Consider the following 53,804-nt stretch of genomic DNA (forward strand, 5'->3'; position numbering starts at 1 on the left):
CGAGAGGGGAACGTCGCGGAGCGCGCCGCCGACCTCGCTCTTGGCGATTCGGGACGCGTGCTCCTCGCTGTCGGCGTTGAAGACGTCGATTTCGAGCAGGAGCCCCACGAGCGCCGTGTTCGCCGCGATGAACGCGGAGTCGAACGGTTCGCCGCAGGCGGGACACGGCGTCGCGCCCACCTCGACCTCGACGTACTCTTTGTTCTGATCGTTGAGTCGCTTCCCCGCTTCGCTGACGGCGACGCCGATCGCGTCGTCGATGTCCTCGACGTCGCGGACCAGCCACGCCGCCTCCATCGCGACGAGATAGTTGCTCATACGAGCGAGACGTTCCACGGGGTTTCGTGTCTTGTGGTTCGTCCTCGCCCGTGCGAGCCGTTAGCATCGCGGACCGCGGCGTCGGTCCCTGTTTCTCTCGTACTCCTCGCGTACGGGACTTCGATAACGCGCATAAGTTATGCCGACGAAGTCGGCTGTTGACGCGGTCCCTACCGCGTGAGTCGACGATCGGTAAACTGTATTTGTCTCAACAACAAATCCCGTTTAATCGCACTACTGCGGAGGGGTGATCGTCGCCTCGCACAAGGAAAGTTTATATACCACCGCCGCTCCCGGTCGAGCAAGGCGATGATGACAGACCTGCACCGAAGCGCGGCGTTCCTGCTGTACCAGACCACGCTGCTCTTCGGGCTCCTCGCGATGCCGCTCGCGCTGTTCGCGCGACGACTCGGACTCACGCTGCCCGTCCGGCCGCTCATCGAGTCCGCAGAACAGACGTACGAACGGGCCGACGCACGCGGACGACACCGCTGAGGGACTGCCGACTCGTTTTCGATCGACCACAGCGTTCCTGTGAGCCACAGCTACGGCCGATAGCGCCCCCGCCTCTCCACCTCCGTGTCCGGTCGGGCCGACCAGTCCGAGTACGGGCAACAGCGGTGGGAAGGGTGGCATTTATCAGCGACGGGCGACTATCCCGGGTAATGCGTACTCCTATGAGCGATGATGCTTCGGGGCGTCTCGATCCGCTGAACGGCGAGCACTCCGGCGTGTTCTCCCCTGAACTCGGCGAGTTCTCCAACGCCGAGCAGCGCGCCGAGCAGATGGGCGACAAAGAGACCAAGACGGGTACGACGACCGTCGGCCTGAAGACGAGCGAGGGCGTCGTTCTCGCGACCGATATGCGCGCGAGTCTCGGCCGGATGGTCTCCTCGAAGAACGTCCAGAAGGTCGAGGAGATCCACCCGACCGGCGCGCTCACCATCGCCGGCTCGGTCTCGGCCGCCCAGTCGCTGATCAGTTCGATCCGCGCGGAGGTCCGCCTCTACGAGGCCCGCCGCGGCGAGGATATGAGTATGCAGGCGCTCTCGACGCTCCTCGGGAACTTCCTGCGGTCGGGCGCGTTCTTCATCGTCCAGCCGATCCTCGGTGGCGTCGACGAGGAGGGCCCGCACATCTACAGCATCGACCCCGCCGGGTCGATCCTCGAAGAGGAGTACACCGTCACCGGCTCGGGCAGCCAGTACGCCCTCGGTGTCCTCGAACAGGAGTACAACGACGAACTGTCGATCGACGAGGCGAAGACGGTCGCGGCCCGCGCGATCAAGAGCGCGGTCGAGCGCGACCTCGCCTCCGGTAACGGCATCAACGTCTGCGTCGTCACCGAAGACGGCGTCGAGATCTCCCAGCACAAGGACTTCGCGGACGTCCTGTAATCGGTCGGCTTCTAGTAACCCGGGGCTTCGCGTCCCCGCTCGACTTTTTCCTCTCGCGGTCACTCGGTATACGAGTGCCCAGCGTGCGGTTCACGCTGTGACGGGCGCGCGCCGGCGACTACAGCCAATCGGCGAATGAGCCGTCCAGCAGCGTCTCTCGCTGCTTTCGGACGTAGTCGCGCTGCATCTCGGCGACCGCGTCCGCGAAGCTCTCGCCGTCGGCGAGGTACTCGCGGACCCGCGCGACCTTCCAGTCGGCGGGCGTCGTCTCCGCGTCGACCCGAGCCCGTAGGGGGCTCACGTAGCGCTCGGCCTCCTCCTCCGAACAGCCGGCGGCCGTGAGTCCGTCGACGGCGTGGGCGAAGATGTCCTCGTAGACGGTGTCGACGTCGATGGTCTCTGCGCCGTCGTTGCAGACCCACCGCTGGCCGCTGTCGAGCCCCTCGCGCATCGCCGCGTAGAAGTTCTCCTGGGCCGTCGACCACGACTGGCTCGTCGCGGGGTGCTGCCGCCGCGGGAGGCTCTCCATCAGCCCCGCGAAGGTCGCCTGGAAGGCGATCGAGTCCCGGACCGTGGGCTGGGCGGCGATCGGGCGGAACTCGATGCGGGCGTTCGCCGACGAGCGCGACGCGCCGTCGAAGACCGGGCGGACCCAGCGCCAGTAGGTGCCGTGCTTCCGGCGGAGCGTCGCGAACTCGTCGTCGAATCGGTTCCCCTCCGGAACCGGCATCGGCACCATCGTCGCGTCGTCGACGACGCGGTCGACCGCCTGTTCGACGTGTTCGAGGTCCCCGGGGAACGTGACTTTCTCCGTCTCGCCCGCGTTGAGAACCGACTCGAAGACGAGGATCCGGTTCTCGGCGTAACCGTCCGCGAGGATCTCCTGTGCGCCGACGTCGTCGTAGAGGTCCGGCGGGAAGAACGGAGAGTTGACGCCGAGGGCGAGAAGCGGTCCGGCAACGCGGAGCGCGTAGTTGAAGTACGTCGGGAGGTCGGCGGCGTGGGCGACCTGGTAGTGCGGCTGGATGGAGGTGATGAGCGACTCGGGCATCACGGTGTCCGCGGACAGCGAGACGTTCGGCGCGTCGATGGTCATCTCCTCGGGCGCGGTCGGCCCGTTGGCCATCGCGTGGTACCGAACGGAGCCGCTCATGTTCGTCGCGATGCGGACGCCGTCGGCCTCGACGCTGTCGGTCAGGTACTCCCGAGCGGTCTCGCCCGCCGGCGGGATCGTCCACAGGCCGTCGCTGACGAGGCGGATTCCCTCGGCGCTGGTGCAGTCGAGCGCCGCGCCGAGTCGCGCGCGAACCTCCGACTCCTGTGCGCGCAGGCCGTCGGGGTTCAGCGGTTGCGGGCTGGTCGTCATCTCGGCGTTGTGCAGGCCGAGTTCCTTCTCGAATCCGATGAGATCGAGCAGCCGACGCGGCACGCGCATCAGCGCGAAGACGTCGGCGTCGTCGGAGGCGGCCCACCGGCCGTCGGCGACGGCGTAGAACTCGTACTCCAACCCGACGATCGACTGGTGGTTGTCGAACGTCCCCTCGCGGAGTTCGGCCTTCACCACCTCGGCGTCCGCGCGCGCCTGTGCTTCGAACTCCTCGACGTCGACGGCGAGCGCGTCGCGCACCGCGTCCGCCAGCTCATCGGTCATAGCCGTCCGTGCGGGATCCGGCGGCTTGAATCCCGTGCTTCGGACAGCGGCGACCGGCCGCCGTACCTTTATATCCGATCGGGCGGCCAGAGGCCGCGTGCGATAACAGCTATCCCGCGTTGTGCAGCGGTTGTCCGGCACGGCATCGCGGGAGCGGCGTCGACGACGTCGGCGAGGGCGTCGTCGCCACCGGTGTGCCGGCTGTCAGCCATCAGTTGCGAACGTGACGGTGTCCACGCGGAGTCGGCGGACTCTTGACGACCCGGTCGCTACACCCCGCCAATGGAGTTCGCGGAGTTCGCAGCGCGTGCGGAAGCGATCGCGGAGGAGCCCGGCGACCTGGCGACGACCGACCTCGTCGTCGATCTCCTCGGCGACGCCGACGGGGACCTGCCGACAGTCGTTCGCTTCCTGCAGGGCCGCGTGTACCCGGCGTGGGACGCGACGACGCTGGACGTCGGCCCCGCGCTCTTACACGAGGCGATCGCCCGCGCCGCGGGCCCGAACGTCGACGCCGACGACGTGGAGGCGAAGCTCGCGGAGGTCGGCGAGATCGGAGCCGTCGCGGGCAGTTACGACTTCGGCGGGCAGCGCGGACTCGGTGCGTTCACCGGGGGCGACGCCGAAAGCGAGGGTCTGACCGTCGCCGAGGTCGACGAGCGGCTCCGCGAGATCGCGACGATTACGGGCGAGGGCAGCGAGAGGCGGCGGCTCGACACGCTGTTCGGGCTGTTCAACAGCGCTTCGTCGACCGAGGCGACGTTCCTCGCGCGGCTCGTCCTCGGGGAGATGCGGATCGGCGTCGGCGAGGGAACCGTCCGCGACGCCGTCGCCGCGGCGTTCGTGGACGAAGATGACGACGCAGTCGCAGACGAGTCGAGCGGAGCCGATGACTCCGACGGCGCTGCAGACGCCGACGACGCTGCGGACGTCGACGACGGTGAGAATGCCGACGACACCGCGAATAGCCACGACGCAGACGACGCCGACGGCTCAGACAGCGTCGCGGCCGTCGAGCGGGCGCTGCAGGTCTCGAACGACTACGGGATGGTCGCGCGCGTCGCCCGCGAGGAGGGCCGCGCGGGCCTCGATTCGATCGGACTGGAGGTCGGACGGCCGGTGCAGGCGATGCTCGCGCAGGCGGGCAGCGCCACCGACGCGCTCGAGGAGTGGGGCGAGGCGATCGTCGAGACCAAGTTCGACGGCGCGCGGGTGCAGGTCCACTACGACGGCGAGTCGGTCTCGCTGTTCTCGCGGAACATGGACGACGTCACCGATCCGCTGCCGGAGGTCGTCGAGTTCGTCGAGCGCGAACTCGACGTCCCGGCCGTCCTCGACGGGGAGGTCGTCGCCGTCGACGGAGACGGCTCGCCGCTCCCGTTTCAGGAGGTGCTGCGCCGCTTCCGCCGCAAGTACGACGTCGAGCGGATGCGCGAGGAGGTGCGCGTGGAACTGCGCGCGTTCGACTGCCTGCACGTCGACGGCGAGGATCTTCTCGATGCGCCCCTGACGGCGCGACACGACCGACTCGACGCGCTGCTCGGCGACACCGACGCCGTCTCCGAGCCCGCCCGCTCCGACGACCCCGAGGAGATCGCGTCCGTCGAGGAGGCCGCGCTCGACGCCGGCCACGAGGGGATAATGCTGAAAGAGCCCGAATCGACCTACGCGCCGGCAAGCGGGGGCAGAACTGGCTGAAACGCAAGCCCGACGTCGAGACGCTCGACCTCGTCGTCACCGGCGCGGAGTGGGGCGAGGGCCGACGCGCGAACCTGCTGGGGACGTTTCTGCTCTCCGCGCGGGTCGATAGCGGGGGATCCGCAGCCGAGACAGCCCGCGACGGCGTGGACGCCGCGAGCGACGGCTACGCGACGATCGGGAAGGTCGCGACCGGGATCACCGACGAGGAACTCGAATCGCTGACCGAACAGCTCGAACCACACGTCGAGCGCGAGTCGGGGCAGACCGTCTCGATCGCGCCCGAGGTCGTCTTCGAGGTCGGGTACGAGGAGATCCAGCGCTCGCCGACGTACGAGTCCGGCTACGCGCTCCGGTTCCCGCGGTTCGTGACAGTCCGCGAGGACAAGACCGCGACCGACGCGGATAGCCTCGACCGCGTCGAACGATTGGTCGACTCCCAGTAGGACGCTGCGGAGAACAGCGGAACCTGCTCGCTACAGGACGCCCATCGCCGAGAGCCGCTCGGGGAGGTACGTCTCGGTGACGAAGTCGAGCCCGCGAGCGGCTAGCGCCTGCTGTTCGGCCTTCTTCTCGATGTCGAGTTGGAGTTCGATCTGCTCGGTCCAGTAGTCGGTCTCGAAGCGGGGGTCCTCCAGTTCCGATTCGAGGGCGTTGATGTCGGAGTCCGCCAGCGGGTCCGTCGGCAGGTCGTACTCCACGATGTCCTCCGGCTGGATTCCGACGAAGCGGGCCTCCGGCGTCGCGAGGTACTCCGAGAGGTGCGCGGACTTGATCGAGCCGTAGGCGACCGAGCCGTAGATCCGGTAAGACCACGGGTCGCCGTCTGTGAACACCACGACCGGCAGGTCCAGTTCGTCGTGCAGGCGTTTGGTGATCCGACGGGTCGCCCGGGCGGGCTGACCCTTCAGGTGGACGACGAGGCAGTTGTACTCGTCGTCGAAGCCGTTCTCGACCAGTCGGTCGCGCATCCCACCGGTCTCGACGCAGAGGACGAAGTCGACGTCGTGGTCCAGAAATTCGATCGTGTCGGGGTTGTTCGGGATCTGATAGCCACCCTCGCCGACGTCCTCCTGACAGTGGATGTCCCGTTCGCCGCGGCGGGTCTGCTCGCGGAGTTCCAGCGGCCCCATCAGCGTAGCGCCCGACTCCTCGGGGCGCATGTGGAAGTCCTCGCGGGTGACCTGCGAGACGATCTCGAGGTCCTCGATCAGCTGATTCGACTCGTCTTGGCTCTGGAACTGCGCTTCCTCGTTGTCCCACGACTCAGAGAGGTAGTACAGCTCACGCAGCGTCGAGGAGCGGTCCTCCTCCAGTTGGTTCACGAGGAACTCGATGGCGTAGGAGGCCTTCAGGAGCTTTCGCGCGCCGCGAACGCTGTTCGCAGAGCGGGTCGACGTGCGGTCGCCGTAGACCCACACCTTCGAGTCCTCGTCGAAGACGATGTTCGACTTCGTCCGCGTCGGGATGTTCATCTGCGGTACCTCTCCGGCCGCGAACTGGTCGTAGAACTCCGCGGCGAGATCGATGAGGCGCTCCTGTGCGAGTTCCTCGTCCTGTTTCGTGCTCATAGTTGGTTAGGCGTCGATGGTCAGTTTCTCCGCGTCCACGCCGTCGACGTCTATCTCGAAGTCGGCGTCAGCGGTGGTCGTGTACGTCAGCGTCACCGTCTCGCCCCCGCCGACCGACGGCTCCCACGTGATGAACCACTCGCCGTCGAGGTCGACGACGCTCGCGGCGTCCGGGAGGTCCGCGGGTTCGGCGGAGACGATTTCGGTGATCTTCGGCGTCTCGGTCCGGTCGGAGTGGTTCTCGACGACGAGCGTGACGCTGCCGTCGTCGACCTCGCGCTCGACGCTGACGTTGTTCATAATCCGCGCGAGCGCGCCGTCGATGTTGGGTCGGGGCCGACCCGTCACCTCCGAGAGCTTGTCGGCCATCTCGGGCAGGATCCGCCCGAGGACGTCCTGTTTCTTCCGGCGCTTCTGCATCGAGCGGCGCTTGTTCAGGTACGATTTGAGCTCGCGGGCGGCCTCTCGGACCGCGAGTTCGATCTCGTCTTCGATCGCGGGGATGTTCGCGATGGCGTCCTTGGACTCGCTCGTGAACGGCACGTTCGTCGAGGCGACGTGGATCATAATCACGGCGGGGCCGTTGGGCATCCCGGAGCCGCCGGGCTGGTCGAGCCCGTAGTTCCGCCAGCCGATGTTCTTGACGACGTCCGTCGTCGCGCACGCGCCCCGCTGGTAGACCAGCGGGACGCGGTTCGCAAAGCGGAGGAGATCGACGGTTCCGTCCTCCAGCTCGCCGCCGTAGGCGATCCCCGCCTCGACGATGAAGGGGTCGCCGCCGTGGACCTCCGCGTCGCGGGTCGACGCGGCGTAGAAGTCGGCGTCGAACTCCTTTTTCAGTCCGGCCTCGACGAGTTCGGCCGTGATCGGCGAGAGGCAGTTCGTCGGCGGCGCGAGGATGTCGGTCTCGCGCATCGCTTCCAAGAGCTGGGAGGCGATGTCGCGGTCCTCGGCGACTCGCTTCACCTTCGGCACGTCGTCGGGGACGGTACGCATCGCCGCCCAGAGCGCCTCGACGACGTTCTCGCGCGCGGTCTCACCGAAGGAGGTGTCGTCGGAGACCAGCCGGTCCGCCGACCGGTCGACGTACTCGACGATCGTCGCCCGCGTGGCGCGGTTCCGGGCGTCGCCCGCCTCGAATTTGTCAGCCAGCCGTTCTGCCAGTCCCGAGATGGTCGCGTCGTCCTTCCGGGTGCTCGTGGCGTCGTCGACGAGGCCGTAGAGGTCCGCGCTCAGCTCCGATTGCAGGACCGACCAGGCGGCGTCGACCGCGTTCTCCCTGACGGTGTCGCCGAAGTTCGCGTCGAACTCAGATTCGACGTCCTCGGCGACGGTGTCGACGATCTCTCGCAGTTCCGCGTGGGCGGTCCGCTCCCGCGAGGAGAGCGTGTTCGCGACCCGCTCGGCGAACGTCTCGGTCGCCGCAGCGCCCTTGTTCGCGACGGCGTCCGCGATTGCGGCTTCGAGATCGACTTCCGGACCTCGCGGCACCGACCAGCCCATCTCCCGGCCGAAGTGTCGGTCCCGGAAGCTGTCGATGACCTTCTCGCTGGTCTTCGCGCCGACGCGGGTGAACTCCTCCTGTAAGAAGCCCGAGACGGAGTAGGACTCCGTCGCGCCGAGCATCTTGATGAGCGTCCCCAATTCGACGCCGTGCGGATGCGGGCGGATCTCCTCGGTCTCGGCGGGCAGGTCCGCGCCCTCGACGCGCTCGTAGTGTCGCGGTTCGTCGAGGCCCGGTTCCGAGAGGACGAGCCGCGCGTGGGGGTTGACGACCGCGGTGTGTTTCACGTAGTCGTGGAGCTGCTGGCGCGCCCGCATGTTCGCCTCCATCTCCATTTCGATCCGCGTCCCGTGCGTCGGCGAGAGGTCGGATTCGCCGGGGGCGCGCTCCTCGTCGACCTGGATCTCCGGCTCGTTCGTGTCGGTGTCGATGATGAGCTCGAAGTACTGCGCGCGTTCGTCGCGCTGGGTCCGCGAGGTGATCTTCGCCGGTTTCCCGGACGTGAGCTGAGAGTAGAGCACGGCCGCCGAGATACCGATCCCCTGCTGTCCCCTGCTCTGCTCGCGGGCGTGGAAGCGCGAGCCGTAGAGGAGCTTCCCGAACACCTTCGGGATCTGCTCGCGCGTGATCCCCGGGCCGTTGTCCTCGACGATCAGGGTGTAGTAGTCGCCGGACTCGCGGATCTCGATGGAGATGTCGGGCTTGATCCCGGCCTCCTCCGTCGCGTCGAGGGCGTTGTCGACCGCCTCCTTGACGGCGGTGACGAGCCCCCGGGCTCCGGAGTCGAAGCCGAGCATGTGTTTGTTCTTCTCGAAGAACTCGGCGATGGAGATCGCGCGCTGGCCCTCCGCCAGCTCCTCGGCGATCCCGCCTCCCTCTTCCTCGCCGAGCGTCGACTGTATCGAGGTCATTCTGTGCGGACCACTTTCCGACGGACGGTTATGAAGGGTTCGGGAGTACGGTGAAAGTGAAGCGGTGAGAGCGGAGATCCTCGGCGGCTGTCGTCTGGAAACCGACGGTACGACCGCCGCGACACCGACTCGACGGTTCGTCGCTCGCGACCCCGCGCCCCGCCTTCCCGAGTCGAACCCGCTATTCGACGTCGATCGACTCGATCTCGATGTCCTTCAGCGGCGCGTCGTTGCGGTCGGTCGGCACGTTGCCGATCTCCTCGACGACGTCCATCCCCTCGACGACGTGCCCGAACACGGCGTGTTTGCCGTCGAGGTGCGGCTGTGCGCCGAGCGTGATGAAGAACTGCGAGCCGTTGGTGTTGGGCCCGCGGTTCGCCATCGAGAGCACGCCCGCGCCGTCGTGGTTGAGGTCCTCGTGGAACTCGTCGTCGAAGGTGTAGCCCGGGCCGCCGCGGCCGGTCCCCTCGGGGTCGCCGCCCTGGATCATGAAGTCGTCGATGATCCGGTGAAAGATCGTCCCCTCGTACAGCGAGTCCGTGCGGGTCTCGCCGGTCTCGGGGTCGCTCCACTCCTTCTCGCCGGTCGCGAGGCCGAGGAAGTTCTCGACCGTGCGCGGGGCGCGCTGCTCGAACAGTTCGAGCGTGATGTCGCCCTTGGTGGTGTGCAGCGTGACAACCGGGTTCTCGGGATTTTCGAGGTCTGCGTCGTCGACCATAGGAGCGAGAGGAGCGACGGATACAAAACGGTGTTCACTCACGCGACACCCGAGCAGAGACGAGCGACATGAGGCGGTCAACGGGTCGTGTCAGTCGGAGAGCGGTCCGTCGGGGACCGCGCTCACGTGCATCCCAACAAACAGCCACGCTGAGTCGCCGTCGTCACCAACGCGTCGCTTCAGTGTCCCGCTCCACCGACTATCGAAGTCGTACTCCCGACCGGAGTCGCTGTCTCGCCACGCCATCCTGACGTCGTCGGCGAACCACGCACAGTCGCCGCGCTCGACGACTCGGAGGGACGCACTCTCGACGCGCCAGTGTTCGGTCGTCTCGGTCTGTTCCCGAAGGCCCGTTTCGATCGCCTCGTACCCGGTCAACTTCTCGGTGATGCCGTATTTCACGACTGACGGGTCGCGTGCGAAGAACGGGTACAGTGGCTCGCCGTCTCGAAGGGCGGCGTAGTACTCGCGGATGCGATCCTCGGCGGACATCGTTCCGATTTGAACGTCCGCGGTGAAAACGTCTGTCGGCAGATCCCGGCGTATCGGTTCGGGACGGCGACGCCGGTCGCCCCAGTTAGAACGCCCGCAAGTCGTCGAGAACGGCTTCGGCCGCGCCCGATGCGATGCTCTCGCGGGCCATCTCCAGGCCCTCGTCGATCGTTTCGGCGTCCTCGCGGGCGTAGATCCGGAACGCGGCGTTGAGCGCGACGGCGTCCGCGAAGTGATCGTCGCGCTCGCCGGCGAGGATCTCCTCGGTCAGACGGGCGGAGTCGCCGGCGACGTCCTCGGGGTCGACCTCCAGATCCTCGTACTCGAAGTCCATCCCGTACTCGGGCGTCTCGATCTCGTAGTCGGTGAACTCGCCGTCGGTCCACTCGCCGACCTTCGTGTAGCCCGGTCGGATGTCGTCGTAGCCCTCCATCCCCTGGAACATCACGACGCGGTGGGGGCTCTGGCTCTCCATCTTCTCGAACGTGTCCGTGATCTTCTTCGCGAACGCGAGGTGGTAGAAGGAGCCGAGGTGGACGTCGGCCCTCGCGGGGTTGGCGATCGTCTCGACGGTGTTGACGAACGTGCGGACGCCCATCTGGTCGCGGCGCTCCCACAGCGCGTGGACGAGCGGGGCGAACTCCGGCTGGTAGTAGAAGCCGAATCCGGTCTCGTCGACCATCGCCGCGCTCTCGACGGGGGCGAGTTCGGTTCTGATCCCCAGTTCGTCGAGGACGTGCTTGTAGGCGTCCTGCTTCTGCGTCGGCACGCGGTCGCCCGAGTGGACGACGACGGGCGTGCCCGCGCCCGCGGCGACGATGCCCGCCGCCGCGCCGAGGATCGCGGTGTCGCCCTTGCCGTCGTAGTTCGCGCCGCAGTCGACGGGGTCGACGTCGGGCTCGGCGTAGACGACGTCCTCGGCGATGACGTCGGCGTAGGCGGCCAGTTCCTCGCTGTTGTTGTGCTTCCAGCGGTTCGCCAGCCAGAAGGCTCCGAGCGTCGTGTGGTCGGGTTCACCGGCGAGGATGCGCTCCATCGCCTCGGTCGCCTGCTCGCGCGTCATGTCCTCGGCGGACTTGACGCCCGTCCCGACGACTTCGGTCATCAGTCGTTTCAGCGGCCACTCCCCGAATTCGGCGGTCTCCGGCGCTTGCGCCATATGGTCACGGGTAGGGGTGGGACCGTCAAAAGTGGTCCGCTCGGTTCTCGATCGGCGGGAGGCTCGGCGGGAAGACGAGGCCGAAATACGTACGTTCGTCCGCGCCAACGTCGAGGTAATGAGCGCACTGGAGGACGACTGGCGGACCGACCTCGACGAGATCGACGCCGCCCTCGTCGACGAGTACCAGAGCGGCTTCCCCGTCGTCGAACGGCCGTTCCGCGTCGTCGGCGACGACCTCGGGATCAGTGAGGCGGAGGCGCTCGAACGGGTCCGTCGGCTCCGAGAGCGCGGGATCTTCCGCCGGTTCGGCGCGGTGCTGAACCCGCCCGTCATCGGTAGTTCGACGCTCGCGGCCGTCTCGGCCCCCGACGAACGGTTCGACGAGGTCGCGGAGATAATCAACGGCTACCGGCAGGTGAACCACAACTACCGCCGCGACCACGAGTGGAACATGTGGTTCGTCGTCACGGCGGCGTCGAGGGACAAACGGGACGCCATTCTCGCCGAGATCGAGGAGCGGACGGGACTGTCGGTCCTCGATCTCCCGATGCTCACCGACTACTACATCGACCTCGAGTTCCCCGTCGTCAACGACGACGCGTTCGCCCGCGAGAGCGTCGCGGCCACGGACGCGTCGGCGACGCGGATCTCCGAGGAGGCCGTCGGCGACCTGAGCGAGTTGGAGGCGAATCTGCTCGTGGAGATCCAAGACGGCTTCCCGCTGTCTGCGAGGCCGTACGCCGACGTCGCAGCGGCCATCGACGCGGACACCGCGGAAGTCATCGACGCCGTCGAGCGACTGCTCGCGGACGGCTGCATCAAGCGGATCGGCTGCGTCGTCAACCACGTCGTCACCGGCTTCGACGCGAACTGTATGGTCGTCTGGGACGTCCCCGACGACGAACTCGACGAGCGCGGCCAGTCCGCGGGCGAACTGCCCTACGTCACGCTGTGTTATCACCGTCCGCGCCGCCCCGAGCAGGACTGGGAGTACAACCTCTTCACGATGATCCACGGCCGCGAGAGCGACGCCGTCGACGCCAAGGTCGACGAACTCGCCGCCGAACACCTGCCGTTCGAGCACGAGCGGCTCTACTCGACGGAGACGCTGAAGCAGACCGGCGCGCGCTACGACGAACTCGTGAGCGCCGGGAGCGAGTGACTGCGGGGTCGCGCACCTCGGAGGCGAAGACTACGCCACCGCGTCGTCGTCGCCGAAGCGATAGCCCGAGTAGCGGAGCAGTTCCGCGGCGCGGTCGGACTTCGCCAGCAACACGTCGCGCTCGGCGGGGAGGTCGTCGTCGATGGCCGATTCGGGGACCGCGAGCGTTCCCGAGGGGACCTCGTCGTCGCCGAGCACCGGGATGTGGCCGTTGTCGAGTTTCATCACGAGCGGCGCGTCCGTACGGAAGAGCCCCTCGTCGCCGTAGAGGTGCTCGTTCACGCGCTCGTGGTCCGCCCGCTGGATCGCGGGAACGTCCCGGTCGGCCGGTTCGACGTAGAGCCGTCCCAGGTAGTAGCTCGTGGAGAACGTTTCGAACATCTGTGCGAGATGTTCTCACACACAGTCGGCAATAAGTCTTTCCGGCAAACTTCAAATGGAAGCGCAATCAGCGCGATCGCCGTGCGGGGTCGGGTCTGGCGGCGCTCGCACTCACTCCTCGCCGTGGGTCGCCGCGGTCATCGCCCAGACCGCGGTGAGGCCGAGCGCGGCCGCCGGGAGCAGCGGGAGGACGAGCAGAGAGACGATGTAGGGGATGCCGAGCGCGGAGAGGACGCCCGGCCGGACGTAGATGATTCCCGGGATCACGAGCGTACAGAGGACGAGCACGCCGACGAGGACCCACCCGCGCGCGCCGAAGCCGTCGGTCGTCGCGTCCGACGCCGAACCGCTGGACGCCTCCGACTCGGGTGCGTCCCCCGTGGCGGCCGCTCCGGTCTCCGAATCGAGGTCGCCCGGGCGGTGCACGTATCCGGCGTCGTCAGAGCTCACTGTCTGGGATTACGACCACTTTGCCAAAGCCCTCACGGTTCTCGATGATCTCGTGGGCGCGCGCGGTCTCGCTCATCGGCAGCGTCTCCCGTATGCGCGGCTCGAAGACGCCGTCCCAGACGAGTCCGAGCACTTCCTCGGCCTGCTCGGGCGTCGCCATCGTCGAGCCGATGACCTCCAACTGATCGAAGAAGATCCGGTTCAACGCGGCGTCGGGGTTCGGTCCCGTCGTCGCCCCGCAGGTGACGTATCGACCGCCCTTCCGGAGGCACTTCAGCGAGTCGCCGTACGTGGCTTCCCCGACGTGGTCGACGACGACGTCGACGCCGCGCCCGTCAGTCAGGTCGTAGACTGCGTCGACGAGGGGCGCCTCCTCGTAGTTGATCCCGTGGTCGGCCCCGCAGTCGGCAGCGTAGTCGAGCTTTTCGGCCGAGGACGCGGTCGCGTACACCTCACAGCCGGCGTAGTCGGCGATCTGCACCGCGGCGTGGCCGACGCCGCCCGATGCCCCCTGGACCAGCACCCGCTCGCCCGCCCGCACGTCGGCTCTGTGGATCAGCATCCGCCACGCCGTCTGGAAGACGAGCGAGACCGATCCGGCGACCTCCCAGGGGACGTGTTCCGGCACGGGAACGAGGTTCTCGGCGGGCACGGCAGCGTACTCCGAGTGGACGCCCCGGGAGTCCTCGCCGATGATCCCGAAGCCCGCGGCCAGCGTCGGATCGTCGCGACGCGGGAACTCGGACCCGCCGCCTTCCTCCTCGACGGTTCCCGCCAGCAGCGTCACGCGGTCGCCCGGCGACACGCGCGTCACGTCCGCGCCGACCTCGGTGACGACGCCGGCCATATCGCTCCCGGGAATGTGCGGGAACGGGAGGTCGAGTCCGGGGAGCCCCCGGCGCGTCCAGACGTCCAAGTGGTTCAACGCGCCGGCCTTCACGTCCACGAGCGCCTCGTCGCGACCGACGTCCGGATCGGGAAACTCGCCGTACTCGATGACGTCGCGTCCGCCGTGTTCCGCGAACTGAACGGCTTTCATACCACCTTCTCGTCTGGACCACACAAAAGCGCGGGGGGGACAGAACGCAGTCTGTCTCTGCGCCTCTCGCCCCGTCGTCCACGACCCGTTCCGTTGAAGTAGCTCAACCGTGTAGGACTCCGACAACGAATGAGCGAGGACTTCTACGACGTCCTCGGCGTCTCCCGAGACGCCAGCGAGGACGAGATCAAGCAGGCCTACCGGAAGAAGGCGGCCGAGTATCATCCCGACGTCTCCGAGGAGGCCGACGCCGAGGAGAAATTCAAGAAGGTCAAGAAGGCCAAGGAGGTCCTCACCGACGACGAGAAGCGCCAGATGTACGACCAACTGGGCCACGAGCGGTTCGAGCAGGCCGAAAAGCGCGGCGGCGTCGGTGGCGGCGGCGCGGGCGGCCGCGGCCAGGGCAACCCCTTCGGGGGGATGGGCGGAATGGGCGGCGGTCAGGGCAGCCCCTTCGACGACATCTTCAGCCAGTTCTTCGGCGGCGGTCAGGGCGGCGGCCGACAGCGAAACCGCCCCCGACAGGGCCAGAACATCCGCACGCAGGTCACGCTGGACCTCGAAGAGGTCTACGAGGGCGTCGAAAAGCAGTTCACGATCACTCGCCCGGAGGAGTGTTCGGAGTGCGACGGCCGCGGCCACCCCGCCGACGCCGACGTCAACACCTGCCCGGAGTGCAACGGCCAGGGACAGACGACGACCGTCCGCGACACGCCGCTCGGCCGCGTCCAGCAGACGCAGACGTGCCGTCGCTGCGAGGGGACCGGAGAGACCTACAGCGAGACGTGTTCGGTCTGCGGCGGCGACGGCATCACCCGCGAGGAGGCGACGCTGACCGTCGACATCCCCGCGGGCATCCGCAGCGGACAGACGCTCCGGATGGAACGGGAGGGCGCGCCCGGCGAGAACGGTGGCCCGAAGGGCGACCTGCTCATCGACGTCGAGGTCCGCGATCACGACGAGTTCACGCGTGACGGCGACGACCTCTACCACCAGCATCCCATCTCGTTCCCCAAGGCGGTCTTCGGCGCGACCGTCGAGATCCCGACCGTCGACGGCACGACGGAACTTGAGATCCCCGCCGGCACCCAGAGCGGCGAGGAGTTCCGGATCCGCAGCGAGGGGATGCCGCACCTCCGCGGTCGTGGCCACGGCGACCTCTACGTGCAGGTGCAGGTCGTCACGCCCGAGAGCCTCAACGAGGAGCAGAAGGAGGCGCTCGAAGCGTTCGCCGAGGCGGGCGGCGAGGAGGTCGACGTCACCGAGGGGTTCTTCGAGAAGATCAAGAACTCGCTCTAGCCACCCACCTTTTTACTGCGGAGGGGTCCTGTGGACCCCTCCGCGCGAAAACTTGGTGGGAAAAACACCCCGCGAGACTCGCGAACGCGAGCCTCGCGGTTCAACTTGCTTGTGTTCTCCGCCTCCGCACAGCCCCGCTCCGCTTCTGTGACCGCCCTCGCGTCTAGACCGGCGTAGATACCTCACCCCTCGTCGTCGACGACGTAGGAACCGAAGTCGTCGACCGTCCCGACCGGCGGCGCGCCGAAAGCGAGCCAGACGTGCGTCGCGTCGTCCGTGCGGTTCAGCAGATTCCGGACCGTGTCGGGATGGACGCGCACGACACTGCCTTGGGAGACGTCGTGTACGTCGCCCTCGATCGAGATCTGGCCGTCGGTCATCGCGACGAACACCTCCTCCTGCCCATCGTGAGTGTGCGGCGTCGTCACCTCGCCCGGCTCGACGATCACCTGATTCACCCTGACCTCGGTCGCGCCGAGGCGGTCCGTCAGTTTGCGCACGGCGGTCTCGCAGGTGTTGAACTGGTCTTTCGGCACGTCCTCGGGATCGACGACGCTGAACTCCGCCATAACCGAAGCAGGCGGACGACCCGTGTTAATTGTTCGCTCACCGGACACCGCACGGAACACGTCACACCGACCCACACTTTCACGTACCGTTCGGACGTACCGACACGCGATGTCGTACACGAAAGCCAGCGTTGCCGAAGGCGACGAGAAGGCCCCCGGAATGCACTTTATGCGCGAGGCGCTCGACTGCGAGAACCTCGGTTTCACCGTCCTCGACGCCGAGGCGGGCTGGTCGGGGATGGAGCACGACCACGCCGGCGACGACCACGAGGAGGTGTACTACCTCGTCGAGGGCACCGCGACGATCGAAGTCGACGGCAACGAGGTCCCGATGGACGCCGGGGAGGCCGTCCGCGTGGCTCCCGATGCGACCCGGACGCTCAGCGCCTCCGAGTCCAGCACCTTCGTCGTCGTCGGCGCTCCCTGACACTGATTACTAGAGGGTCCCGCGCGGAGCCGACGGCGTTTTTTCGCGTCGCCGCCCACTGGACTGTATGACCGCCGACCCCGACGCAGACCAAGCGCCCGGTTCCGGTTCAGCGCCCGCGTCCGATTCAGCGTCCGATCCGTCCGCGGAGTTTCCCCCGGCGTGTCGCGATCCGGAGGTCGTCGCGGCCCTCGTCGACCGCGACCGACGAACCTCCGGGACCGCACTGCGCGCGGACGGTCCCGGTCGCTCCTACAGCTACCGCGAGTTCGTCACGACCTCGTACAAGGCCGGCAACGTCCTCCGGTACCTCGGCGTCCGCCCGGGCGACGAGGTGCTCGTCGTTCCGAGGGGGCTTCCGGAACCGGTACTCGCGTTCTTCGGCGCGGCGCAGTTGGGCGCGGTGACCCGCTTCGCCGACGACGTCGACGGGTCCCCGCCGCGCGTCGTCGTCGCGCCCGCCGCGCGCGAAGGCGACTTCGACCTCCCGCCGGGCCACCGCCTCGCCGTCTACGGCGACCGACCCGAGTCGGCCACGACCACTCACTGGGAGAGCGAGGTGTGGAGCGAGAACCCCGCCGTCCACCCCGTCGACGTCGAGGGCTCGGATCCGCTGCTCGCGACCGGAGACGAGACGGTCACGCACGCCGGAGCGCTCGCTGCGGCGTCAGACGTCGCTGATGACGGGGATCTCAGACCGGGCATCGAGTCCGTCGTCGACGGCCCGCTCACCGACGCCGACGTCGCCGTCTCGGGACTGCTCGCGCCGATCCTCGCGGGCGGAACGATCGTCTTTCCCGACTGACCGGCGGCCAGTTGTGTCGTCCGAGAATGGATTCGGTCCCGACAGTTCCCGTCGACGGAAGTGACAACAAAACCTAAGATTCTCAGCGGCCTACGTTCCGGTATGTTCCTCAGAGCGATCGCGTTCGTGATCGGCGTCCTCGAAGTGGCCTTCACGCGGCCGTTCGTGGATTACTGGATGGACCTCGCGGCGGTCGACGACGACGTCGAACTCCACTCGTGGGTGTACACCGTCGCTCGAATCGAGGGCTTCGTGTTCGTCCTCTGGGCGCTGAGCGGTTGCCGCTCGCGGGCGAGCGAGTGATCGCCTGCGACGCACCGGGTCGAAACCGAGGGCTCCTTGTGGGGCGGCGCTCGTGTACCTCGTATGAGCTTGGAGGTCACCGTCGCCGTCCCGTTCAAACAGCAGGGGACGACACGGCTCGGCGAGGGCGAGTTCGTCGTCGCGCTCTCTTTGGACCGGAACTGGTTCTCGCCGGATCAGGCCAAGCGTCTCATCGACGTGGCGGCGGGCCGGGGGTTGCTCGCGCGCGAGGACGGCGACGTCGTCGCGCAGTTCGACCCGCCGTCGGTGACCGTCCCCGACGAGTACGAGCCCGACCAGTCGATCCTGCGCGAGCAGTCGGCGTTCGAGCGCATCCTCGACGCGCTCGTCGCCGCCGGTTGCGACAAACAGGAGGCCGTCGCCGACGTGAACGAGCGGCAGCGACGACTCGGTATCTCCGTCGAGGCGGCCGCAGCGCTGTACGCTCGCGAGCGGGGCGTCGACGTCGGTGACGCCGTCGAGCGAGCGAAGGCGACGTTCGAGGAGTGAAGGAGTGGACGACCCGGTCGAGCTACCGCTCCGAACCGATCGGACTACCGCTCCGCGCAGCGCGAGACGCGAACGGAGCGCTCTTTTCGTCGGGTCTCGATGACCCGGTATGGTGGAAGAGCGACTGACCGACGGCCGCCGGATCGCGCAGTTTCTCGCCTCGGAGGTGACGGGCCACGGGGACGACCTCGGGTCGCTCGTCGTCTCCGACGCCGACCCCGACGTCGAGCCGACGCCCGAAGGCGCGTTCGCTTACGGGATCGAACGGCGCGCGGGAGAGGACGGTGCCACCGCGACGCGCGTCGCGTCGGTGTACGTCCAGCCCGACCGCGTCCGCGTCGATTTCGAACGGGCCGTCGACGACGTCGCCGACGCCGCGAGCGAGGCGGGCCTGCGTGTCCGGCCGAAAGCGGTCGACCCGCCGCGGACGCTCGTGTTCGTCGAGGACGGCGCGCAGGTGAAGTGGCTCCTGCCGGCGCTCCGGGCGGTCGCGGCCGACCCGGAGACCGAACCGTAGTCAGAGGTCGGCGAGAATCTCGGGCAGTCGGCTCACCAGTTCGTCGCGGCGCAGGTGGACGGCCGCCCGCGGCGAGGGCTCCGGCCCGCCGTCGTAGAGGACTTGAATCGGGACGAGCCCAGCGTCGGCCGCGCCCGCGACGTCGGCGTGAACGTCGTCGCCGACGTAGGCCGTCTCCGCGGCGTCGGTGCCGAGCGCGTCGAGCAGCGCTGCGAACGCCGCCGCGTCGGGCTTTCCGGCGTCGAGTTCCCCCGTCACGAGGGCCGCGTCGAACGCGTCGGTCCAGCCGAGGACGTCGAGTTTGTCGCGCTGGGCGACTCGGGGGCCGTTGGTGAGGAGGCCGACGCGGTACCGACCGCGAAGCCGTTCGAGGAACGGTTCGACGCCGGGCAGCGGCACGAGCGCGTCGGCGATCTCGCGGCGGTAGGCGGTCGCGACGGCCCTCGGATCCGCGTCGGCGTCGCGGTCCGCGAGCAGGTCGGCGAAGATAGGTGTCCGCGTCTCGCCGGTGAGGTTGCGCGCGTGAGCGTCGAGGTAGGCCTCCCGGGACAGCGGCGGGGCGTCCGCTCGCTCGGCCGCGTCCGCGAGGATCCGCGCGCGGTCCCGCGACGGCACGGCGAGCGTCTCGTCGAGGTCGAACCCGACCGCAGTGATCGTCACGGGCGGAGGGAGGGTCCCGGGACGTATGACTTTTCTCGTCGGGCCGCGACGGCCCGAACGTGACACTGGATCCCGTCCACGTCGACAGCATCGCCGACCTGGCGGCCTACCTCGCGCGGCACGTGGACGACGCGGACCACGTCGACGTCGCGGCGCAGATCTGGGAGCACTTTCTCGACCCGCTGTACGACCCCGACGGACGCGCCGTCCTCGAACCCGTCGACGAGCGGCGGCTCCGCGCGGCCGACGCCGAGGACGTCGCGCTCGCGACGCCCCCCTTCGAGACGGTCCACGGGCTCGACTCGGGGACGATCAACCCCACGACGTTCAAGAACGGCCTCGTGCTGGACGTCGCGCAGGCCGCGATGGCCGCGGTGCCGTCGGACCTCGACCTCCACCGACACCGGAGTATCGTCGCGGCGACGCACGTCACCGACGGCACCCTCCCGATCGACGAGCCGTGGCGGAAGGCCGACGAGGGCTACTGCCGCTGGCGCGTGCTGCAGGTGCCGCGGGTCAACCGCTACGCGGAGGGGATCGTCCACGCGCTCGCGCTGTATCTCGCCGAGAGCGCCCACGCGCTCGAACACGCCGAGGACGTGTCCGACCTGCTCGTCCTCGACGGGCCGCTGTACCCCGTCGAACTGCTCAACTGGCGCGAGCGCGACGCGGAGCTCCGAGAACTCGCCGAGGAGCTGAAGCCCCGCTCGATCGTCGAGAACTACATCCGGCTCGTCGAGTCGTTCGTCGAGCGCGACGTTCCGATCTGCGGGTTCGTCAAGAACCCGGCCTCCAAGCGGATCGTCGGCACGCTCCGCGAGAGCGACGTCGAGTTCGACGTCCCGTGGACCGACGACGCGGCGTTCTTCACGCGCCTGTTGGAGCGGCGGGACCCCGGCGACGCCGCGGAAGGCGCGAGCGGCTCCGACGGGGGCGGTGCGGTCCGCGGTCCCGAGGGCCGACAGACCGATCAGGTGACGTTCACGAACTGGTTCGTCTCCCGCGGCGGCGTCGACGCCACCGTCGCCGTCGACGGCGACGCCTACGGGATCGAGCGGAAGTTGGACCCCGAGTGCTACGAGAAGTGCTTCTTCGCGGTCTACGAGCCGCGGACGGACGTCCTCTACCGGGTCGAAGCGCCGTACGCATTCGCCCGCGATCCCGAGATCCGCGAGGCGCTCACCCGGCAGTTCGTCGGCGAGGTCGCCGCGAACCGCGGCCCGCCGGAGGCCGTCGCGAAAGCGGACGAGCTCGCGCGCATCAGCGCCAGGGAGAAGTCCTCGCTGCGCCGGAAGTTCGCCGAGACGCTCGAAACCGACGAGGTGAAGCGCTACGACGAGGTCCGGTGGGGCGAGGTCGACTGATATCGTAGCGACGTAGTCAGGAGTGTTCTGCGCCCGGTTCCTCTTTGAGCACTTCGACCCGGACCTCCGACTCGGGGACGCCGACGCGGGCGAACTGGGTCCGAACGTGTTCTTTCGCCGCCTCCAGCGCTCGCTCGCGGGTTTCGAACCCGCGCGGCATCGGCGACTCGAAGGCGACCCGGATCGTCTCCCCGTCGATCGTCGTCTCCGAGCCGCCGCTCTCGACCTCGTAGAACTCGTCGCAGACCCACACGTAGGGGGCGTCTTCGTCGGGCGCACCCTTGTACGAGGGCGCACGCTCGCCGCGCTCGAAGATCGTCCCGGTCAGCGTGGTTCCCCCCGCGTGGCCGCGCACTAAGAGCATACCTGATCTTCGTGCCAGAGCGGGAAAAGGGCGTGGCAGACGATCGGCTGACGGCGCTTCGCGACGCGAACCACCGATTCAGCCCGCCGGGCGGAGCGTTTTAGTCGTCGCCGCCGCAGTGACGAGACGAGATGGATCTCGGGGATTTCGAGCCCGGCGGCGGGGACAGACCGTCCGGCGGGAGCGACGACGAACAGACAGAGACGGAGCCCTCCGGCGAGAGCGGCGAGGACGTCGCCTTCGAGTCGTACGACGTCGACCCGGCGGGCGAGGACCGCGGCCTCGGTGCGATCGCGGTCTCGCAGGGCCTCCGCGTCGCCGAGGACGGCGACGACACGACGCTGCGGGCGTACGTGACGAGCGACAACCGCGACGCGGTCCGCCTCGGGAAGTACCTGCTCGTCCCGTACCCGGACGACGAACTGCTCTTCGCGCGGATCACCGCGCTGGAGTACGCCCAGGAGTTCCAGACCGACGACGCCACCGAGATCCACGCACGCCGGGCGATGCGTCGCGACGCGTTCGAGGAGCGCGACTACAAGTTCGTCGCGTCGCTCGCGCCGCTGGCCGTGCTGTTCGAAGACGGCGAAGGCGGTGACGACGCCGACGTCGACGACCTGAAACGCCGGATGGTCGACCGCGTTCCCAAACCGGGCGCGGTCGTCGCGGAGGCGACCGACCCCGAGCAGATCAAGACTGGGCTCGCGATCCCCTCGGAGGGCATCTTCCTCGGGCACCTCTCCGTCGGCGGCGAGAAGGTCCGCACCGCCGCGCGGCCGCCGACGATCGATTACCGACTCCGGGACGACTACGACGACGGCGACCCGCTGGTGTTCCGCCACACGCTCGTCGCCGGCGGGACCGGGTCGGGCAAGACGCACGCGACGAAGAACGTCCTGCGGCAGTTGCTGGCGGCGGACCGCACCTACGAGATGGACGACGGGCGGTCGGCCAGACTGGCGGTCGTCCAGTTCGACCCGCAGGACGAGTACGCCCAGATGCACGACGACAACCCCGCGATGGACGACGCGACCGCGCGCCGGTACGAGCGCGAGGGGATCGTCCACGGCGGCCACGACGACACCGTCGCACTGATACCGAAGGAGGACGGCGTCCCCTACGGCGGCGACAACCACCGCGCCGAGCAACTGGAGTTCACGATTCCCTTCTCGATGGCGCGGGACCGCCCGTGGCTCGTCGCGGGCAGCAGCCTCAACGAGAACCAGTACCCCGCACTCGTCCAACTGCTGAACCGGTTCTTCCGCGAGTACGGCGACGGCGGCACGTACGCGGAGTTCCTGACGTTCCTCGACGACCCCGCGATGAAGGAGGAACTCGACGAGTCCGGGCGGGTCCACGAGGCCACCTTCGACGCGGTGAAGCGCCGCGTCCGAGGCGTCCCCGACGGCGTCTTCGACCAGTCGGCGCGACCGATCACGGACCTCGACCACCAGCTCGTTCGGCCGGGCGGGCTGACCGTGATCCCGACGTATCACCTCTCGACCAGCCGCGCGAAGGAGATGTTCGTCCTCGCGGTGTCGAGCCTGCTGATCGACGACAAGCTCTCGAACGCGCCCGATTCGGACCGGATCAAGGAGACGCCGCTCCTCTTGGGAATGGACGAGGCGCACAACTTCCTCGCGGACGCCGACAACGTGCAGGCGCGGAAGGTCATCTCGAAGTTCACCGAGGCGGCAAAACAGGGGCGAAAGGAGCGATTGGGGCTGTTCTTAGTCACGCAAGACCCCCAAGACGTCGCCGAATCGGTGTTCAAGCAGATCAACACCCGGTTGGTGCTCAACCTCGGAGACGAGGACGCCATCAAGAGCGTCAACATCCCGCCGGAACTGGAGGACAAGGTGCCGTACATGGAGAAGGGGCAACTCGTCGTCTACTCGCCCGATAACTCCGAGCCGGTCGAACTCGTCGGCCTGCCGGTCTGTCTGACTCGCCACGGGGAGTGACCGCCCGCGACTCCGGATCCGGCGCACCGACTGTGCGGTTCTGACCCTGTTTTTTGTACCCGCACCCTGTACTCGAATCTATGCCGAGTCACGTGCTCGTTCCCGTCGACGGCTCCCCGCAGTCGGTGCAGGCGCTCCGGTTCGTCGCCAGCGAATGGGACGACGTGGGCGTGACGCTCCTGCACGTGATCAATCCCGTCAAGCGCGGCTACCGGGCGAGCGTCCTCCCGAGCGGGTCCGAGGACTGGTACCAAGAGGCGAAGGACGAGGCCGAGGAGATCCTCGAGGAGGCGCGCACGGAACTCGGCCGCGAAGACCGGGTGACCACGCGGACCGAAGTCGGTCGCCCGGCGACGACGATCGTCGAGGTCGCCCAAGAGGAAGAGATCGATCACGTCGTCGTCGGCAGTCACGGCCGCCGCGGCGTCTCGCGGCTCATCTTGGGGAGCGTCGCCGAACACGTCGCGCGGCGCTCGCCGGTCCCGGTGACGATCGTCAGGTGAAAAGTCGCGTCGGCCGTCCGTCGGTGCTCAGTACCCGAACTGGTCGCGGACGAGCACGACCGTCGTTCGGCCCTCCTCGGTCTCTCGCCGGAAGATGAGCTGTTTCGCGATCGCGGACTCGACGCCGTAGGCCTCCTGAGCGCGCTCGTTCTCCAGCGGGTAGGCGACCGATTCGAGGCGATCGAGCGCGTCCTCGAGCGTCGGCACGATCTTGTTCGCGCCGCTGACGATGACGACGTTGCTCGCGGCGAAGGGGTACGCGCCGATCCGGCTTCCCGAGAGGTCCGCGGCGACGAGTTCGCCGGTCTGGGAGATGGCGTTGATGCCGCCGAGGAAGTAATCGGCCGTCTGCGAGTCCCGGCGAGCGGCCTGCCGTTCCGCGTCGTCGTCGATGCTCCAGATCTCGTCCGGGAGGCTCTCCCAGTCGTGATCGCCCTCCGAGAGGTACTCCGTAAAGCCGATCTCCTCGAGCGTCGTCGAGTGGCCGTTCATCACGGACGCGCCGGCGGGGATGTGCGACTGGATCGTTTCGAGCGCCTCCTCGGCGGAGTCGACGACGACGACGTCGAACCCGTTCGCTTCGAGGTTCTCGACGGTCGTTTCGATCGCGTCGTCGTCCGCGACTCGATCGAGCGTCGCGTCGATTTCGGTGTCGTCTACGTAGTCGGATTTCTGTTGTGACATTGTGGAATGAGTCGTCGGTTTCGACATCGTTCACTACCCGCTGGCGACACTTAACCGCTCGCGGACACCCGTATCAGGTGGTGACGCGGGTGTTACCGGCGTGTTCGCGAAACGACGTGTTACTCGATCGGCGCGTCTCGGCGGCGGAGACAGTCCCGTCAGGACGGCGCAGAAGCCACTCGTCGTTCTTCGGTCAACTGGCCCGTTATCCCCTCAGTTACTGGAACCGACGAGTCACTCCAGCGATTTTCCCCAGTTCTGGAACTCGCCGCCGCACTCGCACGTGGCCGGGTGCGTGAACGACGTCACGAGTTTGCCGCACTGGAGGCATTCGTACGTCGACTTCGAGTCCGGACTGTTCGCTGCCTCGATGTCTTGACCGTGGGGCATGCGTCCCTACGAACGGGACCCGGCCACAAATATTAATCTTAAAAGGTCATATAAGGACAATCTAAGACACTAAAGAATATCTAGATATTAAAACGCACGAGCGAAGAGGGGCCGACCGCCGGTAGCGACGTTACTGGAAGCCGATCCGGCCGTCGCGGCGCTCGCCGATACCCTCGCGGCCGCCGCCCTTGAACTGGTCCTGCATCTGCTCGTAGTAGTCCATCAGGTCGTCGGTGATCGTCGGCCGGACGGACTCCATCGCCTTGCGGAAGTGCCGCATCTCGATCTCCTCGGCCTCGTCGTCCTCCCGCAGCGCCTCGATGGCGGCCTCGCGAGCGATCGTCTGGAGGTCCGAGCCGACGTAGCCGTCGGTGATCTCTGCGATCTCGCGCAGGCTCACGTCGGGCGCGAGCGGCGAGTTGCGGGTGTGGATCTTGAGGATCTGCTCGCGGCCCTCCTCGTCGGGCTGGCCGATGAGGACGAGCCGGTCGAACCGGCCCGAGCGGATGAGCGCGGGGTCGATCATATCCGGCCGGTTGGTCGCGGCGATGACCATCACGTTGCCGTTCTCCTCAAGTCCGTCCAGTTCGGTCAGCAGCTGGTTGACGACGCGCTCGGAGACGTTGTTGCCGGTCTCGTTGCCGCGGGCGGGCGCGAGGCTGTCGAGCTCGTCGAAGAAGATGATCGTCGGGCTGACTTGGCGGGCCTTCCGGAACGTCTGGCGGATGGCCTTCTCGCTCTCGCCGACCCACTTCGAGAGCAGTTGCGGCCCCCGGACCGAGATGAAGTTCGCGTTCGTCTCGTTGGCGACGGCCTTCGCGATGAGCGTCTTCCCGGTCCCGGGCGGGCCGTAGAGGAGCACGCCCTTCGGCGGGTCGATGCCCATCCGGTCGAACCTGTCTTGGGAGGTGAGCGGCCACTCGACGCTCTCCTTAACGGTCTGCTTCGGGTCTTCGAGCCCGCCGACGTCGTCCCACGACACCTTCGGCAACTCGACGAGCACCTCGCGCATCGCCGAGGGCTCGACGTCCGCGAGCGCCCCCTGGAAGTCCTGCCGCTTGACGATCATCCGGTCGATGAGGCTCGGCGGGATGTCCTCCTCGTCGAGGTCGATCTCCGGGAGGTACCTTCGAAGGGCCTTCATCGCGGCCTCCTTCGTCAGCGACTCGATGTCCGCGCCGACGAAGCCGTGCGTCTCGTCGGCGAGGTGGTCCAGGGAGACGTCGTCGGACAGCGGCATCCCGCGGGTGTGGATCTGCAGGATCTCCTTGCGGCCCGTCTCGTCGGGCACGCCGATCTCGATCTCGCGGTCGAAGCGGCCCGGGCGGCGCAGCGCGGGGTCGACGCTGTCGACGCGGTTCGTCGCCGCGATGACGATGACCTGCCCGCGGGTTTCGAGCCCGTCCATCATCGTCAGCAACTGGGCGACGACGCGGCGTTCGACCTCGCCGGTCACGTCCTCGCGCTTCGGGGCGATCGAGTCGAGTTCGTCGATGAAGATGATCGACGGCGACTCCTCGGTCGCGTCCTCGAAGATCTCGCGCAACTGCTGTTCGGACTCACCGTAGTACTTCGAGATGATCTCGGGGCCCGCGATGGAGAAGAAGCTCGCGGAGGTCTCGTTGGCGACGGCCTTCGCCAAGAGGGTCTTTCCCGTCCCGGGCGGGCCGTGAAGCAGGACGCCCTGCGGCGGCTCGATCCCCAGCTTCTTGAAGATCTGCGGGTGCTTCATCGGGAGTTCGACCATCTCGCGGACGCGCTGGATCTCGCCCTGGAGGCCGCCGATGTCCTCGTAGGTGATCCCGCCGCCGGTTTTCTCGAAGCCCGAGATGGGCTCCTCGCGGAGTTCGACCTCGGTGTCCTCTGTCACGAGGCAGACGCCCTCCGGTTCCGTTTCGACGGCGATCAGCGGGATGGCCTGTCCCGGCGACCGCATGAACGGGTGGTTCGTCGACGACATCACCGGGACGATGTCGCGCTCGACGACCGGCCGCTTGAGGATCTGCCGCTTGACCATCCCGGCGGCGTCGGAGCCGAACTGCACGCTCGCCTCCTCCGGCGGCGCGAGCACGAGTTTCTCGGCTTTCGTCTCCTCGGCCTTCCGGATCGTCACGCGTTCACCGATGCTGACGTCGGCGTTCTGGCGCGTGAAGCCGTCGATGCGGACCGTGTCCGTGTTCCAGTCCTGCCGGTCCGCGCGCCACACCTTCGCCGCGGTGGTTTCTGCGCCCTCGATTTCGATGATGTCACCCGGCGAGAGCTTCAGATGGAGCAGCGTGTCCGGGTCGAGACGGGCGATGCCGCGCCCCGAGTCGTTCGGGTACGCCTTCGCCACTTCGAGTTGAACTTCATTCATGATTTGGTCGCGGGGATATGTCCCGCAGATGGGTCACGACCGGGGTTAAGTCCTTCCCTGGGTCGTCTCCGACTGGGCGCGATTCCCAACCGTGACACTCTATCACAATGTACTCTCGGGGGATACAAATCCTTACCGACCGCGACATCGATGCGTGGATCTTTGCCCCCGCGCGGCGAGTGATCGCGTATGCGCACACTCGCCTTCGACGGCCGGATGGGTGCCAGCGGGGACATGCTCCTCGCGGCGCTGCTCGCGGCCGGTGCCGACCCCGACGCCCTCGCGCCCGTCGAAGACGCCCTCGACGTCCGCTACGACGTCGGCCGCGTCGACAAGAACGGGATTTCGGCGACCCGCGTCCGCGTGCTGCTCGATGGTCCGACCGACGACGCCCACAGTGCCGGGGACGTTGACAGCGACGCCGACGGCGACACCACCGCCGACGAGTCGGGAGACGCCGATCGGGACGCCGACGATCGCGGCCACAGGTACTTCCTCGGACACGGGCACTCGCACGACCGCGGCCACAGCCATTCTCACGGCCAGGGCCACTCTCACAGCCACAGCCATTCGGGCGGGACGCCCGCGGAGGGCCACGGCCCGCACCGAACCTACGCGGAGGTCGTCGAGATCGTCGAGTCGCTGGACCTCCCACCCGGCGTCGAATCGGACGCCAAGGAGATCTTCCGACGCCTCGGGGAGGCCGAGTCGACGGTCCACGACACCGACCTCGAATCGACGCACTTCCACGAGGTGGGAGCGGACGACGCCATCGCCGACGTCGTCGGCGTCGCGCTGCTCGTCGACGACCTCGGCGTCGACAGAGTCGTCACGACGCCGCTGTCGACCGGCGACGGCACGCAGGGGATGGCCCACGGCGAGTATCCTGTCCCCGCGCCCGCGGTCGTCGAGATCGCCGCGGGAGCCGACTGGTCGCTGCAGGGCGGCCCCGTCGACGCGGAGCTGCTCACGCCCACGGGCGCGGCGATCCTCGCACACTTCGCCGAGGGCGTCGACTCGCTGCCCGCGCTGACGGTCGACAGCGTCGGATACGGCGCGGGCGGCTGGGACTTCCCGGACCGACCGAACGTGCTGCGCGCCATCGTCGGCGACGGCGGCACTCGCCTCCAGCGCGACGAGATCACGGTGCTCGAGACGAACGTCGACGACGTCTCCCCCGAGGTGCTGGGGGGCCTCCAGTCGACGCTCGCCGAGGCCGGCGCGCGCGACGTGAGCGTCGTGCCGACGACGATGAAGAAGTCCCGCCCGGGCCACCTCGTCAAAGTCGTCGTCAAGCCCGAGGACGCCGAGCGGGTCGCCCACCGCCTCGCCGTCGAGACCGGGACGCTCGGGATCCGCGAGCACGGCGCGGGGCACCGCTGGACCGCGTCGCGGGAGTTCCGATCGGCCGGTCTGGAGATCGACGGCGAGCGCTACGAGGTCCCCGTCAAGGTCGCCAGCGACGCCGACGGAACCGTCTACGACTACAGCGCAGAGTACGACGTCGCCGTGAGGGTCGCCGAGGCGACCGGGCTACCCGCTCGCGACGTAATGCAACGGGCCGAGTCGGCCGTCCGCGACGGTGAGTGACCGAGACGGGCGGTTCTGAATCGCTACTTGCGGTCTCGGAGCTGATCGATCCGCGCTTCGAGGTCGTCGATCGCGTCTCGGACCTCCTGTCGCGCCTTCTCGCTCATCTCCTCGGCGTCGTCCGCCGCGTCTTCGAACGTCTGTCGCACGCGCTCTACGGCTTCGGAGGTTTTGTCGCTCATACGGGTCCGCGTACGCCGCCCACGGACCTAAAAGTACGGCCGCTACCCCCGTCTCGCTCCCGACCGCTCGTTCCCGGCCGCTAGACCCTCTCGCTGTGGTCGCCGTCCTGTGAGCGCCGTAGCGGGAGTCGACGGCGGGATGCACGTCAGTCCACTTCCCGATCGGCGTCGTTCGGCCCGTCGCGCGCCCGGTGCGTTTCGAGGGCCTCGTCGACCGTGAGTTCGCCGGCCGCGACCCGCCGGGCGAGCCCCTCGTCGATCGTCCGGCCGTCCGCAGACTGACGGCGCGAGCGGTCCTTGATCCGCTGGAGTTCGCCCGCGGTCGGTTCGACGGTCCGCGAGTCGATCGCCTCCCCGGAGAGCCGCGCGATGTTGACCGCCGCGAGCACGTCGCCCATCCCGCGCGCGCCGGTGCCGAGATACGGCGTCGTCCCCGTCTCGTCGACGATCTCGACCGCGACCTCGTCGAGGTCGTTGATCAACTGCGAGCCCTGCAACCGCGCGCCGTCGCCGATCCGCACGAGCGGGTCGGGCGCGTCCGCGACCTCCCGGCGGATCGTCTCGACCGCGTCGGCCAAGGGGACCTGAAACGCGGAGACGATCGTCTCGCCGTTGAGCACGGCGATCCCGGGCCGCACGCCGGGGTCGACGCCGACGACGGTCCGTCCGCCGCCACCGCGGAGGATCGCGACAGCCTCTTCGACCGCTCTGCGGGCCTCCTCGGCGGTCGCGACGACCGTTTCGACGCCCGCGGGCGGTGACCCGGCCGTCGTCCCCGCCCCGTCGAACGCCTCGTCGGTCGACGAGCGGATCACTACCCGCGTCCCCTCGGGGAGTTCCTCGCCGGGTTCCCGCGTGGTGAAAGCGACTCCGCGGTCCCGCAGTTCGTCGACGACGTCGTGGTACAGCTCGAAGTCGTCGGTCGCGACGACGATCACTGACGGACCTTGCGCCGTCTCGATATAAAAGGTGTCGCGAGGGCGATCGAGCCGAGCGTCGCGTCGGACTCACCAGCGCTCAGCGGGTGCTCGCGACCGGGGGGTTTTTCGCCGATGCCGACCGAGACCCCGGCGTGTCCGACGCACTCACCACGGGGTGTCGCTCGCTCGACGAGCTGCTGGGCGGGGGCTTCGAGCGCGGCACCGTCACGCAACTCTACGGGCCGCCGGCCGCCGGGAAGACGAACCTCGCGCTCTCGGCGGCCGTCTCGGTCGCGGCCGACGGCGGGACGGCGGTCTACATCGACACCGAGGGGCTCTCAGTCGATCGATTCCGTCAGCTCGCGGAGGCCGCCGCGGGCGGGGAGCAGTCGATCGAAGACGTCACCTCCCGGCTCGTCGTCTCCGAGGCGCACGACTTCGAGGAGCAGGAGGAGGCCGTCCGCGACGCCGAGGAGTTCGCCGACCACGCGGAGCTGATCGTCCTCGACAGCGCGACCGGCTTCTACCGGCTCGAACGGACCGGTGACGGCGACGCCGGCGAGTCGCTCCGCCGCGTCGCTCGTCAGGTGACGCACCTGCTCTCGCTGGCACGGAAACACGACCTCGCGATCGTCATCACGAACCAGGTGTTCACCGATCCCGACAGCGACCGCTCGCGGGCGCTCGGCGGGCACACGCTGGAACACTGGACGGGCGCGGTCGTCCGCCTCGACCGCTTCCGGGGCGGCAACAGGCGCGCGACGCTGGAGAAACACCGGTCGAAACCGGCCGGCGAGTCGGCGACGTTCGAGATCACCGGAGACGGGCTCGCCGACGTCGACATCTGAGTCCGAAAGAAGTCGACCTTAGAGTTCGCCGAGCTTCCGGATGAGCTGGCCGCGGTACTTCTCGTCGGCGTTGAGTCCCTTCAGTTCGAGGACGTTGCGTTCGAGCTTGTCGAGCGCGACGTGGAAGGCGTGCTCCGCGCCGTAGCCCTCGCCGCTGCCGGCGATCTGGCCGTGACTGGTACGCAGGCGGATCTGACACTGGATCAGCGGCGTGCCGCGGAGCTTCTCCTTGTGCTCGTGGAAGCGGACGTGCGCGTGCAGCACCTGCATCTGCTGGTACTTGTCGACGACGGAGGTGATCGACTCGACGACCTCCTGTCGCGTGAGCGTCTCCAGCAGGCTGACGTTGGTGATCTGGACGTCCATACTCTCCTCCTCGGTGAACGTCAGCGCGCGAAGGACGTCGGTCTTCGTCACGATCCCCTGCACTTCGGCGTCGCTCTCGGTCGACGTCACCACGAGCCCGGAGATGTCGTTCTCGAACATCCGTTCGACCGCCTCGTCGACGGTCTCGGCGGGCGTCGCCGTGACGACCGGCGAGGACATCAGGTCGTAGACGGGCAGGTCCAACATCCGATCGAGGTCGCCGCGTCGGTCGCCGCGCCCCTGTCGGGTGTCGTCGCGGACGACGAAGTCGACGAGGTCGTGCGTCGTGACGATGCCCGTGAGCTTGCCGCTGTCGTCGTCGACGACCGGCAGCCGGGAGATGCCGTGCTCGCGGAGCTTGTTGATCGCCTGTCCGACGTGGGACTTCTCGCTGACGCTGACGATGTCCTCAGATTGGATGTCTCCGACGGAGATCGCATCCAAGTTGTCGAGGACGGCGTCGAGGATGGTGTCGCTGCTGATGACGCCGTAGAGCTTCTCGCCCTCGAACACCGGCGCGACGTTCACGTCGCCCTCGACGAGCATCCGCGCGGTCTCGCGGACGTCCTCGTGGCGGTCCACCCGCGGCGCCGACTTCATCACGACGGAGGCTTTCGTGTCGTCCTCCATCCGGGACCGGACGAGCTGTTTCTCGCCGATGATGCCGACGTACTCACCCTCCTCGGTGACGACGATTCCCCGGGGGTTCTCGCGCTCGAAGATGGCGCGAATCTTCCCAAGGCGCTTGTCGACGTCGACTTCGACGAAATCAGGAGTGGCAATATCAGTAATATCCATAGTTGTAGTCGCCTCCAGTCGGTGATACGCCGGCTGCCGTCTTGAAACTTCGTCCCGTTCTCAGCGCCTTGGCGGCGGCGAAGGCGTCCGAGCGGACCTGTCGGTCAGGCGACTCGCGACGACGTTCAGTCGTCGGCCCGGGCGTTGAACTGCTCGGCGGGCAGTCTGAGCTCCGCCAGCCCCGGCAGCTTCTCGATGTTGAACACGACTTTCAGATCGTCCGTGACCGGTTCGCCGATGCAGGACAGCCGGATGCCCTGCGCTTTCATCTCGTCTGTCAGGATGGTGCTCACCGGCATCTCGACCTCGCCCTCGACGACGGCGACGGCGCAGTTCGCACACGCGCCGCCGCGGCAGGCGTAGGGCCACGAGAACCCGTACCGCTCGGCCGCCTCCAGGAGCGTCTCCCGTTCGTCGACGACGAGGAGGCCGTGCGTGTCGACACCGAGGTCGGCAGCGGCGGCCTTCTCGAAGAGGTCCTCGTCGGTGAGCTCCCAGCCGTGCGCCTCGACCGCCTCGTAGTCGAGGTATTCGACGGTCGGACCGAGCGCGTCCTCGTCCTCCTCCTCGGGTTCCTCGGCCGCGGATCGATCCGCAGCGGACGCGTCGTCTCGGACGGTCCCGTTTCGCGCGGCGGACGTCCCCGGCTCCCCGTCTGACGCGCTCGCCTCGAACGTCGACGGGTCGCGTCCGGCGGCGATGTGCTCGTAGGCGCGTCGGACGCGCTCGAACTCCGCGAGCGACCCGCCGTGGTCCGGGTGGGCCTCCTTCACCCGGCGGCGGTACGCCCGCACGACCGCGTCCTCGTCGGCGTCGGCGTCGATTCCCAGTACGTCGTACGGCGACTCCACGCGCGGGTCTTAGGAGATGACGGGGTTAAGTCCTCTCTCTCTGCCACGAGCCGAGAACGACCGCGGAGACCGGTCGCGTGCGGCGGATCGGTCGGCTTGCGGCCAAGCGGTTGTCCTGCGACGGGTCAGTTCGGCTCGGGGAAGTCGACGTAGGCAGCCAGCCGTTCGCGCGCGTGCTCCGTGACCGACGACCCGTGGAACACGAGCGCGACGTCGAAGTCGTACTCGAGCAGGTCGCGCAACCGCAACTCCCCCTCGTGGACGTCCTCGGAGAACGCCGCCGGCGGCGGGACGAGATACCCCGCGGGAAGGCCGCGGCGGTCGGAGCCGAACGCCGCATCGCCCAGCACGGCGACGCCCCGGCGTTCGTCCACCAGCGCGTGGTTGTCCGCGCGGTGTCCCGGGAGGTGGACGGGGACGAAGTCGCCGATCGGCGTGCCCTCGGTGTAGCGGTGGTCCGGTTCGTTGCGCAGACCGCCGACGTCCGTCTGCTCCGGGACCCACGTTTCGAGGTCGAAGGCGTCGACGACCGCGTCGAAACCGCCGACGTGGTCGTGATCGCCGTGGGTGATGAGGAGCCGTTCCGGGTCGACGCCGACCTCGTCGACGGCGTCGACGATCCGATCGATTCCATCTCCGAGGCCGGTGTCGACGAGCGTCGGCGTCTCGCCGTCGAAGAGGTACACTCGGAACCGACCGCCGTCGGGCCGCGTCTGCGTCGTGATGTCGTACACGCCTGGGACGACTTCGTCGATCATACCGGGGGTGCGGTCGCTCGCGAATTAGTGGTTCGGGTCGAACGTGCGTGACGCGAAGTGTCTGCCGTCTCGTCTCTCTCGCCGTCTGGTTTGTGACTGTCCCGGCGTTCGCGAAACGCACCGAGACGGCGGAGTCACTCGAACTGTCGATCGCTTCGAGAAGAAAGTGGGTTGGGGCGAATTTGAATCGCCGGCCTCCTCCATGTCAAGGAGGTGTCATAACCAGACTAGACCACCAACCCGTCTGATCTGCTCACGTCGCGCCCATCTGAGCGCATTACTTCGTTTCCCGGGGACGTAATTGAAGGTTTCGTTTCGGGAACGGACGGTGCCGTCGTTCGATTTTCGCGCGCTGGCGACGCCTCGTGGCGGCGTTGCGGTTCGGCGTCATCGCACGCCAGCGGATCCCGCGTGGGAGATAGATCGACCACTGGCCGCTCCGACAGTCTTATACTGATGAACGAAGTTGTTCACTACAACACGAACACGTACATTTATGACCACGATGACACTCCAAGATTACATCGAACGAGCGGCCGGCGGCGAGGACCTGACGCAAGAAGAGTCACGCGAGGCGGCCGGTCTCGTCTTCGAGGACGCGACGGAGGCGCAGATCGGCGCGCTGCTCGCGGCGCTGCGCGCGAAAGGGGAGACCGAGACCGAGATCGCGGGGTTCGCGCAGGGGATGCGCGACGCCGCCCGGACGATCGAACCGGACCGCGCCCCGCTCGTCGACACCTGCGGGACCGGCGGCGACGACTACAACACGATCAACGTCTCGACGACGAGCGCGATCGTCGCCGCGGGGGCGGGCGCGGCGGTCGCGAAGCACGGCAACTACTCGGTGTCCTCGTCCTCGGGGAGCGCGGACGTGCTGGAGGTCGCCGGGGCCGACGTCGAGGCCGAACCGCCGGCCGTCGAGGCCGCCATCGAGCGCGACGGGATCGGCTTCATGCTCGCGCCGGTGTTCCACCCGGCGATGAAGGCCGTCATCGGCCCGCGGAAGGAACTGGGGATGCGGACGATCTTCAACGTGCTCGGGCCGCTGACGAATCCCGCGGGCGCGGACGCGCAGGTCGTCGGCGTCTACGACGAGGACCTCGTTCCAATCCTCGCGCGGGCACTCTCGCACATGTCCGTCGACCGCGCGCTCGTCGTCCACGGCTCCGGGATGGATGAGATCGCGCTGCACGACGAGACCGCCGTCGCCGAGGTCCACGGCGACGAGATCGAGGAGTACACGATCACGCCCGAGTCGATCGGGCTCGATAGCGCGCCGATCGACGCCGTCGCGGGCGGGAGCCCCGAGGAGAACGCGGCCGACCTCCGCGGCATCGTGACGGGCGATGTCACCGGCCCGAAGCGGGACATCATCCTCGCGAACGCCGGAGCGGCGATCTACGTCGCCGGCATCGCCGACAGCGTCGAGTCGGGCGTCGAGGCGGCCGCGAACGCGATCGACGAGGGCGACGCGACGGCAACGTTCGAGGCGCTCTGCGAACCGCTCGACGCCGCGGTGGAGCGCTGAGATGGTTCGGGTGAAAGTCTGCGGCGTGACGAACGAGGCGGACCTCCGCGCTGTCGAGCGGGCGGGGGCCGACGCGGTCGGCGCGATCGCCGAGGTGCCGGTCGACACGCCGCGGGAGGTCTCGCTCGACGACGCCGCGGCGCTCTTCGACGCCGCGCCGCCGTTTCTCACGACGACGCTCGTCACGATGCCGGAGACGGTCGCCGAGGCCGTTTCGGCGGCCGAGCGAGTCGCGCCCGACGCGCTCCAGTTACACGGGGAGTTCTCCGCGGCCGGACTCGAAACGATCCGCGAGCGCGTCACTGCGGATCTCGTCGCCGTCGTCGACGCGGCCGATCCGGAGCGCGCCCGCGCCGTCGCCCCGGCCGTCGACGCCGTGCTCGTCGACTCCGTCGACGACGAGGGCGCGGGTGGGACCGGCAAGACCCACGACTGGGAGGCGACCGCCGCGGTCGCCGCGACGCTCGACGCGCCGGTGATCCTCGCGGGAGGACTGACGCCCGACAACGTCGCCGAGGCGGTGGAGACGGTCCGCCCCTACGCCGTCGACGTCGCGAGCGGCGTCGAGTCGACGGGCGGGGAGAAGGACCACGAGGCCGTCCGCGCGTTCGTCGCGAACGCCGTTGCCGCGGCCGACACGGCCAGCGAACTGGACGACGAGGGCGACGCGACGGCGACGTTCGAGGAGGTCTCGTCGTGAGCGACGAGCGCGAGGCTGAGTCGGGCGAACCCGCGGCGAACGACACCCCGCTCTCGCAGTCGCGGGAATCGTTCGTCGCGGACGTCGCGGCGGCGACCGACGCGCAGGACGGCCCGGTCGTCGCGCACGTCACGGCCGACCTGCCGGACGTGACGCCGATGACCGCCTACGCCGCCCTGTCGGACCGGAGCGACTACGGGTTCCTGCTCGAGAGCGCCGAGAAGACGGCTTCCAGCGACCCCGCGGGCGCGTTCGCACCCGATCACGTGACGGCCGATCGGCACGCGCGCTTCTCGTTCGTCGGGTACGACCCCGACGCCGTCATCACGGTCGATCCAGACGGCGTCGACGTCGAGCGCCTCGGCGGCCGCGCGGCCGAGTACGTCGACGTCGACACGACGGACGCCGACGGGGAGCGAGACGTCCTCGACCGGCTCCGCGACGCGTTCCCCGAGCTGCCGCGCGTCGGCTTCCCCGAGGAGGAGCGCCAGCAGCTCCGCGGTGGGATGGTCGGCTTCTTGGCCTACGAGGCCGTCTACGACCTCTGGCTCTCGGAGGTCGGCGTCGAGCGCCCCGAGACCGACACGCCCGACGCGCAGTTCGTCCTCACGACGAAGACGCTCTCGTTCGATCACGCACGCGACGCGGCGTCGCTCGTCCTGACGCCCGTCGTCGCCCCCGACGACGACCCCGGCGACGTCTACGACGAACTCGTCTCGGAGGCCGACGAGGTCGCCGCGACGCTCGCGGACGCGACGCCGCCCGAGACGGGCGGCTTCGTGCGCAGTGGCGAGTCGGCCGGGCCGAAAGCCGAGTACGAGGCCGCGGTGCGGACGACGAAGGAACACGTCCTCGACGGCGACATCTACCAGGGCGTCATCTCCCGTGTCCGCGAGCTGTACGGGGAGGTCGACCCGCTCGGCCTCTACGAGGCGCTGCGGGAGATCAACCCCTCGCCGTATATGTACGTCCTCCGGCACGACGACCGCCACATCGTCGGCGCGAGCCCCGAGACGCTGGTCTCGGTACGGGGCGACCGCGTCGTCTCGAACCCCATCGCGGGGACGTGCCAGCGCGGGACGAGCCCGGTCGAGGACCGACGCCTCGCCGGCGAGATGCTCGCGGACGCGAAAGAGCGCGCCGAGCACACGATGCTCGTCGACCTCGCGCGCAACGACGTCCGCCGGGTCTCCCAGCCCGGCAGCGTCCGCGTCGAGGAGTTCATGAACGTCCTGAAGTACAGCCACGTCCAGCACATCGAATCGACCGTCACGGGCACTCTCGCCCGCGCGGAGCGTCCGAACGGCGAGTACCCCGACGGTGCGGACGCGTTCGACGCCACCCGGGCGACGTTCCCCGCGGGGACGCTCACCGGCGCGCCGAAGGTCCGCGCGATGGAGATCGTCGACGACCTCGAACTGGAGCCCAGAGGCGTCTACGGCGGCGGCGTCGGCTACTACTCGTGGTCCGGCGACGCGGACTTCGCGATCGTCATCCGCACGGCCACGGTCGATCGGAGCGGCGCGGAGGACGTGATCTCGGTGCGGGCGGGCGCCGGTATCGTCGCCGACAGCGACCCGACCGCCGAGTACGAGGAGACCGAACAGAAGATGGGGGGCGTTCTCTCGGCGGTCGAGCGGATCGAGCGCGAGGGGGGCGAGACGGCAGACGATAGGGGCGCGTCCGGTGAGACGCCCGACGAGAGCGACGCGTCCGGCGAGGCTCCGGGCGAGAAACCGCTCTCGGGGGAGGCGTCGCGATGACCCTGCGACTGCTCGTCGTCGACAACTTCGACTCGTTCACGTACAACCTCGTGGAGTACTTCTCCGAGCAGCGCGTCGACGGCGAACCCGTCGAGGTGCTCGTCAGGAAGAACACCGCCGGCATCGAGGAGTTGCGCGACCTCGACCCCGACGCCATCGTCATCAGCCCCGGGCCGGGGCACCCGAAGAACGACCGCGACGTCGGCGTCACCACCGAGGTCCTGACGTCGCTCTCGGAGACGGTCCCGACGCTCGGGGTCTGTCTCGGCCTCGAAGCCGCGGTGTACGCCTACGGCGGCGAGATCGGGCACGCGCCCGAGCCGATCCACGGCAAGGCCTACCCCGTCGATCACGACGGCCGCGGCGTCTTCGCCGGGCTCGATCAGGGCTTTCAGGCCGGGCGCTACCACTCGCTCGTCGCCACCGACGTCCCCGACTGCTTCGAGATGTCGGCGACGACGGCGCACGCGCTCGGGGACGACTCCGAGGAGGGGTCGACCACGGAACTCGTGATGGGCGTCCGCCACCGCGAGTTCCCGATCGAGGCCGTGCAGTTCCACCCGGAGTCGGTGCTGACGGGCGTGGGCCACGACGTGGTGCGGAACTTCCTCGACGAGTGCGTCCGCGGGCACGAGGCGACGAGCGCGGCGCGCCCCTGAGGATTACAACACGTTGATCCCGAAGAAGGAGAGCACCAGCAGCGCGCCGACGACGACCGCCGCGATGGTGACCAGTCGCCACGCGATCTTGAGCGCGATCCGCCCGACGAGAACGACGATCGCGATCGCGACGATGACGGCGAGCGCCTGCCCGAGCGGCTGGGAGAGCAATCCGCCGAGCTGCATCGGTGCGACCGTCGCGGCCGCGGCGAGTAGGGATGACATACAGACCGGTATCACCCGAGGAGGGAATAAGTCTGTGGGAGCCGCGGCACGTCGGACCGGACGTCGCGCCGAAACCGCGGGACCGAGCCGGATCCGGTAGACGTATCCTACGCTTGGTACGTTTCTCGGTACGAGTCGCTTACTCGGATACCAGTACGTCGACCGCGCGGTGACGAGGGGCTCCAACGCGGGATCGACGCTCGGAACGACCCCCCATCAGTTCGCCTGAAAAACTGAATCACGGCGTCGGGGTCGACCGATGAAAATTTCACTTTCGCCGCGCTCTGCGTAGCTTGATATTCTCCGTGTGTGTACGGTGGAGCGCAACGGCACCTCTCCGCCGATCAGGGTCGCGAGTAAGGTACTCGATGTGATATTTATATGCGAACACCCGGAGACCGAAGCCTTAACCGACCCGCCGCACTCACAAGACACCGTTACAAATGACCGGAACTGAGCCACGCAGTCGATTCGAAACCGTCCGGTGCGACCGCACTGGACTGGAGGAACAGTAGATGACCGACACGAACGTGAGCGCAGGCGACCTCGAACTGCCCGTCAAGCGGACTGACGGCGACACGCTCGAAGAGCGCCTGACCGCGAACGCCTACCACAACATCCTGCCCGCGCGGTACCTCCGAAAGGACGCCAACGGCGATCCCGTCGAGACGCAGGAGGACCTCTTCCCGCGCGTCGCGAAGAACGTCGCGCTCGCGGAGGCCGTCTACGAGGCCGACGCCCGCGACGTCGACGTCACCGTCACGCCCGACCAGTTGAAGCCCGATCACCCGCGCCGCGACGAACTCGCCGCGGAAGTGTTCGGGAAGGGCGTCACTCCCGACTCCGACGCCGAGACGTCGCTGTCGGTGTACAACGTCAACAAGTTCGCCTACGACACCGTCGTTCCGGAGCTCCCCGAGGAGATCCGCGCGGCGGTCGAGGAAAAGCGCGAGGAGTTCGAGACGCTGATGGAGGATCTCTCCTTTATGCCGAACTCGCCGACGCTCATGAACGCCGGCGACGAACTCCAGCAGCTCTCGGCGTGTTTCGTCGACTCCCCGGACGACGACATCGACGACATCCACCAGACCGCAAAGGAGGCCGCGCAGGTCTTCCAGAGCGGCGGCGGGATGGGCTACGCCTTCTGGCGGCTCCGCCCCTACGGCGACGCGGTGGGCTCGACGGGCGGCATCGCCTCCGGGCCGATCACCTTTATGCGGACGTACGACCAGCTCTGTGAGACGATCGCGCAGGGCGGCGCGCGACGCGGCGCGCAGATGGGCGTGATGCGCGTGTCCCACCCGGACGTCATCCAGTTCCTTCACGCGAAGAACAAGGACGTCTCGCTGGCGAACACGCTCCGACTCAACGACCCCGACGACTTCACGCACAACTCCTTCGCGGATGCCTTGGAAGAGGCCCGCGAACTCATCGACGACGAGGGGCGCGTCCCCAAGCACCTCCGGAACGCCGTGGAGGGGCACCTCTCGAACTTCAACATCTCCGTCGGCGTCACCGACGACTTCATGGAGGCGCTCTTCGAGGGCGAGGAGTTCACGTTCACGAACCCCCGCACGGAGGAGCCGCACGTCGCGACGCCCGAGACGAAGGAACTGTACGACATGTTCGGGCTCGGCGACCACGTCGAGGTCGGCGAGGTCCTGTCGATCCCCGCCGAGAAGCTCTGGGACCAGATCGTCGACGGCGCACACGAGAACGGCGAACCGGGCGTCATCTACCTCGAACGCGTCAACAAACAGCACTCCTTCGACGTCGAGGAGCACCCGGACCATCGCATCCTGGCGACGAACCCCTGCGGCGAGCAGCCGCTCGAAGAGTACGAGGCCTGTAACCTCGGCCACATCAACCTCTCGACGCTCGCGGACCTCGACGCCCCCGACTGGCGCGTCTGGTACGACGAGCACGGCGACGAGTACGACGAGTTCGAGGCGGCCGTCGACGCCTTCCTCGAGGAGGCCATCGACTGGGAGGCGTTCGACTACCGCATCGATAGAGGAACGCACTTCCTCGAGAACGTCGTCACGATGTCGGACTTCCCGGTCCCGGAGATCGAGCAGAAGGTCCGCGACATGCGGAAAATCGGCCTCGGCGTGATGGGACTGGCACAGCTGTACATCCAGTTGGGCATCCAGTACGGCACCGAGGAGGGCAACGAGGTCGCCCGCCAGCTGATGACCCACATCAACCACACCTCGAAGTGGACCAGCCACGAACTCGCCGAAGAGCGCGGAGAGTTCAACGACTGGGCTGACTCGAAGTACGCGGATCCGACCGAATACCGCGAGTGGTTCGAGCACCATACCGGCCTCGACGCCGACGAGTGGGCCGACGGCTTCCCGATCCGTAACCACAACACCACGACGGTCGCCCCGACGGGGACGACCTCGATGGTCGGCAACACCACGGGCGGGATCGAGCCCATCTACAACGTCGCCTACTACAAGAACGTCTCCGACGACGTCCAGGGCGACGAGATGCTCGTCGAGTTCGACGACTACTTCCTTCGAGTCTTAGAGGCTAACGACATCGACGTCGACGCGGTGAAGAAAGAGGCCCAAGAGCAGATGGCCGAAAACGAGTTCGACGGCGTCTCCTCGCTGTCGACGGTCCCGGACGCCATCTCGGAGCTGTTCGTCGTCACTGGCGACCTCTCGGGCAAACAGCACGCGGCGGTCCAGTGCGCCACCCAGGAGGGCGTCGACTCCGCCATCTCGAAGACCTGTAACTTCCCGAACTCCGCCTCGAAGGAGGACATGGACGAGGTGTACCGCTACATCTACCGCAACGGCGGGAAGGGCGTCACCGTCTACCGCGACGGCACGCGCTCGAAGCAGGTGCTGACGACCCGCGCGAAGAACGCCGACTTCGCCGACGAGGGCGAAGCGGCCGAGACGCTCGTCGAGCAGATCGAGGAGGTCTTCGGCGGCGTCGAGGGCTTCCTCGAGAACGAGAACGTCCAAGCGGCGCTCGACGAGGAGGTCGACCGACTCCTGTCGGCCGCGGATGGCCAGACCGACCTCGGGAAGAAGCGGCCCCGGCCCGACGTGCTGCACGGCGTGACCCAGCGCATCGACACGGGGTACGGAAAGCTCTACGTCAACATCAACGAGGACGAGCACGGCCAGCCGTTCGAGCTGTTCGCGAACATCGGCAACTCCGGCGGCTTCACGGCCTCCTTCACCGAGGCGCTCGCGAAGACAATCTCGACGGCGCTGCGCTCCGGCGTGGACCCGAGCGAGATCGCGAGCGAGCTACAGGGCATCCGCAGCCCGAAGGTCGCCTGGGACAAGGGCGAGCAGATCAACTCCATCCCGGACGCCATCGGCACGGCGATGCGCCGGTACCTCGACGGCGAGATCGACAAGGGCTACCCGCAGCAGCAGAACCTCACCGAACTCTCCGACGAGGCCGACGCGAGCGCGTCTGCCGGTCGCGAGACCGACGGCGGTGCGGCGGTCGACGTCGGCGACGCGAACGTGAGCCCGGACGCGCAGACGGACGACGGGACGCCGGAGGGCGGCGCACCCGACGCGACCGACGACCTGCTAGCGGCCGGCGAGAGCCCCGAGTGTCCCGAGTGCGGCAGTATGTCGCTGTACTACTCCGAAGGCTGCAAGACCTGCGAGTCCTGCGGCTGGTCGGAGTGCTGAGCGGACGCGGACGGACAGTCGAATCCGAACCGGATCGCTCCCGCTGACTCGCGGACCGATTTTTTGCGGCGCTTCGTCGAACGGCGTCCGTTTGAGCGTGACGACTGCCCGCAGCTCCGCGACCGTGGATATTTGTCGATAGCCCACGACGTCGAGACAATGCGCGTCAGCGACATCGCCTCGACGACGGTCGTCACGGTCGACGTCGGGGCGTCGCTCGCGGAGGCCGTCGGGCGGATGCTCGACGCCGACGTCGGCAGCGCGGTCGTCACCGACGACGGCGCACCGGGCGGGATCGTCACCGAGAGCGACGTGCTCAGCGCGGCCTACCGGTCGGGCGAGCCGCTGTCGTCGATTCCGGTTCGCGCCGCCGCGAGCGCGCCGCTGCACACGATCGGTCCGTCGGCGACGGTTCGGCGTGCGGCCGAGAAGCTGGGCGAACACGACGTCCACAGGCTGGTTGTCGTGGACGGGCTCGACGTCGTGGGCGTCGTCTCGACGACCGATCTCATCCGCAACTACGCCGGGATCCGCGAGGACGAGCGGCGGCGCGCCGACGCCGAGCACGACTGGCTCACGCGGGAGAACATCTGGTAGGTATCACGGGGGATCGACCGCTTCGTTGAGTCGATCGAGTGCCCCCCGGTCGTAGGCATCTCGCCATCGCTGGAGGACCGCTCGGGTGACGAGTGGCAGCTCACCGACCGCGATACAAGACGGTTCGACCGGACGGCTCGGCGCATCCGGCGGCGAGTGGAAGTGTCGGGACGGAGCGTCGGGTTTCGGGTGGTGATCGAACCGGAAGTTCCGCCCGAGATCGTCCGAGTAATGAAAGGCGTAGTACCCGGTGAGGCTCCATCGAACGTCGAACCGGGCAGTCGATGCGTCACCGATTCCATCGGAAAACCCGACCGAGAGCGTCTGTGGGTTCAGCGAGTCGTCCAATGCAGCGCGTTCGACGAGCGGTTCAGCGGTCGTGAACAGATCCCTGATCTCACGCAGCGCGCCGGCGTCAATCGGGCCAAACACTTCAGAACGGGACGCGTCGTCCTCGCTCATACGACGGCAGAGGAATCAGCATCGGAATCGTCGCTGTCGGCACCTGAGAGTCGGCCGCGCTGCGTCGCCTCGTCGATCGCAAGTGCAGCCTGCGCGAGAGAGAGGTTCCGCCGCGTCGTCTGCCATTCCGAGAGCACCTGCCCGGTCTCTGTATCCGCGTCGTCGACACCGAGTGCTCGTGCGAACGCCTCCGGGCTCTCGACATCGTACTCTTCGCGCCACGATCTGATCTGCGCCTTCATCTCCGCGATTGCACTCGCGAGTTCGTCGGTGCTGTGCTCGCTGAGGAGTGCCTCGGCGTGTTCGGTGACGATTGCCGTCTCGGAACGACGGTACCGGGTCGCAGTCTCGGTCTCGTCAGTTGCCACTGCGCCCGTATCGACCAGCCCGCGAAGGTGTTTTCGCGCCGTCGTCGGTGAGACTCGCGCGCGCTCGGCGATCTCGGAGGCGGACTGGGGATCGTACGTTCGACGAATGACGGCGTGCACCCGCTCGAACGGCGTCGTTTCTGCGACCCAATCCTCGAGGACCACATCGTTCAGTTCACCGGCCTCCGCTCCGGAATCAGTCATAGTGAAACAGAATCTTCGACAATATATTAATGTATGGGCCAGCATTCTGATTCTCTCCGATCGAGAACGTTCGGAACCGTCATCACCGTCGATCCGCTACGATTCATCGAAAAATGGGACGCTCTCCACGACCTTCGCGGTCGTTGTCGACGCGACGCGCGTTTCTCGGCGGGCTCGCGGGCGCGGGGCTCGTCGGCACCGCCGGCTGTCTCCAGACGCTCGGCTTCCAGCGGGAGTCCGCGTGGCGCGATCCGATTCTCGTCGACGACCGGCCGCACGCCGTCTACGTCCCCGCGGTGACGGAAGGAATGGGGTTGTACGGGCGGACGACCGCGGGGCGGTACGGCGTCGCGCTCACGTACTCGTACCCGCACCGCTTCTGGACGCTCACCGGCAGCGAGACGTCGAAGACGGTCGTCGAGGCCGACGACGACGTTCACCTGATGGCGTCGCTGTGGGACACCGAGACCGGGATGGCGCTACCGATCGATTCGGGCCTGACGATCGAAATTCGCGACGACGAGGGGACCGTTACCCAGGAGGTCGCCTACCCGATGCTCTCTCAGCAGATGGGGATGCACTACGGCGACAACTACGCGCTCTCTGGTGAGGGCGAGTACGAGGCGCACGTCAGCATCGGCGGCGTCTCGGTCCGGCGCACGGGTGGCTTCGCGGACGCCTTCGAGTCGCCGGAGACCGCGGTGATCCCCTTCGAGTTCGACCCCGGCGACGTCTCGGCGATCGAGATCTCAGAGCCGGAGACCGCGGGCGAGCGCGACGCGATTCCCCCGATGGAGATGGGCGACGTCCCGGTCGGCCGCGCCCCCGACGTCGACTCGTTGCCGGGTCGACACCTGGGGCGCGCGACCGTCGGCGACGTCGTCCTCGAATCGTTCGTCGCCGCCGACGAGCGCGGGCGATTCGGCGCATCCCCGTACATCTACGTGTCCGCGCGGACGCCGCACAACGGCGTCGTGCTCCCGATGATGGGGCTGGAGGCGACGGTGACGCGCGACGGCGAGACGATCTTCGAGAGACAGTTGGCGTCGACGCTGGATCCTGAGATCGGCTATCACTACGGCGCGCCCGGCTTCGACGGCGAGCTTCGGGCGGGCGACGAGGTGACGCTGTCGGTCACGACGCCGCCACAGATCGCCCGCCACGACGGCTACGAGACCGCGTTCTTCGAGTTGGGCGAGGCGTCAGTTCGCGTGTCGTAGCTCTCTGTGCGTGACCCCTGGATCGAAATCCATTAGGAAAGCACGTCTTACCCCCATTTTCGCGGTCTATACCCTTGTCACGCCAGCGACTGGTTCCACCTATGTACGACCACGTCCTCCTGCCGACCGACGGCAGCGACGGCACCGAGCGGGTCGCGGAGAACGCGATCCACCTCGCGCGGGAGAACGGCGCGACCCTGCACGTCCTTCACGTCGTCGACACCGACGTCCTGCCGGTAGATCCCCACAGCCGACGACTCGCCGACGAACTGGAAGCCGCGGGGCGGGCATCGATGGCGGCGATCCACGACCGGGCCGCGGAGGCGGGCGTCTACTGCGTCGAAGCGCTCCGGTACGGGAGCCCCGCCGACGAAATCCTGACGTACGCCGACGAGTACGATGTCGACGTCGTCGTGATCGGGACGCACGGGCGACACGGCGTCCGTCGGGCGCTCATCGGGAGCGTCACCGAGCGCGTCGTCCGGTTCTCCGAGGTGCCGGTGTTGACGGTCCGGACGCTGCCGATCGACGCCGAGTGACCGGCGGCGACAAGGACTGCCTATCGTTCGAGTTGGTCGGGCTACCCGTGCACATCGAGTCTGCCCGGCACGCGTCGGCGGTTCCGGGGTTGGACGAACGCGACGTAATGCCGTCTTACGCGTGCGTGAGCGGAGCGGTGGACATCCCATTCGCGTGAATCCCGTCTATTACAATTACGCTCTCGGTGGTCCCCTCGCCTATGGCACGCACGATGCCACAGACGGCACAAGAATGGGTTGCGTGGCTGAGCCCCGGGATGATGATCCTCGTCGGTGCGGTCCTGTTTTTCATCCCCGCGCCGCCGACCTCGCTGGTCGGAATCGTTCTGATCATCGCGGGCGCGGTCCTCTGGCTCGTCGACTACTTCAGCGGTGACGAGCCCGACGAGCGCGAGACGATGCGCGGCGGAATGGAGGGCGAGGACGTCGAAGTCGACGTGTAGCGAGGTCGGTCGTCGCGGGGTCACTCGCGGTCGCGCGAACGCATTGACTCCCCGCCTTCGACGAGGTTGCCGAGGAGTCGGTCGCCGAATAGGAGCACGAGGGCCGCGCCGAGGAGGTTGAACGCGAGATCGAGGAGGGTGTCGCGCCGGCTGTAGACCACGAGGATCGGCTCGACACCGAGGCGCTCCGCGACCGCGTGGATCGCGTACTCGAGCGCCTCCCAGAGGAGGCCGCCACCGACGATGACGCCGAGAACCGAGGAGCGTGGGTCGCGACTGCGACGCTCGGCCGCCACGAAGGTGATCCCCCCGAGGATGCTCGCCGAGAGCGTGTGCGTGAGGTGATCCCACCACGGCACGTCGTCGTACGGACCGAGCATCCCCACCGCGTGCGTGACCATCGCGAGGTCCACGTACGCGCGTTGCCAGGGCCGACACTCGACGTCGGCGACGCGCTCGGCGACCGCGGGGAGGTGCGTCCCGGCGAACGCGAGGATCGCGTTCACGACCGCGCCGGGGTTTCGATCGCGGATCCCGACGAGGAACACCGCGAGGAGGATCTGTCTGCTCGGGCGGTCGACGTCTCCGTCTGTGAGTGGCCACACGATCGTTCACCGAGTCCTAGAGGAGGAGAGTTGCGATCGGAAAAATAGGTTGTGCTCGTTCTTGGAGACGCTGCATCTCTCTCGGAAGGTCGAATTCTCATAATCGGCGCTTTCGACCGCAAGAGTGTATTCAAACACCCATACAAGGAAAATAGGACGGACACCACACTCACGGTTGGGGAAATCGAGCAGGCCAAAGAGACGTCGAAAGCGCCGAAAACGTGGGATCGCAGTCTCGGCATCTACTCCAGATTTAACCTCAAGTACATCGGTGAAATTCTCATAACCGGTTCCAGTGATGCGATTTCCAAACTGGAAATGAGGTATGGGGAACGGAAATACGCACGGACAGACCGGTTCTCGCTCCAAGAAAGAGCGGATACTCTCCAGAACCGATATCAAGAATATCGACGGTACTGATCTTCTCTAGCGCTAGTACCAGTCCCCCGATCGCCTTACGAGCCCATCCTCAACACAATCTTTGAGATAGATACCGATGTCATCGATGATACAGAATCCCCCCACATTCTGATTTACACCCGTTCTTGCGGAGTTCAGAGCCGATTATGACCATCTGCGATCGAGAACTAGGGATCGAAGATCTAGCCAGATAACTGTTCAAAACAAAAGAGATCTATCTCGATTTGCACATTTGTATGTCGAAATTTTCGTCGCTTAAGGATCTCTCCCGACCTCGGCGACGTGCTGTCGGTGCGCGGTCGACATCCCGACGCTCTGAGCCGCCTCGAATTGGTCGTTGACAATCGCGTTCTACTGTGGCCCCCACGTCTCCGGCGGTTCCGACTCGTGGTATACTCGATCCAGCGCTTGATCGCGTTGATACGCTGCTCGCGGTTTCGTTCGGGCTTCCAGTCAAGCGTTCACGCGCGTTTGCGTCGCTTATATTCTTCTCCCCACGTGGTCGCGTTGCCCACGATTCGACTGAGTGATCATCAGAAAGCGCGCAAAACGAAACCAACTGTTGAGAAGTGCCCGGGGTGGGCTCCATACCTGAGGTTTACATTCCCAACACTCGTGGAACGGTAGTAATGACCGATTACCCCGAACAGAGCATCATTCGGCTTCGCGAGCGCCTCGAGGATTCCAAGGAGATCGCCGACGAGGATGCCGACGTCCTCCGTCGCTTCTCCGACGAGCTGCGGATCCTCGGGGCCTCGAAATACTCCGACTGGGCCCACGAGAAGTATCTGATGCGGCTCGTCGCGATCGCCGAAGGTGTGGGCGGACTCGCCGACGCCCTCTCCGAGGAAGACGCCGCCCGCTCGATCGTCGCGTGGATCAACGCCGAGAAGAACGACTCCCCCGAGACCAACAAGGACTATCGTGTCACCCTCCGGCAGCTCGGGTTCGTTCTCGGCGACGGTGGCGACGACGAGCTCCCCGAGAGCCTCGCGTGGGTTCCTGGCGGGTATCCGAGCAACTACGACCCCGCACCCGATCCCGCCGAACTCGTCACGTGGGAGGAGGACGTCGTCCCGATGATCGAGTCCTGCTACAACGCTCGCGATAAGGCCGTCATCGCGCTCGCGTTCGACCTGGGCCCACGCCCGCACGAGTTGTACAACCTCACCGTCGGCGCGATCGCCGACCACAAGTACGGCCTGCAGGTCACCGTCGACGGAAAGACGGGGCGGCGCTCGCCCGTGCTCGTGCCCTCGGTCTCGTACGTCTCTCGGTGGCTCGACGAACACCCCGGCGGAGCGAGGATCCGTTCATCTCGAAGCTCAACAGCCCCGAGGGCGTCTCGAACAACTACGTTCGCGACCTCTTCAAGGAGGCCGGCGACCGTGCTGACGTCCGAAAACCCGTCACGCCCCGATACTTCCGGAAGGCCTCGGCCTCGCATCTCGCCTCGAAGGGCGTCTCCCAGGCCCACATCGAGGACCATCACGGGTGGACGCGCGGCTCGGACATCGCCGCTCGCTACGTCGCCGTCTTCGGCGATGCGAACGATCGCGAGATCGCCGCCGCCCACGGCATCGACGTCGGCGAGGACGAGTCCGAACCGACCGCGCCTGTCCCCTGTCCGCGCTGCGGGACCGACGTCCCGCGACACAAGGACTTCTGCCCCGACTGTAAGCAGTCGATGGACACCGAGGCGACCGCGCTCTTGGAATCGCTGACTTCGGTTCTCGATGGACTCCTCGAGGAAGAGGACGATGCAGAGGCCCGGGGGAAACTCATCCGCGCTCGTCAGAAGTTTGACTCTCGCCCCGACGAGTTCTCGAAGGCGGAGATGCATCAGTTGCTTTCCTCCCTCAACAACTGAGCTGCCAGCTCGAACACACGCCCCTCCTCGCGGTCGTCGTATCGGTCCGCGAGTTGTTCGAACAGCTCGATATCGCCCTCTCGCTCGGCATCGGGCGTCGGTTCGTCTCCGCTACGGGCTTGTGTTTCGCTCATAGGTAGTCTCCATAAACCGCATTTCGCTTTGTAGAAGCGTGCTCAGCGGGCTCTACCTCCGGGAGTTCGACGTCGGCGTCGGCTGCAGGGATGACGGTCTTGATGACGCCGAGCCGGGCGATCACGACGACCGCCGCGGGATCGTGCAGCCGGGCGGCGACCTCGTCGCCATCGGAGTAACTGATGGGCACGGCTTCGCGCCACGCCACACGGATGGGGTAGTTCTCCCAGCCGCTGCGACAGCGACGATCCCACTGCCGACCAACGTGTGAACGGCCGGGGTAGTGCTCGTCGTGGACGCGGAGGCCGTCTTGGTGGGCCCACGCGCTCGCCGAGAAGGGACTCTCGTAGTCGTCGGCCTGCCGGGCGGCCATCACAGTGCACCTCCGTAGACGCCGATCGCGAAGAGCGCGAGCCCGATGGCGGTGCCGGCGTAGACGATCCACGGGTGGACGTTGCCCTGGGCGCGATCGCCCACAGGCGGGGCGTCCTCGAGCGTTGGAACGTCGTAATACTCACAGCGACCACACGGCCGGAAGCGATCCGGGAGCTCCCCGACCGTCGTCGGCTGCGGCGTGGTAGACTCGCCGACCGGGCGGCCAGTCTGAAAGGCGATGCACTCAGTGGTGCGATGGTAGACTGGCTTGTCGCTGCCGTCGGCGACCCACACCTCGGTCTCGGGAGCGGGCTCACGCATCGCGACCACCTCGGGGGCGGGTCTGGGGCCACTCCATCCGGTAGAGTCGCAGCAGCGTTTGGATCAACATCCGACCGGGCGCGTTCGTCCCGGTCTCGACGTTCCGGACGGTGGTCGCCTCGTAGGGGATGCGCTCGGCAACGTCCTCGACGGAAAGCCCACACGTCTTCCGGAGCGCCCGGAGCTCGGTGCCGCTCGGAATCCGGAAGTCGTGGACGCTGACGTCTGCGGTCGTGTCGACATCTCCGCGAGCGGCGTGGATGTGGCGCTCGATCGCGTCGAGGTGGTGTTCGACTTCGTCCCCAAGACTATCAGACACGGACGTCCACCTCCTCGGGGACGCCAGCGACGTGCCAATGCAACTGGATCAGCAGCGCGCCGAGGTCGTCGAGTTCGTCCTGGATCCGAGCGCGGTCACCGCCCTCGTCACGGCTCTCCAGGTACGCCTGCGTGAGTTCTCCGAGTTCCTCTGTCGCCGCGAGGAGGAGCGTCGGCTTCGACTGCCAGCCCCACTCCTGGACGTTCTCCTCTGCCTTCCGGCGCCACTCGTCGAACGGGCGCGGGAGATCACTCGGCATCGTCCACCTCCACGCCGACCGTCTCCTGATGCGGCGTGAAACAGTGGCCGCACGCGAGGGCGTTCCGTCGCCGATCATCCTCAGGTCGCGCCGACGCCTCGTAGACGAACAGGTAGACGGCGTCGTTGTCGCACGGCGAAGGACGGTCGTCTCCCCCGTCGACCGACCACATCTGACACGTGTGGCCCTCAGGTGCAGCTACCGACTGTAGGATCGTCGGCTCGGGGTAGTCGTTGCTGCTCACGCCGACTCACCCCCGTTGCCGCCGATTACGGGACTCCACGACTTGTGGAAGTGGATCGTTGCTGTCTTCGCGCCAGTGCGCTCGACTGAGCCGCCGTCCATCTTCTCCTCGCGCTCGAATCGGTTCTCCCACCAACGTTCGATCACCTCGGCGGTCGCCGGGCCGATCCCGTCGTGATCGGTCAGCGACTGGTCCGACTCGACGGCGTCGACGAGCTGCCCGACCGTCACGAACGCGTCCTCGATGCGGCTGGCGACCTGCGGCTTACACTGCATCCGCATCTGGATACCGCGCTGTCTCAGGAAGATCGGATCCTGTTCGACGCCTCCTGCGGGTCTCGAATCTCCGTTTTCTGACATCACAGCACCTCCTGCTCGTCTTCGCGCCGATCGGCGAGACGATCGATCCGCTCGGAGACCTCTCGGAGGTCGTCAGCGTCGAGACCGGGGTAGCGCCCGACCAACTCGCGGAGGTCGCCACGGAACTCGTCGAGGCTCACGACTCAACTCCCTCCATTCCACCGTCGGCTTCGCGGTACTTGTCGCGGCACACGGGACACAGCGGGCCGTCGACCGGCGCGATCGCCAGCGGCTCGAGGTCGTCGGACTCCCGGCCGCAGCCTGAACACACGCCGTCGTCGGTAAGCTCGGTCTGGGCATCGGCCTCGCCGCTACCGTGAACCGAGTGCGGCCAGATCACATCCGAGACCCACCGGGCGAAGACGTCGGTCCCGACCTCGGAGTACAGTGCGACGTACCCAGAGGCCGACACCGTCGCGTGGATCCGGTGGCCGTCCCACCGGTACCGAATCGCAATCTGTGAGAGCCCCGACTCGGGGATCCCGCCGGCCGATCGCGGGGCTTCGTCGCCCCACAGTGCCGCGGCAGCGTCGCGACCGTCCTCATCTTCGTCCTCGCTCGTGACGACGCCCTCGACGATCGCGTCGGTCGGCAGCGTGTCGACGATGCCGGACAGATCCAGTTCGGTGCGCTGGGGGACACAGCTCACTTGATCGAGGAGAACCGTTTCGAGCAGCTTCGCGCCATCGCAGGCGTCGACGCCCGTCCACCCGGTCTCGAGGTCCGCAACGAACTCCGTGACGACCGGGCGCTCCGTCTCGTCGGTCTCGACGGTGAGGCTCCGGTTTTCGGGGTCGGCATCGGTGTAGAAGTTCGGCTCCTCGTCGAGGATGTAGCCCGCGAGCGTCCCCGAGTAGACCGTCCGCCCGTCGAGGTACTCGGTCGCCTCGACGTCGGCGTAGGGGCGGCGCTCGAGCTCGGAGGTGAGCGTGCCGTCCGAGTCAGGGCCCGCGGTCGGGTCGCCGCCGAGGTCGTGGAGAATCGCGGCGTGCATCACGCTGCACCTCCCACGGAGTCGGGCTGCAGGTGCGGCGGCAGATCCGACAGATCGGCGGCATCGACGCCAGTCATCACGAGCCGGTTCTCGTTGTCGAACCCGCAGAAGTGACACCCGAACTCGACGATGAGGTGGTAGTCCTCGCCGTCGTAGTCGGCCGTCTCTTCAACGGCGGCGTTGGGATTCGGTCGGTCGCAGTTCCGACACGTCAGCAGTCCTTCTACGCCTTGCGTGCCGACGTCGTCCGCCTCCGGATCGATCTCATCGAAAGTCTCCTGGCCCTGGCAGTCGTCCTTCTCGTGGAGTCGCAGGCGGGTGAGCGTCTCGAACGTCTCACCGCACCCGTCGCACACGTGGGCCATCACCGCACCTCCCTGAGCGAGACCAGATCACTGCGGTCGGCCGAGAGCCACTCGGTCGAGATCTCGTAGCCGAACAGTTGTGCGCGGGCGATCGTCGCCGGCTCACAGAACAGCGGTCGGCCGCCGAGGATGGCGAGCGGTGCGAGGCCCTGCGGTCGCGAGGGCTCGGCCTCGTCGAACGCCTGAACGATGTTCTCGGTGGCGTCGCCGGCTGGTGCGGCGGACATTACGCCTCACCTCCGACAGGAGGGCGTGAGTCGGGTGACTGGACTTTGTTCCAGTAGTCGTCGATCGCTTCTCCGAGGTCGTCGTCGTCGATGCCGAGGTGGTAGTCGCAGGTACGGCAGATCTTCGGTTCGCCACGCGTCTGCCCCCACGACTGTGCCCCGCATTCCGGGCATTCCGGTGCTTCGGCATCGACGCGACTCGTCATCTCGTTCCAGAGATCATTCCGCCGGTCGAAGAGCGCCTGTTCGACCTCTGCATCCGTGATGCTCCGATACGTCGCATCGACGACGTCCTCCCACTCATCGATCAGCTCGTAGTCCTCCATCTCCACCGGCTCGCGGTCGGTGATAACTTGGAGGGGACTCCCGTCTGCCATCAGTCGGTCACCTCGAAACCGAGGCCGGCTGCCGTCTCCGGCACGTCGAACTCATCGGGCGTTTCCTCCGGGAGCGTCTCAGCGATATCGCCGACGTCCTCGGGCGTCGTGTCCTGGTACCGAAGCGTTGGTCGCACGGCGTCGAGGTGATCCGCGCCGGCACCGAGCACTCGCTCGCCGTATCGCGTCAGCGCGTACCCGTTGGTGCGCTTGTCGATCTCGCTCTTGTCGATGAGGCCATCCTCGACGAGTTCGTCGAGGTTGGGATAGAGACGGCCGTGGTTGATCTCTTCGCCGTACCAGTTCTCGAGGCGGCCCTTGATCGCGAGGCCGTACGGGGTTCCAGTCTCAAAGGCGATTGCTTTGAGGATGTCGCGCTGAAAGGCGGTCAGTCCGGTCCACGCGCGCCGTGGGCGTAGTTGCGTTGCTGTACTCGGGTCGTCGTCAGTGGGGTCATTCTTATGCCCCTGCTTGCCTGATTGCGTCATGGGTCGGTTCAAAACCCTGGGTAGGGTTCGACCCAGCCCGTCGTGGCTCCAACACGGCGGGTTTCTGCGCCCGCAAGGGCCGGGTCACTTGTCCCTTAGTTATACACTTACTAATAGCTTGCTAACGGAATACAATCATATTCTAACTGTATGCCGGTAGTTTCAAACGTAGTGCGTTCGTATGTTGATCCATCGGTACACATATGGCTACTACCGCCGCTTCTGTGGACGTGCGACGCGATCGTGCGGAGTGGATGCGCCCCATCGACGACGAGATCTTGGAGACGATCTACGACGAGGGGAATCTGACTCCGCAGGCTGTCGAGAACCTCGGCGTCTGTAGCCGTAGCCACGCCAGCGTCCGGCTGTCGCAGCTTCGGAAGTACGGACTGGTCGCCCGCGTTGCTGACACTGAAGGGCTCTACCGCCTTACCGACGAGGGGCGAGCATTTCTTAACGGGGAACTCGACGCCTCGACATTGAATGCGACTGAGTAGGCTCACGTTTCTGTAACCTCCACGGTCTCGATGTCGGTCGCGGCCCTCCCGATCGATTCGAGTAGATCGGCCGTTTGTTCGTAGTCGA

General features: G+C 67.3%; 65 protein-coding genes, 1 tRNA gene and 1 pseudogene (1 of these 67 running past the window's edge). 26 read left to right on the forward strand and 41 right to left on the reverse strand.

What is annotated here, in order from left to right; all coding sequences use genetic code 11:
* Positions 1–318, reverse strand: a 318-nt coding sequence (locus ACP99_RS05760; protein ID WP_049985738.1) for a DUF555 domain-containing protein, incomplete at its 3' end; no start/stop codon positions are given.
* A 312-nt stretch (positions 319–630) separates the two neighbouring features.
* Between ACP99_RS05760 and ACP99_RS05765 the strand changes: the two genes are divergently transcribed.
* The gene (locus ACP99_RS05765) at positions 631–813 is read left to right on the forward strand and encodes a hypothetical protein (RefSeq protein ID WP_231554222.1); all 183 of its coding nucleotides are present in this window, start codon (positions 631–633) and stop codon (positions 811–813) included.
* A gap of 170 nt (positions 814–983) precedes the next feature.
* The gene (psmB, locus tag ACP99_RS05770; protein ID WP_049985684.1) at positions 984–1,715 is read left to right on the forward strand and encodes an archaeal proteasome endopeptidase complex subunit beta; all 732 of its coding nucleotides are present in this window, start codon (positions 984–986) and stop codon (positions 1,713–1,715) included.
* A 118-nt stretch (positions 1,716–1,833) separates the two neighbouring features.
* Here the strand turns inward: psmB and ACP99_RS05775 are convergent, their stop codons facing one another.
* A complete protein-coding gene (locus ACP99_RS05775; protein ID WP_049985685.1) occupies positions 1,834–3,366 on the reverse strand; it encodes a hypothetical protein in 1,533 nt (510 codons plus the stop codon).
* 282 nt (positions 3,367–3,648) lie between these two features.
* On the opposite strand from ACP99_RS05775, the pseudogene ligA reads away from it, so the two are divergent.
* A pseudogene (gene ligA, locus ACP99_RS05780) lies at positions 3,649–5,510 on the forward strand (ATP-dependent DNA ligase LigA).
* A gap of 30 nt (positions 5,511–5,540) precedes the next feature.
* Here the strand turns inward: ligA and ACP99_RS05785 are convergent.
* From ACP99_RS05785 to ACP99_RS05805, 5 genes are all read right to left on the reverse strand, one after another.
* Complete coding sequence (locus ACP99_RS05785) at positions 5,541–6,635, reverse strand: DNA topoisomerase IV subunit A (protein ID WP_049985686.1); 1,095 nt, start codon at positions 6,633–6,635, stop codon at positions 5,541–5,543.
* A 6-nt stretch (positions 6,636–6,641) separates the two neighbouring features.
* Complete coding sequence (locus tag ACP99_RS05790) at positions 6,642–9,050, reverse strand: DNA topoisomerase VI subunit B (protein WP_049985687.1); 2,409 nt, start codon at positions 9,048–9,050, stop codon at positions 6,642–6,644.
* 181 nt (positions 9,051–9,231) lie between these two features.
* Positions 9,232–9,768, reverse strand: coding sequence for a peptidylprolyl isomerase (locus ACP99_RS05795; RefSeq protein ID WP_049985688.1), 537 nt, complete (start codon positions 9,766–9,768; stop codon positions 9,232–9,234).
* A 90-nt stretch (positions 9,769–9,858) separates the two neighbouring features.
* The gene (locus tag ACP99_RS05800) at positions 9,859–10,260 is read right to left on the reverse strand and encodes a nuclear transport factor 2 family protein (RefSeq protein ID WP_049985689.1); all 402 of its coding nucleotides are present in this window, start codon (positions 10,258–10,260) and stop codon (positions 9,859–9,861) included.
* 85 nt (positions 10,261–10,345) lie between these two features.
* On the reverse strand, positions 10,346–11,419 hold the full coding sequence (locus ACP99_RS05805; protein ID WP_049985690.1) for an anthranilate phosphoribosyltransferase: 1,074 nt from the start codon (positions 11,417–11,419) through the stop codon (positions 10,346–10,348).
* Between the two features lie 118 nt (positions 11,420–11,537).
* Between ACP99_RS05805 and ahbB the strand changes: the two genes are divergently transcribed.
* Positions 11,538–12,584: a siroheme decarboxylase subunit beta gene (gene ahbB / locus ACP99_RS05810; protein WP_049985739.1), complete on the forward strand. Its 1,047-nt coding sequence runs from the start codon at positions 11,538–11,540 to the stop codon at positions 12,582–12,584.
* Between the two features lie 30 nt (positions 12,585–12,614).
* Here the strand turns inward: ahbB and ACP99_RS05815 are convergent, their stop codons facing one another.
* The 3 genes from ACP99_RS05815 to ACP99_RS05825 all read right to left on the reverse strand — a co-directional run bounded on the left by ACP99_RS05815 (position 12,615) and on the right by ACP99_RS05825 (position 14,454).
* Complete coding sequence (locus tag ACP99_RS05815) at positions 12,615–12,965, reverse strand: DUF5802 family protein (RefSeq protein WP_049985691.1); 351 nt, start codon at positions 12,963–12,965, stop codon at positions 12,615–12,617.
* A 111-nt stretch (positions 12,966–13,076) separates the two neighbouring features.
* Complete coding sequence (locus ACP99_RS05820) at positions 13,077–13,415, reverse strand: hypothetical protein (RefSeq protein WP_049985692.1); 339 nt, start codon at positions 13,413–13,415, stop codon at positions 13,077–13,079.
* The gene (locus ACP99_RS05825; RefSeq protein WP_049985693.1) at positions 13,405–14,454 is read right to left on the reverse strand and encodes a zinc-binding dehydrogenase; all 1,050 of its coding nucleotides are present in this window, start codon (positions 14,452–14,454) and stop codon (positions 13,405–13,407) included. The genes ACP99_RS05820 and ACP99_RS05825 overlap by 11 nt, the downstream gene beginning before the upstream one ends.
* Positions 14,455–14,583: 129 nt before the next feature.
* Between ACP99_RS05825 and dnaJ the strand changes: the two genes are divergently transcribed.
* Complete coding sequence (dnaJ, locus tag ACP99_RS05830; protein WP_049985694.1) at positions 14,584–15,753, forward strand: molecular chaperone DnaJ; 1,170 nt, start codon at positions 14,584–14,586, stop codon at positions 15,751–15,753.
* Between the two features lie 182 nt (positions 15,754–15,935).
* Here the strand turns inward: dnaJ and ACP99_RS05835 are convergent, their stop codons facing one another.
* Complete coding sequence (locus ACP99_RS05835; RefSeq protein WP_049985695.1) at positions 15,936–16,322, reverse strand: cupin domain-containing protein; 387 nt, start codon at positions 16,320–16,322, stop codon at positions 15,936–15,938.
* 109 nt (positions 16,323–16,431) lie between these two features.
* Here ACP99_RS05835 and ACP99_RS05840 point away from each other — a divergent pair, with 109 nt between their 5' ends.
* From ACP99_RS05840 to ACP99_RS05860, 5 genes are all read left to right on the forward strand, one after another.
* Positions 16,432–16,749, forward strand: a complete 318-nt coding sequence (locus ACP99_RS05840; protein WP_049985696.1) for a cupin domain-containing protein — start codon at positions 16,432–16,434, stop codon at positions 16,747–16,749.
* 67 nt (positions 16,750–16,816) lie between these two features.
* A complete protein-coding gene (locus tag ACP99_RS05845; RefSeq protein WP_049985697.1) occupies positions 16,817–17,554 on the forward strand; it encodes an AMP-binding protein in 738 nt (245 codons plus the stop codon).
* A 102-nt stretch (positions 17,555–17,656) separates the two neighbouring features.
* Positions 17,657–17,857, forward strand: a complete 201-nt coding sequence (locus ACP99_RS05850; RefSeq protein WP_049985698.1) for a hypothetical protein — start codon at positions 17,657–17,659, stop codon at positions 17,855–17,857.
* Between the two features lie 63 nt (positions 17,858–17,920).
* Entirely contained in the window at positions 17,921–18,367 is a 447-nt protein-coding gene (locus ACP99_RS05855) for a DUF2240 family protein (RefSeq protein WP_049985699.1), read from the forward strand.
* Positions 18,368–18,476: 109 nt separating this feature from the next.
* Positions 18,477–18,884, forward strand: coding sequence for a hypothetical protein (locus ACP99_RS05860; protein ID WP_049985700.1), 408 nt, complete (start codon positions 18,477–18,479; stop codon positions 18,882–18,884).
* Here ACP99_RS05860 and ACP99_RS05865 read toward each other — a convergent pair whose 3' ends face one another.
* Positions 18,885–19,544 carry an HAD family hydrolase gene (locus ACP99_RS05865; protein ID WP_049985701.1) on the reverse strand — a complete coding sequence of 220 codons (660 nt, stop codon included), beginning with the start codon at positions 19,542–19,544 and terminating at the stop codon, positions 18,885–18,887. It lies immediately after the preceding gene.
* 59 nt (positions 19,545–19,603) lie between these two features.
* Here ACP99_RS05865 and ACP99_RS05870 point away from each other — a divergent pair, with 59 nt between their 5' ends.
* Complete coding sequence (locus ACP99_RS05870; protein ID WP_049985702.1) at positions 19,604–20,908, forward strand: DNA double-strand break repair nuclease NurA; 1,305 nt, start codon at positions 19,604–19,606, stop codon at positions 20,906–20,908.
* A gap of 16 nt (positions 20,909–20,924) precedes the next feature.
* Here the strand turns inward: ACP99_RS05870 and ACP99_RS05875 are convergent, their stop codons facing one another.
* Entirely contained in the window at positions 20,925–21,272 is a 348-nt protein-coding gene (locus ACP99_RS05875; protein ID WP_049985703.1) for a DUF7113 family protein, read from the reverse strand.
* 131 nt (positions 21,273–21,403) lie between these two features.
* Here ACP99_RS05875 and ACP99_RS05880 point away from each other — a divergent pair, with 131 nt between their 5' ends.
* Both ACP99_RS05880 and ACP99_RS05885 read left to right on the forward strand, forming a co-directional pair.
* A complete protein-coding gene (locus ACP99_RS05880; RefSeq protein WP_081927187.1) occupies positions 21,404–23,236 on the forward strand; it encodes an ATP-binding protein in 1,833 nt (610 codons plus the stop codon).
* Between the two features lie 80 nt (positions 23,237–23,316).
* The gene (locus ACP99_RS05885; protein WP_049985704.1) at positions 23,317–23,739 is read left to right on the forward strand and encodes a universal stress protein; all 423 of its coding nucleotides are present in this window, start codon (positions 23,317–23,319) and stop codon (positions 23,737–23,739) included.
* 27 nt (positions 23,740–23,766) lie between these two features.
* Here the strand turns inward: ACP99_RS05885 and ACP99_RS05890 are convergent, their stop codons facing one another.
* From ACP99_RS05890 to ACP99_RS05895, 3 genes are all read right to left on the reverse strand, one after another.
* Positions 23,767–24,423 carry a lactate utilization protein gene (locus tag ACP99_RS05890; protein WP_049985705.1) on the reverse strand — a complete coding sequence of 219 codons (657 nt, stop codon included), beginning with the start codon at positions 24,421–24,423 and terminating at the stop codon, positions 23,767–23,769.
* 234 nt (positions 24,424–24,657) lie between these two features.
* On the reverse strand, positions 24,658–24,813 hold the full coding sequence (locus ACP99_RS19865; protein ID WP_156105608.1) for a rubrerythrin-like domain-containing protein: 156 nt from the start codon (positions 24,811–24,813) through the stop codon (positions 24,658–24,660).
* A 130-nt stretch (positions 24,814–24,943) separates the two neighbouring features.
* Entirely contained in the window at positions 24,944–27,169 is a 2,226-nt protein-coding gene (locus ACP99_RS05895; RefSeq protein ID WP_049985706.1) for a CDC48 family AAA ATPase, read from the reverse strand.
* Between the two features lie 189 nt (positions 27,170–27,358).
* Between ACP99_RS05895 and larC the strand changes: the two genes are divergently transcribed.
* On the forward strand, positions 27,359–28,759 hold the full coding sequence (gene larC / locus ACP99_RS05900; RefSeq protein ID WP_049985707.1) for a nickel pincer cofactor biosynthesis protein LarC: 1,401 nt from the start codon (positions 27,359–27,361) through the stop codon (positions 28,757–28,759).
* A 23-nt stretch (positions 28,760–28,782) separates the two neighbouring features.
* Here larC and ACP99_RS20410 read toward each other — a convergent pair whose 3' ends face one another.
* Together ACP99_RS20410 and ACP99_RS05905 are read right to left on the reverse strand one after the other, a co-directional pair.
* On the reverse strand, positions 28,783–28,941 hold the full coding sequence (locus ACP99_RS20410) for a hypothetical protein (protein ID WP_197052369.1): 159 nt from the start codon (positions 28,939–28,941) through the stop codon (positions 28,783–28,785).
* A gap of 146 nt (positions 28,942–29,087) precedes the next feature.
* Positions 29,088–29,879 (reverse strand): hypothetical protein, encoded by a 792-nt coding sequence (locus ACP99_RS05905; RefSeq protein WP_049985708.1) that lies wholly within the window; start codon positions 29,877–29,879, stop codon positions 29,088–29,090.
* Between the two features lie 134 nt (positions 29,880–30,013).
* Between ACP99_RS05905 and radB the strand changes: the two genes are divergently transcribed.
* The gene (radB, locus tag ACP99_RS05910) at positions 30,014–30,709 is read left to right on the forward strand and encodes a DNA repair and recombination protein RadB (protein ID WP_049985740.1); all 696 of its coding nucleotides are present in this window, start codon (positions 30,014–30,016) and stop codon (positions 30,707–30,709) included.
* A gap of 18 nt (positions 30,710–30,727) precedes the next feature.
* Here radB and ACP99_RS05915 read toward each other — a convergent pair whose 3' ends face one another.
* The 4 genes from ACP99_RS05915 to ACP99_RS05930 all read right to left on the reverse strand — a co-directional run bounded on the left by ACP99_RS05915 (position 30,728) and on the right by ACP99_RS05930 (position 33,724).
* On the reverse strand, positions 30,728–31,873 hold the full coding sequence (locus tag ACP99_RS05915) for a CBS domain-containing protein (RefSeq protein WP_049985709.1): 1,146 nt from the start codon (positions 31,871–31,873) through the stop codon (positions 30,728–30,730).
* A 125-nt stretch (positions 31,874–31,998) separates the two neighbouring features.
* On the reverse strand, positions 31,999–32,724 hold the full coding sequence (fer, locus tag ACP99_RS05920; protein ID WP_049985710.1) for a ferredoxin Fer: 726 nt from the start codon (positions 32,722–32,724) through the stop codon (positions 31,999–32,001).
* Positions 32,725–32,849: 125 nt separating this feature from the next.
* Complete coding sequence (locus tag ACP99_RS05925; protein WP_197052370.1) at positions 32,850–33,482, reverse strand: MBL fold metallo-hydrolase; 633 nt, start codon at positions 33,480–33,482, stop codon at positions 32,850–32,852.
* A 167-nt stretch (positions 33,483–33,649) separates the two neighbouring features.
* Positions 33,650–33,724: transfer RNA gene (locus tag ACP99_RS05930), tRNA-Val, on the reverse strand.
* 263 nt (positions 33,725–33,987) lie between these two features.
* Here ACP99_RS05930 and trpD point away from each other — a divergent pair.
* Genes trpD through trpG form a run of 4 tightly spaced genes read left to right on the forward strand, consistent with a single transcriptional unit; the run spans position 33,988 to position 38,132 of the window.
* The gene (gene trpD / locus ACP99_RS05935) at positions 33,988–35,010 is read left to right on the forward strand and encodes an anthranilate phosphoribosyltransferase (RefSeq protein WP_049985742.1); all 1,023 of its coding nucleotides are present in this window, start codon (positions 33,988–33,990) and stop codon (positions 35,008–35,010) included.
* Position 35,011: 1 nt separating this feature from the next.
* Positions 35,012–35,710, forward strand: a complete 699-nt coding sequence (locus tag ACP99_RS05940; protein WP_049985711.1) for a phosphoribosylanthranilate isomerase — start codon at positions 35,012–35,014, stop codon at positions 35,708–35,710.
* On the forward strand, positions 35,707–37,473 hold the full coding sequence (gene trpE, locus ACP99_RS05945) for an anthranilate synthase component I (RefSeq protein WP_049985712.1): 1,767 nt from the start codon (positions 35,707–35,709) through the stop codon (positions 37,471–37,473). The genes ACP99_RS05940 and trpE overlap by 4 nt, the downstream gene beginning before the upstream one ends.
* On the forward strand, positions 37,470–38,132 hold the full coding sequence (gene trpG / locus ACP99_RS05950; protein WP_049985713.1) for an anthranilate synthase component II: 663 nt from the start codon (positions 37,470–37,472) through the stop codon (positions 38,130–38,132). The genes trpE and trpG overlap by 4 nt, the downstream gene beginning before the upstream one ends.
* Positions 38,133–38,135: 3 nt before the next feature.
* On the opposite strand, the gene ACP99_RS05955 is transcribed toward trpG, so the two are convergent.
* Positions 38,136–38,357 (reverse strand): hypothetical protein, encoded by a 222-nt coding sequence (locus tag ACP99_RS05955; RefSeq protein ID WP_049985714.1) that lies wholly within the window; start codon positions 38,355–38,357, stop codon positions 38,136–38,138.
* Positions 38,358–38,872: 515 nt separating this feature from the next.
* On the opposite strand from ACP99_RS05955, the gene ACP99_RS05960 reads away from it, so the two are divergent.
* On the forward strand, positions 38,873–42,028 hold the full coding sequence (locus ACP99_RS05960) for an adenosylcobalamin-dependent ribonucleoside-diphosphate reductase (protein WP_049985715.1): 3,156 nt from the start codon (positions 38,873–38,875) through the stop codon (positions 42,026–42,028).
* 159 nt (positions 42,029–42,187) lie between these two features.
* Entirely contained in the window at positions 42,188–42,625 is a 438-nt protein-coding gene (locus ACP99_RS05965; protein WP_049985716.1) for a CBS domain-containing protein, read from the forward strand.
* A gap of 3 nt (positions 42,626–42,628) precedes the next feature.
* Here the strand turns inward: ACP99_RS05965 and ACP99_RS05970 are convergent, their stop codons facing one another.
* Complete coding sequence (locus tag ACP99_RS05970) at positions 42,629–43,087, reverse strand: hypothetical protein (protein WP_049985717.1); 459 nt, start codon at positions 43,085–43,087, stop codon at positions 42,629–42,631.
* Positions 43,084–43,659, reverse strand: a complete 576-nt coding sequence (locus ACP99_RS05975) for a winged helix-turn-helix domain-containing protein (RefSeq protein WP_231554223.1) — start codon at positions 43,657–43,659, stop codon at positions 43,084–43,086. Before ACP99_RS05975 ends, ACP99_RS05970 begins: the two co-directional genes overlap by 4 nt.
* A 113-nt stretch (positions 43,660–43,772) precedes the next feature.
* On the opposite strand from ACP99_RS05975, the gene ACP99_RS05980 reads away from it, so the two are divergent.
* From ACP99_RS05980 to ACP99_RS05990, 3 genes are all read left to right on the forward strand, one after another.
* Positions 43,773–44,879: a DUF7350 domain-containing protein gene (locus tag ACP99_RS05980; RefSeq protein WP_049985718.1), complete on the forward strand. Its 1,107-nt coding sequence runs from the start codon at positions 43,773–43,775 to the stop codon at positions 44,877–44,879.
* Between the two features lie 101 nt (positions 44,880–44,980).
* Complete coding sequence (locus ACP99_RS05985) at positions 44,981–45,418, forward strand: universal stress protein (RefSeq protein WP_049985719.1); 438 nt, start codon at positions 44,981–44,983, stop codon at positions 45,416–45,418.
* Positions 45,419–45,618: 200 nt separating this feature from the next.
* Entirely contained in the window at positions 45,619–45,861 is a 243-nt protein-coding gene (locus ACP99_RS05990; RefSeq protein ID WP_156105610.1) for a hypothetical protein, read from the forward strand.
* Positions 45,862–45,881: 20 nt separating this feature from the next.
* Here the strand turns inward: ACP99_RS05990 and ACP99_RS05995 are convergent, their stop codons facing one another.
* Together ACP99_RS05995 and ACP99_RS20415 are read right to left on the reverse strand one after the other, a co-directional pair.
* Complete coding sequence (locus tag ACP99_RS05995; RefSeq protein ID WP_231554224.1) at positions 45,882–46,466, reverse strand: hypothetical protein; 585 nt, start codon at positions 46,464–46,466, stop codon at positions 45,882–45,884.
* 953 nt (positions 46,467–47,419) lie between these two features.
* Positions 47,420–48,079 carry a hypothetical protein gene (locus ACP99_RS20415; protein WP_049985723.1) on the reverse strand — a complete coding sequence of 220 codons (660 nt, stop codon included), beginning with the start codon at positions 48,077–48,079 and terminating at the stop codon, positions 47,420–47,422.
* 83 nt (positions 48,080–48,162) lie between these two features.
* On the opposite strand from ACP99_RS20415, the gene ACP99_RS20420 reads away from it, so the two are divergent.
* Positions 48,163–48,756 (forward strand): site-specific integrase, encoded by a 594-nt coding sequence (locus ACP99_RS20420; protein WP_049985724.1) that lies wholly within the window; start codon positions 48,163–48,165, stop codon positions 48,754–48,756.
* On the opposite strand, the gene ACP99_RS19870 is transcribed toward ACP99_RS20420, so the two are convergent.
* From ACP99_RS19870 to ACP99_RS21515, 13 genes are read right to left on the reverse strand one after another with little or no spacing between them, the layout of a single operon-like run.
* Positions 48,729–48,890, reverse strand: a complete 162-nt coding sequence (locus ACP99_RS19870) for a hypothetical protein (protein WP_156105611.1) — start codon at positions 48,888–48,890, stop codon at positions 48,729–48,731. The two genes, ACP99_RS20420 and ACP99_RS19870, sit on opposite strands and share 28 nt — an antisense overlap.
* A complete protein-coding gene (locus ACP99_RS06015; protein WP_049985725.1) occupies positions 48,887–49,264 on the reverse strand; it encodes a hypothetical protein in 378 nt (125 codons plus the stop codon). Before ACP99_RS06015 ends, ACP99_RS19870 begins: the two co-directional genes overlap by 4 nt.
* Positions 49,264–49,587, reverse strand: coding sequence for a hypothetical protein (locus ACP99_RS06020; RefSeq protein ID WP_156105612.1), 324 nt, complete (start codon positions 49,585–49,587; stop codon positions 49,264–49,266). Before ACP99_RS06020 ends, ACP99_RS06015 begins: the two co-directional genes overlap by 1 nt.
* Positions 49,580–49,906, reverse strand: a complete 327-nt coding sequence (locus ACP99_RS06025) for a helix-turn-helix domain-containing protein (RefSeq protein ID WP_049985727.1) — start codon at positions 49,904–49,906, stop codon at positions 49,580–49,582. Before ACP99_RS06025 ends, ACP99_RS06020 begins: the two co-directional genes overlap by 8 nt.
* Entirely contained in the window at positions 49,899–50,165 is a 267-nt protein-coding gene (locus ACP99_RS06030; RefSeq protein WP_049985728.1) for a hypothetical protein, read from the reverse strand. Before ACP99_RS06030 ends, ACP99_RS06025 begins: the two co-directional genes overlap by 8 nt.
* On the reverse strand, positions 50,155–50,409 hold the full coding sequence (locus ACP99_RS06035; protein ID WP_156105613.1) for a hypothetical protein: 255 nt from the start codon (positions 50,407–50,409) through the stop codon (positions 50,155–50,157). The genes ACP99_RS06030 and ACP99_RS06035 overlap by 11 nt, the downstream gene beginning before the upstream one ends.
* Positions 50,406–50,768 (reverse strand): hypothetical protein, encoded by a 363-nt coding sequence (locus ACP99_RS06040; protein ID WP_049985730.1) that lies wholly within the window; start codon positions 50,766–50,768, stop codon positions 50,406–50,408. The genes ACP99_RS06035 and ACP99_RS06040 overlap by 4 nt, the downstream gene beginning before the upstream one ends.
* The gene (locus tag ACP99_RS19875) at positions 50,768–50,908 is read right to left on the reverse strand and encodes a hypothetical protein (protein WP_156105614.1); all 141 of its coding nucleotides are present in this window, start codon (positions 50,906–50,908) and stop codon (positions 50,768–50,770) included. Before ACP99_RS19875 ends, ACP99_RS06040 begins: the two co-directional genes overlap by 1 nt.
* Entirely contained in the window at positions 50,905–51,762 is an 858-nt protein-coding gene (locus tag ACP99_RS06045; protein WP_049985731.1) for a hypothetical protein, read from the reverse strand. The genes ACP99_RS19875 and ACP99_RS06045 overlap by 4 nt, the downstream gene beginning before the upstream one ends.
* Positions 51,762–52,127, reverse strand: a complete 366-nt coding sequence (locus tag ACP99_RS06050; protein ID WP_049985732.1) for a hypothetical protein — start codon at positions 52,125–52,127, stop codon at positions 51,762–51,764. Before ACP99_RS06050 ends, ACP99_RS06045 begins: the two co-directional genes overlap by 1 nt.
* On the reverse strand, positions 52,127–52,354 hold the full coding sequence (locus ACP99_RS06055; protein WP_049985733.1) for a hypothetical protein: 228 nt from the start codon (positions 52,352–52,354) through the stop codon (positions 52,127–52,129). Before ACP99_RS06055 ends, ACP99_RS06050 begins: the two co-directional genes overlap by 1 nt.
* Complete coding sequence (locus tag ACP99_RS06060) at positions 52,354–52,731, reverse strand: hypothetical protein (protein ID WP_049985734.1); 378 nt, start codon at positions 52,729–52,731, stop codon at positions 52,354–52,356. Before ACP99_RS06060 ends, ACP99_RS06055 begins: the two co-directional genes overlap by 1 nt.
* A complete protein-coding gene (locus ACP99_RS21515) occupies positions 52,731–53,219 on the reverse strand; it encodes a PadR family transcriptional regulator (protein ID WP_081927191.1) in 489 nt (162 codons plus the stop codon). Before ACP99_RS21515 ends, ACP99_RS06060 begins: the two co-directional genes overlap by 1 nt.
* A 230-nt stretch (positions 53,220–53,449) precedes the next feature.
* On the opposite strand from ACP99_RS21515, the gene ACP99_RS06070 reads away from it, so the two are divergent.
* Complete coding sequence (locus ACP99_RS06070; protein ID WP_231554225.1) at positions 53,450–53,716, forward strand: winged helix DNA-binding protein; 267 nt, start codon at positions 53,450–53,452, stop codon at positions 53,714–53,716.
* 2 nt (positions 53,717–53,718) lie between these two features.
* Here ACP99_RS06070 and ACP99_RS06075 read toward each other — a convergent pair whose 3' ends face one another.
* A protein-coding gene (locus ACP99_RS06075; RefSeq protein ID WP_156105615.1) for a hypothetical protein crosses the window boundary here: on the reverse strand, positions 53,719–53,804 show its 3' portion. It continues 181 nt past the right edge of the window; only the last 86 of its 267 coding nucleotides appear in the window; its start codon lies off the right edge, out of view — the gene reads right to left on this strand; the stop codon is at positions 53,719–53,721.

The sequence above is a fragment of the Halobellus rufus genome, assembly GCF_000739575.1.
In the GTDB taxonomy this organism is placed as follows: domain Archaea; phylum Halobacteriota; class Halobacteria; order Halobacteriales; family Haloferacaceae; genus Haloquadratum; species Haloquadratum rufum.

Coding starts and splice junctions, on each gene's coding strand:
- ACP99_RS05765 (WP_231554222.1), top strand. CDS start 631: ATGACAGACCTGCACCGAAGCGCGGCGTTCCTGCTGTACCAGACCACG.
- psmB (WP_049985684.1), top strand. CDS start 984: ATGCGTACTCCTATGAGCGATGATGCTTCGGGGCGTCTCGATCCGCTG.
- ACP99_RS05775 (WP_049985685.1), bottom strand. CDS start 3,366: ATGACCGATGAGCTGGCGGACGCGGTGCGCGACGCGCTCGCCGTCGAC.
- ACP99_RS05785 (WP_049985686.1), bottom strand. CDS start 6,635: ATGAGCACGAAACAGGACGAGGAACTCGCACAGGAGCGCCTCATCGAT.
- ACP99_RS05790 (WP_049985687.1), bottom strand. CDS start 9,050: ATGACCTCGATACAGTCGACGCTCGGCGAGGAAGAGGGAGGCGGGATC.
- ACP99_RS05795 (WP_049985688.1), bottom strand. CDS start 9,768: ATGGTCGACGACGCAGACCTCGAAAATCCCGAGAACCCGGTTGTCACG.
- ACP99_RS05800 (WP_049985689.1), bottom strand. CDS start 10,260: ATGTCCGCCGAGGATCGCATCCGCGAGTACTACGCCGCCCTTCGAGAC.
- ACP99_RS05805 (WP_049985690.1), bottom strand. CDS start 11,419: ATGGCGCAAGCGCCGGAGACCGCCGAATTCGGGGAGTGGCCGCTGAAA.
- ahbB (WP_049985739.1), top strand. CDS start 11,538: ATGAGCGCACTGGAGGACGACTGGCGGACCGACCTCGACGAGATCGAC.
- ACP99_RS05815 (WP_049985691.1), bottom strand. CDS start 12,965: ATGTTCGAAACGTTCTCCACGAGCTACTACCTGGGACGGCTCTACGTC.
- ACP99_RS05825 (WP_049985693.1), bottom strand. CDS start 14,454: ATGAAAGCCGTTCAGTTCGCGGAACACGGCGGACGCGACGTCATCGAG.
- dnaJ (WP_049985694.1), top strand. CDS start 14,584: ATGAGCGAGGACTTCTACGACGTCCTCGGCGTCTCCCGAGACGCCAGC.
- ACP99_RS05835 (WP_049985695.1), bottom strand. CDS start 16,322: ATGGCGGAGTTCAGCGTCGTCGATCCCGAGGACGTGCCGAAAGACCAG.
- ACP99_RS05840 (WP_049985696.1), top strand. CDS start 16,432: ATGTCGTACACGAAAGCCAGCGTTGCCGAAGGCGACGAGAAGGCCCCC.
- ACP99_RS05845 (WP_049985697.1), top strand. CDS start 16,817: ATGACCGCCGACCCCGACGCAGACCAAGCGCCCGGTTCCGGTTCAGCG.
- ACP99_RS05850 (WP_049985698.1), top strand. CDS start 17,657: ATGTTCCTCAGAGCGATCGCGTTCGTGATCGGCGTCCTCGAAGTGGCC.
- ACP99_RS05855 (WP_049985699.1), top strand. CDS start 17,921: ATGAGCTTGGAGGTCACCGTCGCCGTCCCGTTCAAACAGCAGGGGACG.
- ACP99_RS05860 (WP_049985700.1), top strand. CDS start 18,477: ATGGTGGAAGAGCGACTGACCGACGGCCGCCGGATCGCGCAGTTTCTC.
- ACP99_RS05875 (WP_049985703.1), bottom strand. CDS start 21,272: ATGCTCTTAGTGCGCGGCCACGCGGGGGGAACCACGCTGACCGGGACG.
- ACP99_RS05880 (WP_081927187.1), top strand. CDS start 21,404: ATGGATCTCGGGGATTTCGAGCCCGGCGGCGGGGACAGACCGTCCGGC.
- ACP99_RS05885 (WP_049985704.1), top strand. CDS start 23,317: ATGCCGAGTCACGTGCTCGTTCCCGTCGACGGCTCCCCGCAGTCGGTG.
- ACP99_RS05890 (WP_049985705.1), bottom strand. CDS start 24,423: ATGTCACAACAGAAATCCGACTACGTAGACGACACCGAAATCGACGCG.
- ACP99_RS19865 (WP_156105608.1), bottom strand. CDS start 24,813: ATGCCCCACGGTCAAGACATCGAGGCAGCGAACAGTCCGGACTCGAAG.
- ACP99_RS05895 (WP_049985706.1), bottom strand. CDS start 27,169: ATGAATGAAGTTCAACTCGAAGTGGCGAAGGCGTACCCGAACGACTCG.
- larC (WP_049985707.1), top strand. CDS start 27,359: ATGCGCACACTCGCCTTCGACGGCCGGATGGGTGCCAGCGGGGACATG.
- ACP99_RS20410 (WP_197052369.1), bottom strand. CDS start 28,941: ATGAGCGACAAAACCTCCGAAGCCGTAGAGCGCGTGCGACAGACGTTC.
- ACP99_RS05915 (WP_049985709.1), bottom strand. CDS start 31,873: ATGGATATTACTGATATTGCCACTCCTGATTTCGTCGAAGTCGACGTC.
- ACP99_RS05925 (WP_197052370.1), bottom strand. CDS start 33,482: ATGATCGACGAAGTCGTCCCAGGCGTGTACGACATCACGACGCAGACG.
- trpD (WP_049985742.1), top strand. CDS start 33,988: ATGACACTCCAAGATTACATCGAACGAGCGGCCGGCGGCGAGGACCTG.
- ACP99_RS05940 (WP_049985711.1), top strand. CDS start 35,012: ATGGTTCGGGTGAAAGTCTGCGGCGTGACGAACGAGGCGGACCTCCGC.
- trpG (WP_049985713.1), top strand. CDS start 37,470: ATGACCCTGCGACTGCTCGTCGTCGACAACTTCGACTCGTTCACGTAC.
- ACP99_RS05955 (WP_049985714.1), bottom strand. CDS start 38,357: ATGTCATCCCTACTCGCCGCGGCCGCGACGGTCGCACCGATGCAGCTC.
- ACP99_RS05960 (WP_049985715.1), top strand. CDS start 38,873: ATGACCGACACGAACGTGAGCGCAGGCGACCTCGAACTGCCCGTCAAG.
- ACP99_RS05965 (WP_049985716.1), top strand. CDS start 42,188: ATGCGCGTCAGCGACATCGCCTCGACGACGGTCGTCACGGTCGACGTC.
- ACP99_RS05970 (WP_049985717.1), bottom strand. CDS start 43,087: ATGAGCGAGGACGACGCGTCCCGTTCTGAAGTGTTTGGCCCGATTGAC.
- ACP99_RS05975 (WP_231554223.1), bottom strand. CDS start 43,659: ATGACTGATTCCGGAGCGGAGGCCGGTGAACTGAACGATGTGGTCCTC.
- ACP99_RS05980 (WP_049985718.1), top strand. CDS start 43,773: ATGGGACGCTCTCCACGACCTTCGCGGTCGTTGTCGACGCGACGCGCG.
- ACP99_RS05985 (WP_049985719.1), top strand. CDS start 44,981: ATGTACGACCACGTCCTCCTGCCGACCGACGGCAGCGACGGCACCGAG.
- ACP99_RS05990 (WP_156105610.1), top strand. CDS start 45,619: ATGGCACGCACGATGCCACAGACGGCACAAGAATGGGTTGCGTGGCTG.
- ACP99_RS19870 (WP_156105611.1), bottom strand. CDS start 48,890: ATGAGCGAAACACAAGCCCGTAGCGGAGACGAACCGACGCCCGATGCC.
- ACP99_RS06015 (WP_049985725.1), bottom strand. CDS start 49,264: ATGGCCGCCCGGCAGGCCGACGACTACGAGAGTCCCTTCTCGGCGAGC.
- ACP99_RS06020 (WP_156105612.1), bottom strand. CDS start 49,587: ATGCGTGAGCCCGCTCCCGAGACCGAGGTGTGGGTCGCCGACGGCAGC.
- ACP99_RS06030 (WP_049985728.1), bottom strand. CDS start 50,165: ATGCCGAGTGATCTCCCGCGCCCGTTCGACGAGTGGCGCCGGAAGGCA.
- ACP99_RS06040 (WP_049985730.1), bottom strand. CDS start 50,768: ATGTCAGAAAACGGAGATTCGAGACCCGCAGGAGGCGTCGAACAGGAT.
- ACP99_RS06045 (WP_049985731.1), bottom strand. CDS start 51,762: ATGCACGCCGCGATTCTCCACGACCTCGGCGGCGACCCGACCGCGGGC.
- ACP99_RS06050 (WP_049985732.1), bottom strand. CDS start 52,127: ATGGCCCACGTGTGCGACGGGTGCGGTGAGACGTTCGAGACGCTCACC.
- ACP99_RS06055 (WP_049985733.1), bottom strand. CDS start 52,354: ATGTCCGCCGCACCAGCCGGCGACGCCACCGAGAACATCGTTCAGGCG.
- ACP99_RS06060 (WP_049985734.1), bottom strand. CDS start 52,731: ATGGCAGACGGGAGTCCCCTCCAAGTTATCACCGACCGCGAGCCGGTG.
- ACP99_RS21515 (WP_081927191.1), bottom strand. CDS start 53,219: ATGACGCAATCAGGCAAGCAGGGGCATAAGAATGACCCCACTGACGAC.